Genomic DNA, 57,671 nt, shown 5'->3' with positions numbered 1-57,671 from the left:
GCAGGTTCAGGATAGCTTTGGGCAAGAGGCTCGGGAAAGGCATACTCTCACCCATGAAATCCGTAACTTACAACAACTCAATGCTCAAATGGCACGGGAAGCTCTAAATCTGACCAAGGCCCTTAAAGGGGATAATAAAACCCAGGGTAATTGGGGTGAAGTTGTTTTAGCTAAGGTGCTCGAAGCTTCAGGGTTACGTGAGGGGTATGAGTACCAAACCCAAGTTAGCGTAAAAATCGATGGTAATAGTCGTATGCAGCCGGATGTCATTGTGCGCTTACCACAGGGTAAAGATGTCGTTATCGATGCTAAAATGTCGTTAGTAGCTTATGAGCGCTATTTTAATAGTGAAGATGATATTGAGCGCGAAGCAGCATTAAATGAGCACTTATCATCATTGCGTGCCCATATCAGAATGTTGGGCCGTAAGGATTATCAGCAACTTCCTGGCTTACGTTCCCTCGACTATGTACTGATGTTTATTCCTGTTGAACCTGCATTTTTGGTCGCTATTGATCGCCAACCAGAATTGGTCAGCGAAGCATTACAGCACAATATTATGTTGGTTAGCCCAACAACACTGTTGGTGGCTTTACGAACTATTACTAACTTATGGCGCTACGAACACCAAAGCCAAAATGCACAACGTATTGCGGAGAGAGCAGCCAAACTCTATGACAAGTTACGCTTATTTGTTGATGATATGGAGTCTTTAGGGCAAAGCCTTGATAAAGCGCAATTAAGTTATCGTCAGGCAATGAACAAACTGTCGCAAGGCCGTGGTAACCTTATAGGGCAAGTTGAAAGTTTTCGTACTCTGGGGGTCGAGGTAAAACGACCTATTAGTCCAACACTAGCAGAGAAAGCTAGTATGGAAGATAAACCCGAGGGCAATTTAGCGCTATCTGATGATGCAGAGTCCAAAATGAATGATTCTGCACCGCTGAAGTATCAGGGCTAGTTGCATGTTCCCCTTCTGTATGATGTTGAGAAAACTGTGATTAAGCAGTTACCTTAATATCAAGTGAGATGGGGCTTTCATCGGAGTTCTGGTACACTTCCTCGAGAAATTGACTGAAAAGCAGGCACAGAAAATGGTAGATCAGGAGAAGGAAACCACTCATTTTGGTTTTCGCACCATAGCCAAAGAACAGAAAGAAGGCATGGTGGCAGAAGTTTTTCATTCCGTAGCTGCCAAATATGATCTGATGAATGACCTGATGTCGTTCGGCGTTCATCGTATTTGGAAGCGTTTTACCATTGATTGTAGCGGTGTTCGGCGCGGTCAACGGGTATTGGATCTAGCGGGTGGTACCGGAGATTTGACGGCTAAATTCTCTCGCCTTGTAGGTGAGCAGGGTGAAGTGGTTTTGGCCGATATTAATGAGTCAATGTTGCGTATGGGCCGTGAAAAGCTGCGTGACAAAGGTATTGTTGGTAATGTCAGCTATGTACAAGCCAATGCTGAAGCCTTGCCTTTCCCTGATAATTATTTTGATTGCATTACCATTTCATTTGGCTTGCGGAATGTAACTGAAAAAGAAAAGGCCCTGCGTTCTATGTTCCGGGTATTAAAGCCCGGAGGCCGCTTGTTGGTTCTCGAGTTTTCCAAACCACTTTTGGCACCTCTCAGCAAAGCCTATGACGCTTACTCTTTCCATATATTGCCTAAGATTGGTGAACTTGTGGCGCAGGACTCTGAAAGCTACCGTTATTTGGCGGAATCTATTCGGATGCACCCTGACCAAGAAACACTGAAAGGTATGATGATAGATGCCGGCTTTGAGAACGTAACCTATTCCAATTTAACCGGTGGTATTGTTGCGTTACATCGGGGTTTCAAGTTCTAACAGGAATATTGTTATGCCGCTAAAGTCACTGATATATAAACCTTTGTTACTGAAACCAACTTTGTTATCGCCGCTAATAACAGCCGCTATAGAAACATCACTAAATAGTGTGCTCTTTCGCGACAAAAGCCTAAAAGCTGCACGTTTACGTTTAGCGGGGAAAGTCCTGCGTATTGAGTTACGTGAAATGAGCTTCCCTCTGTTATTAGTATTTAGCGAACGGCAGGTTGATGTTTTAAGTCGATGGGATGGTGATGCGGATTGCATAGTGAAAACGGATGTTGCTGTGTTGGTGAAACTGCGTGACCGTCAGCAGCTTTCATCTTTGATGCGTAGTGGTGAGCTGATTGTCGAAGATGATATCCAGGTAGTTCAACAGCTTGTTACGTTATTAGATCTTGCCGAGTGGGAGCCAGCAGAATGGCTGGCTCCCTATATTGGTGATATAGCAGCGGAAACCATTGGGCAGGTAGTACAAAAAAGTAGCCGTTTTCTCAGTAACCAGTTGCAACAGCAGCAAAACTACTTGGCTGAAGCAATAACTGAAGAATGGAAAATGGCTCCAGCGCCGCTGGAAGTTGTGTGGTTTAACGAAGAGGTTGATGCCACCGCTCGAGCTACCGAGGCTTTGACTACCAGATTGGTAACCATGGAGACAAAACAATGACGCCAGGAGAACTTCGGCGCCTGTATCTTATCATTCGGGTTTTTTTGAGCTATGGGCTGGATGAGTTAATCCCGAATATACGTTTGACGCTACCATTGCGTATTGGCCGTCATTTATTTTTCTGGTTGCCTAATCGTCATAAAGATAAACCGCTAGGGGAGCGTTTACGTCTTGCCTTACAGGAGCTAGGACCTGTCTGGATCAAATTTGGTCAGATGATGTCTACTCGCCGCGACCTTTTCCCACCTGAAATTGCCGATCAACTTGCTTTGTTACAAGATAGAGTCGCTCCATTTGATGGTGCGCTTGCACGCAAGTATATTGAAATTGCGATGGGCGGGCCGCTAGAAACATGGTTTGATGACTTTGAGCAGGAAGCTTTAGCCTCTGCTTCCATCGCTCAGGTACATACTGCGCGTTTAAAAGAAAACGGCCAAGAAGTTGTACTCAAAGTCATTCGCCCTGATATCTTGCCGATTATCAAAGCAGATGTACGCTTAATGTATCGTCTGGCGGGTTGGGTTCCTAAGCTTTTACCTGATGGTCGTAGATTACGCCCGCGCGAAGTAGTACGTGAATACGAAAAAACACTGCTTGATGAGCTAAATTTACTGCGTGAAGCCGCCAATGCTATTCAGTTGCGCCGTAATTTTGAAGGCAGTCCAATGCTCTATATTCCCGAGGTCTATTCTGATTATTGCCGGGAAAGTGTATTGGTGATGGAGCGAATTTACGGTATTCCCGTATCTGATATTACAGCCCTTGAAGATCAAGGCACCAATATGAAGTTGTTGGCTGAGCGCGGGGTCCAAGTCTTCTTCACTCAGGTTTTCCGTGACAGTTTTTTCCATGCAGATATGCACCCGGGGAATATTTTTGTCAGTTATGAGCATCCTCACGACCCACTTTACATCGGTATTGATTGCGGTATTGTTGGCTCACTGAATAAAGCAGATAAACGCTATCTCGCTGAAAATTTCATTGCTTTCTTTAATCGGGATTATCGCCGAGTTGCAGAACTACACGTCGATTCCGGTTGGGTTCCCCGTGACACTAATGTTGAAGATTTTGAATTCGCTATCCGTACCGTCTGTGAGCCTATTTTCGAAAAACCACTGGCGGAAATATCATTCGGCCATGTGCTATTGAATCTCTTTAACACGGCACGTCGCTTTAATATGGAAGTTCAACCACAGCTGGTTTTACTACAGAAAACGTTGTTGTATGTTGAAGGCTTAGGGCGTCAACTCTACCCACAGCTTGATCTCTGGACGACGGCAAAACCTTTCCTGGAAAGCTGGTTGCGGGATCAAGTCGGGTTACCTGCTGTTATTCGTGCATTGAAAGAGAAAGCACCATTCTGGGCGGAAAAATTCCCTGAGTTACCAGAACTTGTTTATGACAGCTTGCAGCAGCATAAATTACTACAGCAAAGTGTCGATAAGCTCACAACTCAAATGCAAGGTCAGCAGCAACGTCAGGGTCAATCACGGTATTTATTCGGTGTTGGCGCTACACTATTAGTCAGTGGTACCATTTTATTCTTGGCTGATGCGGTAGAAATTTCAACTGGGTTCATTGTCGCTGGAGTATTGGCTTGGTTTATTGGTTGGCGGCGAACCAGTTAGTGACTTATTGCTAAAAGTATCGGTGGATAGGCCATTGCGCGGCTAATGAGTTATGTAAAAGTTATTCAAGAAGCCACTTATTTGTTCAAGAAGCTATGCGCTAGTTCAAAATGCGGTAAGTTAGATAGGTATTCACTAGGGCTATATGACGTATAATGCGGCCCTATGTGAAATAACCCCTGTAATATAGAGGTGAATGTAATGGGTGGTATAAGTATTTGGCAGTTATTAATTATTGCCGTGATTGTCGTTCTGTTGTTTGGTACTAACAAATTGCGGACGCTAGGGTCAGATCTGGGTGCATCTATCAAGGGTTTTAAAAAAGCGATTGGTGATGACACACAAACCCCGCCAACTGATACTGATAAAACCAGCAATGATGCTGATTTTGCAAAGACTCTTACTGAAAAACAGCAGCCAGCAGTCAAAGCTGAAGAATCTAAGAGCCACGACAAAGAGCAGGGATAAGCTGTGTTCGATATCGGGTTTAGTGAACTGTTACTGGTGCTGGTGATCGGGCTGGTCGTCCTTGGGCCAGAACGATTACCGGTTGCTGTCAGAACCGTTGCTGGTTGGATTCGGACATTGCGTTCACTTGCGGCAACAGTGCAAAACGAGTTAGCCCAAGAGCTTAAAATACAAGAGTTGCAAGACAGCCTGAAAAAAGCAGAAGAAGCTGGTTTGCAGAACTTGACACCTGAGCTGAAAGCCTCAATGGATGAACTCAAAGAGGCTGCTGAAGCACTGAAGCGTTCTTATCATTCTGACATCGGCTCGGAAGCACCACATACGATCCATAATCCGCTCGTTACTGAACCGGAAGCGATTCATGATGGTGTTACGCCTGCAGAGTCAGCAACGAAAGTTCAAGCATCACCGCAAGCTCCGAGTACTGATATTGATAAAACAGTCGTTCCGGTAGCGGTTGAAACCGCCCATGATGGCGATGATAAACCCATTGTTCAGGTTGAGGCATCTTCTGCGTCTATTTCTTCTGTAGATCGGGAGCCTGTTCCTGTTACTAATACCCGCGTAACTCAGGCACAAACTGCCGCAGTTGATACTCATAGCACAGACTCACTCAGTGCTGGTCAACCTCGAACTCACCAACCTGGCGGCGATCGGTAAACATGGCTGTTGATGATACCCAACCCCTTATTACTCATTTAATAGAACTGCGTAAGCGGCTATTGAATTGCATCATCACTATTTTAGTGGTTTTTTTCGTCTTGGTTTTCTTTGCCAATGATATCTACCACTTGGTGTCAGCTCCGTTGATCAAACAACTGCCTGCTGGTTCTAGTATGATTGCAACAGATGTCGCATCACCGTTCTTTACCCCGATTAAATTGACCATGATGGTCTCAGTATTTGTTTCAGCGCCGATGATCCTCTATCAGGTTTGGGCATTTATCGCCCCTGCGCTGTATAAACATGAGCGCCGCTTGATGATCCCACTGCTGATATCCAGCAGCTTCTTATTTTATCTGGGAATGGCATTTGCCTATTTTATTGTTTTTCCGCTAGCTTTTGGCTTTTTTGCCAAAACCGCGCCGGAAAGTGTGTTAATCGCGACGGATATCACCAAATATCTTGATTTCGTTATGGCGCTTTTTATGGCTTTTGGTATTTCTTTTGAAGTTCCGATTGCGATAATTCTTTTGTGCTGGGCGGGAGTAACAACACCTGAAGCATTGAAGAAGAAACGGCCTTATGTGTTTGTTGGTGCTTTTGTTGTGGGAATGCTCCTTACCCCACCTGATGTGCTGTCACAAACACTGTTAGCGATTCCGATGTATCTGTTATTTGAAGTGGGCGTGTTCTTTGCTCGCTTCTACACCGGCAAACAACGCCGTACCGATATTGAGGAAGAGGATGAAGAAGTCGATAACCATCCTAAAGAGTCTTAAATTTCTACTTTGATATTTTAGCCGCCTTCTGGGCGGCTTCTGTTTTGGGACACTTATGTTTGATATCGGCGTGAACTTAACCAGTTCACAATTTGCAAAAGATTGCCCTCAAGTCGTGGCCCGCGCAAAAGATGCTGGGATCTCCGGTATGCTTATTACCGGTACTGATGCAGAAGAAAGCCAGGCAGCCCTTGAGCTTGCCACAGCCTATCCGAGATATTGCTGGTCAACCGCCGGTGTTCATCCCCATCATGCGAGCAGTTGGCAAAAAGATGTGGAGCAGAAAATCCGGGGATTGGCAGCACATGCCGCAGTGGTTGCTATTGGTGAGTGTGGGTTGGATTTTAACCGCAATTTTTCTACTCCAACTGAGCAAGAGATTGCTTTTACCGCACAGCTTGCCTTAGCTGCCGAGCTTTCTTTGCCGGTATTCTTGCATTGCCGAGAGGCGCACGATCGTTTCATTGCTTTGCTTTCACCTTGGCTAGATAAAATTCCCGCAGCTGTTGTGCATTGTTTTACCGGCACTGCTGATGAATTGGATTCCTGTCTGGCATTGGGCTTATCTATCGGTATCACTGGTTGGGTTTGCGATGAACGTCGTGGTCTTGAATTGAGGGCGTTATTGCCGCGTATTCCTGTCCAGCAATTACTGCTAGAAACCGATGCCCCGTATTTATTGCCACGGGATATATATCCTAAACCGGCATCTCGTCGCAATGAACCCTGCTTTCTGCCCCATATCGTCCAGCAGGTTGCTGTCTGGCGACAAGAAGACCCTAAATGGCTAGGGCAGAAAACTGATGAAAACGCCCGCCGGATTTTCCGGTTGGTTTGAGTTAGGAGAACAATATGAGCTATGCATTCCCGGGCACCTTCCCTGGTCGCCGTATGCGCCGTGTGCGCCGTCATGATTTCAGTCGTCGACTGGTCGCTGAAAATCAGCTGACAGTCAATGACTTGATCTATCCGGTGTTTGTCATGGAAGGAACAAACCATCAACAAGCTGTTTCGTCTATGCCAGGAGTCTCGCGTATGACGATTGATTTGTTGGTGAAAGAAGCTGAAATCATTGCCAAGCTTGGCGTTCCGGTCATATCGTTATTCCCGGTTATTGAATCAGGTATGAAATCATTACATGCGGAAGAAGCTTATAACCCGGATGGACTGGTACAACGCACTATACGAGCATTAAAAGATGCGGTGCCAGAGCTCGGCATTCTTACGGATGTTGCCCTCGACCCCTACACAACCCATGGGCAAGATGGTGTGATTGACGCTGACGGTTATGTCATTAATGACATAACCAAAGAGATTTTAGTGCGCCAAGCATTGTCACATGCAGAAGCTGGTGCTGAGATTGTGGCCCCGAGCGATATGATGGATGGCCGTATTGGTGCTATTCGCGATCAGTTAGAGCTACAAGGATTGGTAAATACGCAAATTATGGCGTATTCAGCAAAATATGCCTCTTGTTACTATGGTCCATTCCGCGACGCTATTGGTTCTAGTAGCAATCTGAAAGGGGGAAATAAGAAAACCTATCAAATGGACCCGGCCAATAGTGATGAAGCTTTACAAGAGATTGCTCAAGACTTGCAGGAAGGGGCCGACATGGTGATGGTCAAGCCTGGGATGCCATATTTAGATGTGGTACGCCGGGTGAAAGACACTTTTGGAGTTCCGACCTTTGCTTATCAGGTTTCCGGTGAATATGCGATGCATATGGCAGCAATCCAAAATGGCTGGCTGCAAGAAAAACCAACCGTTATGGAGTCGCTACTGTGCTTTAAACGCGCGGGTGCGGATGGAGTATTAACTTATTTTGCCAAGCAAGTTGCCCAATGGTTGCATGACGACCATATGCAGCGTTAATAGTTTGGTAGTAATAAAAGTCGCAGGGTAGGTACTGAGATACCTACCTTGGGTTTGTTAATTAAGAGTTTTATTGCTTTTCAAACTGACGATTATCCAGACTTTGTAGCACTTGGCTATTGAGCATATTCAGCAACAACATTGAACGAGCTTCACCATCTGGCTCGGTATAAATCGCGTGTAAACCAGCAAAGATACCCTCAGTAATTGTCACGATATCGCCAGGAGTGGGTATTTCAGGATCAATTATTTTATCTGCAGTATAGGATTGCATCTCAGTAATAACGATTGCCGGGATTACTGCGGGCTGTACGCCAAATCGGACAAAGTGACTAACACCCCGGGTGGCGCTTATCGTTGTGGTATGAATCTGCTCCGGATCAAACTCCACAAACAGATAATTTGGGAATAGTGCTTCCGTCATTTCAGTTCGTTTTCCGCGCACTAACTTTTCGATAGCGACTATCGGTGTCCAGCAATTCACTTCTTGTCGCTCTAGATGCTCTTTAGCACGCAAAAGCTGACCACGTTTACAATATAACAAATGCCAGTGTTTCATAATTTCATATGCCTTTAGCTACTACCCGGCAGCATAACAAAAATGGGGATACATATACAGTAAGGAAAAAACATCATTTGATATATCTATTTGTTATTTAAGTGATTAACCATGATTTTTATCGAAAATCCTATATCTTTTTTTGTAAAAGTTAATAATAGATAGTCAATAATCATATGATATTTTTTCGAGTTAGCCTGCATTCATTTTTAACAAAAAGACAGCAACTGCTATAAAGACAGCCTATAATGGCGCATCACCTAGCCGCCGAAATGATCAGCATGAAATACCGTGACTTACGTGACTTCCTCTCGTTGCTGGAACAGAGGGGTGAACTTAAACGTATTAGCCAGCCTATTGATCCTTATCTGGAAATGACAGAAATTGCCGATCGCACTTTGCGTGCTGGTGGGCCTGCATTACTTTTTGAGAATCCGAAAGGCTACAGTATGCCCGTGCTGTGTAACCTGTTTGGCACAGCTAAACGGGTTGCTATGGGAATGGGGCAAGAAGATGTCAGTGCACTGCGCGATGTCGGCAAGCTGTTAGCTTTCCTGAAAGAGCCTGATCCGCCAAAAGGTTTTCGCGATTTATTCGATAAACTGCCGAAATTCAAGCAGGTATTGAATATGCCGACGAAATGCTTAAGCTCTGCCCCGTGCCAAGAGCAAGTATGGGAGGGGGAAGATGTCGATCTAAGCCGAATCCCTGTTATGCACTGTTGGCCTGAGGATGCAGCTCCATTAGTCTCTTGGGGCTTGACGGTTACCCGAGGGCCACATAAAGAGCGCCAGAACTTGGGTATCTATCGCCAACAAGTCCTGGGCAAAAATAAGTTAATTATGCGCTGGTTATCTCATCGTGGCGGCGCTTTGGATTATCAAGAATGGTGTGAAGCACATCCCGGTGAGCGTTTCCCAGTAGCCGTCGCGCTGGGGGCTGATCCTGCGACTATTTTGGCTGCGGTAACGCCCGTGCCAGATACACTGTCTGAATATGCTTTTGCTGGTTTATTACGCGGACATAAAACCGAGGTCGTAAAGTGTCTTTCCAACGCACTTGAAGTTCCTGCAAGTGCAGAAATTGTATTGGAAGGATATATTGAGCAGGGTGAGATGGCACCAGAAGGCCCTTATGGTGACCATACCGGCTATTACAACGAGATTGATAGCTTCCCGGTCTTTACCGTCACACATATTACCCAACGTAAAGACGCGATTTATCATTCAACTTATACTGGCCGTCCTCCGGATGAACCGGCGGTGATGGGGGTTGCGCTGAATGAAGTATTTGTTCCTATTTTGCAAAAGCAATTCCCAGAGATTGTTGATTTTTATCTACCACCCGAGGGATGTTCATACCGCTTGGCCGTGGTAACAATCAAAAAACAGTATGCTGGTCATGCTAAACGCGTGATGATGGGTGTTTGGTCGTTTTTACGCCAGTTTATGTATACAAAATTTGTTATTGTCTGTGACGATGACATTAATGCTCGTGATTGGAATGATGTTATTTGGGCGATTACGACCCGAATGGATCCTTCCCGCGATACGGTATTAATTGAAAATACGCCAATAGATTACTTGGATTTCGCCTCGCCGGTTTCCGGTTTAGGATCGAAAATGGGGCTGGATGCCACCAACAAATGGCCAGCAGAGACTCCACGTGAATGGGGGCGTCCAATTAAAATGGATGAAGAAGTCCGCGCCCGCGTTGATGCTATTTGGGACGAACTCGCCATTTTCAGTGACAAAGAGACGAAACGCTAACCGGCGTCCATTTTGTCCTTAGTTTTGCATTTGATGACCCGACAGAGGGAAGGCATGACAACTTTAAGCTGTAAAGTAACCTCCGTAGAGGCCATTACCGATACGGTGTACCGGGTGCAATTGGTGCCTGCATCTGCATTTTCTTTCCGTGCTGGGCAGTATTTGATGGTCGTCATGGACGAGCGTGATAAACGGCCATTCTCTATGGCGTCCACGCCACTGGAAACAGACTTCATCGAGCTGCATATCGGGGCTTCGGAGCTCAACCTGTATGCTATGGCGGTGATGGATAGAATTCTGAAAGAGAAAACACTGGATGTGGATATCCCGCATGGCGAGGCGTGGTTCCGCGAGGGCAGTCATCGACCATTGGTCTTGATTGCTGGTGGTACAGGTTTTTCCTATGCGCGCTCCATTTTGTTGGCGGCATTGGCTGAGCAACCTGATCGCGAAGTCTCCATCTATTGGGGAGGGCGCGAAGCTATACATTTATATGACCTCAGCGAACTGGAAGCGCTGTCGATAAAATATCCGCAGTTGAAAGTTATCCCCGTGGTTGAGCAACCGGAAGAGGGTTGGCGCGGTCGTACCGGAACGGTTCTGAGTGCGGTGCTGCAAGACTTTGGTTCTCTTGCTGAGCAGGATATTTATATCGCGGGTCGTTTTGAAATGGCGAAGATTGCACGTGAGCGTTTTTGTGCAGAACGCGGCGCGCTGGAATCCCATATTTATGGCGATGCTTTTGCTTTTATCTGAGTAAAGCGGCAGTTAAAAAGCCCGCCCCTGACAGGCGGGAAAACGGCAACTAAACTCCAGTCTAAGGGCCTGTATTCAGGCCCTTAATGTTTTTTGGTTATACGCGTTCAAAGACAGTCGCAATGCCTTGGCCTAAGCCAATGCACATGGTTGCCAGCCCGAATTGCACGTCACGACGCTCCATCAGGTTGAGCAACGTGGTGGAAATTCGTGCTCCTGAACAGCCTAATGGATGGCCGAGTGCAATGGCGCCCCCATTCAGGTTTACCTTGTCATCCATGCTTTCCAGCAGACCCAAACCTTTCAAGCAAGCCAATGACTGAGCGGCAAACGCCTCATTTAATTCAAATAAACCAATATCTTCGAGCTTAAGCCCGGCGCGCTTTAGTGCCAATTTGCTGGCGGGTACTGGGCCATAGCCCATAATTGATGGGTCGCAACCGACCACTGCCATCGAGCGAATACGGGCACGTGGCGTCAAACCCAATGATTTTGCACGAGATTCGCTCATGATTAGCATCGCGGAGGCACCATCAGAAAGTGCTGAGGATGTCCCCGCCGTCACTGTCCCATTCACTGGATCAAACGCTGGGCGTAGAGCCGCTAAACCCGCCAAATTGGTTTCAGGGCGAATAACTTCATCAAAATCAAAGCGTTTTAATATGCCATCGGCATCGTGTCCATTGGTGGCGACAATCTCTTTGGCAAAATAGCCTTCCTGTGTGGCGGCAGATGCCCGTTGATGGGAGCGGACTGCAAACTCATCTTGAGACTCGCGGCTGATATTATGAATCTTTGCCAGCATTTCGGCTGTTAGCCCCATCATTCCTGCGGCTTTAGCCACAGTGCGGCCCATGCCAGGATGGAAATCAACACCGTGATTCATGGGTACATGGCCCATATGTTCCACACCACCAATCAAACTGACTTGCGCATCACCCACCATGATAGCTCTGGCACCATCATGCAAAGCTTGCATTGATGAGCCACACAGGCGGTTTACTGTCACCGCAGGGACACTATGAGGAATTTCGGCCAGCAAAGAAGCATTGCGGGCGATATTAAAGCCCTGCTCTAGTGTTTGCTGCACACAACCCCAATAAATATCGTCGATTTCGGCGGCATTCAGCTTAGGATTGCGGCTCAGAATTGCCCGCATTAAGTGAGCAGAGAGATCTTCCGCCCGAACCTGACGGAATGCGCCGCCTTTGGAGCGGCCCATCGGTGTGCGGACGGCATCAATAATGACTACATTTTCCATGTTTTCAGACCTCATGCCGGTTGACTGGTAGAAATATCAGGCAGCGCTGTCGCTACAGGATAATAGCTTTCGTTATGTTCAGCTTTGGCCCTCAGCCCCGCCGGGACGTGATACAGCGCACCAAGATGAACATAACGCTGAGCCATTTCGACATAATTTGCACTGCCGATGGTGTCAAGGTAACGGAAAACGCCGCCGTGGAATGGCGGGAACCCAATGCCATACACCAGCGCCATGTCGCCCTCAGCCGGGCTGGCAATAATACCTTCTTCCAGACACCGCACGACTTCATTGATCATCGGGATCATGGTGCGGGCAATAATATCTTCATCACTAAATTTCTTAACTGATTGAATGACTTGTGCTAATAACACATCTACTTGTTCATCATTCTCTTTACGCGGTTTGCCTTTGGCATCTTGGGTGTAACGGTAGAAACCCTGGCCATTTTTTTGACCAAATCGTTGGTTTTCGAACATGACGTCAACCGCATCGCGATAATCTTTATTCATACGTTCAGGGAAGCCAGCAGCCATTACAGCTTGTGCATGGTGCGCGGTATCAATGCCGACCACATCTAATAGATAGGCAGGGCCCATTGGCCAGCCAAATTGTTTTTCCATCACTTTATCAATTTGGCGGAAGTCCGCTCCGTCTCTGACTAACATACCGAACCCGGCCAGATACGGGAATAAAACGCGGTTAACAAAGAAACCTGGGCAATCATTGACCACAATCGGGGTTTTACCCATTTGCGTGGCGTATGCGACAACAGCAGCGATAGTTTTATCTGAGGTTTTCGCACCTCGAATAATTTCAACCAGTGGCATGCGATGAACGGGGTTGAAGAAGTGCATGCCACAGAAGTTTTCTGGGCGTTTAAGGGATTTAGCGAGCTGATCGATCGGAATTGTAGAGGTGTTAGAGGCCAAAACAGTTTCTTCGCCGATCAATGCTTCAACTTCAGCCAGCACCGCCGCTTTCACTTTTGGATTTTCCACCACCGCTTCTACGATGACTTGGGCGCGTTCAATACCAGTGTAATCAAGTGTTGGCTGGATAGTCGCTAAGATACTCGCCATTTTCAGACCATCCACTTTGCCGCGTTCCAACTGTTTATTCAGTAACTTGGCCGCCTCATTCATCCCCAGTGTCAGGGATTTTTCATTAATGTCTTTCATAATGACTGGCACAGCTTTCAGTGCTGATTGATAGGCAATTCCACCGCCCATAATCCCCGCACCCAGTACTGCGGCCTGTTTTGGTGCACTAACACCTTTGGACAGTTTTTTAGCCTGTCCTTTAACATATTGATCATTGAGGAAAATACCGACTAATGCCCGGGCTTCATTGGATCCCGCTAAACGGACAAAACTGGTGGTTTCCAACTTCAATGCTTCGGTTCGACCAAGTTTTGCGGCGGCCTCGATGGTTTTGACTGCGGTCAGGGGAGCTGGATAGTGTTTACCTGCTACTTGCATGACCATGCCTTTAGCAATGGTAAAACACATGGCGGCTTCAGTGGGGTTGAGCTTCAGCGGCTCCAATTTCGGGAGGCGAGCGGCTTTCCAGTCAAGTTTGCCGTCAATAGCCTGTTTCAGCATGGTTAAAGCTGCATCAGCCAGTTTCTCAGGGGCGACGACAGCATCAATCAGACCAACTTTTAAAGCATCTTTAGCAATAATATCTTTGCCAGCCGCGATAATTTCCAACGCACTGTCAGCGCCTAATAACCGTGGCAAGCGAACTGAACCGCCAAAACCTGGCATGATTCCGAGCTTGGTTTCCGGTAGGCCAATACGTGCTTCTGGTGAAGCCACACGGAAATCTGTGGCCAGAATACATTCGCACCCGCCACCCAGCGCATATCCATTGATCGCAGATAGGGTCGGTACCGGTAAATCTTCCAAACGATTGAAAATGTCGTTGGCGAACACCAACCATTGATGCAACTTTTCCGGTGGGGCATTAAACAGGGATAGAAACTCTGTGATATCAGCGCCAACAATAAAGGCCGCCTTAGTAGAACTCAATAGTAACCCTTTGAGTTCGCTTTGTTTTTCCAACACAATCAAGGCCTCACCCAGATTGGCTACGGTTTTAGTATCCAGTTTATTAACTGAACCCGGTGCTTCAAACACCAACTCGGCAATGCCGTTTTCCAGCCAGTGAAGCTTTAATGTTTCGCTTTGGTAGAGCATATCTATCTCCTGAATAAGCGCATGTGATCTGGTATGACCAGATATTCAGGAAGTGTGGATATTTTGTTAATGAATTGCAAACAAGAGATTGATTTTTTGCAGTGAAGATCACAGTCAATCGGATGGCATAATTGATTTTCATCAATTTTATTCGAGGCGTATCGAGGGGCTGAAAAATGGATTTATTGCCTACTTGCGAGCGAGTTATCACGTCAGTTATTTTGGATATTGTTGTTATCACATCATGGAATGAGTGTCGGCGAAACATGGCCTCGGCGACTATGATAAGATTGAAAAATTAAGTTCTAATAGCGAAGGGTACTGTGATGGAAACGCTGGCTTCTTTATATAACGAACATTTATCCACTCTACAACAACGCACTCGTGAGGTGTTAGAGCGTCATCAGTTAGATGCTTTATTGATTCATTCCGGTGAGTTGCAACGTATTTTCCTTGATGACCGTGACTATCCTTTTAAAGTTAATGCCCAATTCAAAGCTTGGGTGCCGGTGACGCAAGTTCCAAACTGCTGGTTATGGGTTGATGGCGTTAATTCGCCGAAGTTATGGTTTTACTCCCCGGTAGATTATTGGCACTGTGTTGAGCCGTTACCAGATAGCTTCTGGACCAAGGCCATTGATATTCAACCATTGGCAAACGCTAATGATATTGCACAACTATTACCGGCACAGCGCGATCGCGTTGCATACATTGGATATGCTCAGGAACGCGCCCAGGCCTTGGGTTTCAGTGCAGAAAACATTAACCCACAGCCAGTGTTGGATTATCTGCATTTCTACCGCTCTTATAAAACAGATTATGAACTGGCTTGCATGCGTGAAGCGCAAAAGACGGCAGTTGCCGGACATCGCGCAGCTCATGAAGCATTCCAGTCAGGTATGAGTGAGTTCGATATCAATCTCGCTTATCTGATGGCTACCGGTCATCGTGATACTGATGTGCCCTATGATAATATTGTTGCGCTGAATGAACATTCGGCTGTACTCCATTACACCACGCTACAACACCAACCACCGGCAGAAATGCGTAGTTTCCTGATGGATGCGGGCGCGGAATATAATGGCTATGCTGCTGACTTGACCCGCACTTATGCCGCAGACAGTGAAAACGATTTTGCCGCATTGATCAAAGACCTTAATAATGAACAGCTTGAACTGATTAAAACCATTAAAAGTGGTGAGCGCTATACCGATTATCATGTTCAGATGCATCAGCGTATTGCCAAGTTGCTGCGTACTCATAATCTGGTTACGGGTATCAGTGAAGAGGCGATGGTCGAACAAGGTATTACCTGCCCATTCTTACCGCACGGGTTGGGTCACCCTCTAGGGTTACAAGTGCATGATACTGCTGGTTTTATGCAGGACGATAAAGGGACGCATCTCAGCGCGCCATCCAAATATCCTTACTTACGCTGCACCCGTATTCTGCAACCGCGCATGGTGTTGACCATTGAACCCGGCCTCTACTTTATTGAATCCTTACTGGCACCTTGGCGCTCCGGTGAATTCAGTCAGCATTTCAATTGGGATCTTATTGAAACACTGAAACCTTATGGTGGTATTCGTATAGAAGACAATATCGTTATTCACGATAATCGGGTTGAGAACATGACTCGTGACCTGAAGCTGGCCTGATGCAGCCTTATTTAATACCTGCAGCGCCGGTGACTATCAGCGAAGAGATTAAAAAAAGTCGATTCATCACCTTGCTGGCTCCTACCAGTGGGGTGAATGAAGCGAAAGATTTTATTCAGCAGGTAAAGCAGCAGCATCCAACTGCCCGGCATCATTGCTGGGCTTTTGTTGCCGGGGCACCTACAGATTCACAGCAATTAGGTTTTTCCGATGATGGCGAGCCTTCGGGCACGGCGGGTAAACCGATTCTTGCCCAACTGATGGGCTGTGGAATAGGTGAAATAACCGCGGTGGTTGTACGCTATTATGGTGGCATCAAGCTGGGTACTGGTGGGTTAGTCAGGGCTTATGGCAGTGGTGTTCAACAGGCGTTGAAGCAAATTGAAGTAAAATATAAAGTCCCACAGGTAGAATATACTTTGCAGTGTGACTATGCGCAGTTGTCCATAGTAGAAACATTATTACAGCAGGTTGAAGGCCAGATTTTACAGAGTGATTACGCACAGTTCGTGACACTCCATCTCTCTTTGCCAGCAACTCAAGCCAGTCAGGTCGGGGATAAATTGCGGGATCTCAGTCGTGGTACGTTGCAATTGACGCCCATTTCGCAATAATCCCCATCCAAGTGAATTGCTAAGGAACGTGCCGGAATGCATTTTCGTGCCATAACCCGTATTGTCGGCCTGTTAGTTATCTTATTCTCCGGGACAATGTTTATTCCTGGGGTAGTGGCCTTGATCTATCGTGATGGTGCCGGCCGTGCCTTCAGCGAAACCTTTTTTGTTGCCCTGGCAATAGGCCTTTTGCTATGGCTACCGAACCGAAAACAGAAGCATGAGTTGAAGCCCCGAGAGGGCTTTTTGATTGTGGTGCTGTTCTGGACAGTGCTGGGCAGTGTCGGGGCATTACCGTTTTTATTTTCTGAGCGGCCTAATCTTTCGCTGACTGATGCATTCTTTGAATCATTCTCTGGGCTGACAACCACCGGTGCCACTACGCTGGTGGGGTTGGATTCGCTGCCTAAAGCTATTTTATTCTATCGACAAATGCTGCAGTGGCTTGGTGGCATGGGGATCATCGTGCTAGCGGTGGCCATTTTGCCTATCTTGGGTGTTGGGGGGATGCAGCTCTACCGTGCAGAAATGCCCGGCCCGTTGAAAGACAATAAAATGCGTCCCCGGATTGCTGAAACTGCGAAAACACTGTGGCTTATCTATGTTTTGCTGACCATCGCCTGTGCGCTTTCTCTGTGGGCTGCAGGAATGTCGGTGTTTGATGCTATTTCTCACAGTTTCTCTACGATCGCGATAGGCGGCTTTTCTACTCATGACGCCAGTATTGGTTACTTCAACAGCCCGACGATTAACACCATTATTGCTATTTTCTTGTTGATTTCGGGGTGTAACTTTGGTCTGCACTTTGCTGTGCTCAGTGGTCGCAGTTTAAAAGTTTATTGGCGTGATCCCGAATTCCGTATGTTTATCTTTGTACAATTGACGCTGGTTATCGTTTGTACCTTAGTGCTCTGGCAACATAGCGTGTACAAGTCGGGGATGGAAACCTTAAATCAGGCCTTTTTCCAAGTGGTCTCTATGGCGACTACGGCGGGCTTCACGACAGACAGCATTTCCAAGTGGCCGTTATTCCTACCAATACTCTTATTATGCTCTGCTTTTATTGGGGGGTGTGCGGGGTCGACCGGTGGCGGTTTGAAAGTTATCCGAATCCTGTTGCTCTATCTACAAGGTTCGCGTGAGCTAAAGCGCTTGGTTCATCCAAACGCGGTTTACACCATTAAACTGGGGCGGCGAGCATTGCCGGAGCGGATACTGGAAGCAGTTTGGGGTTTCTTCTCTGCATATGCATTGGTGTTCATTATCAGCATGTTGGCTATCATCGCGACGGGTGTTGATGAGTTTTCTGCTTTTGCGGCAGTGACTGCAACATTGAACAACTTGGGGCCAGGTTTGGGCGTAGTCGCGGATAACTTCACTTCTATGAATCCGGCTGCTAAATGGATATTGGTGATAACAATGCTATTTGGCCGGTTAGAAGTTTTCACTTTGCTGGTTCTTTTCACTCCAACATTCTGGCGTGAGTAATTCTGCATAAGGAACATTGCTATGAAAGTATTGATACTTTACTCCAGCCGAGACGGCCAAACGCAAACCATCGCTTCTTATATAGCTAAGGAATTATCCCCTGGGGCAACGTGTGAAATACAGGACTTGGCCGATGTGGAGAAAATAGACCTGAGCCAGTATCAACAAGTAATGATTGGTGCCTCTGTACGTTATGGTCATTTCAGTCCGGTATTGAGTCAATTCGTCAGTAAACACGTCGAACAGCTTAATCAAATACCGAGTGCGTTCTTTGCAGTCAATCTGACCGCGCGTAAACCAGAGAAACGTTCACCACAGACTAATGCTTATGTTCGCAAGTTCTTACTTGGCACACCTTGGCAACCCACATTGTGTACAGTATTCGCTGGAGCCCTGCGTTATCCGCGCTATCGGTGGATCGACAGGGTCATGATTCAACTTATTATGCGAATGACGGGTGGAGAAACGGATACCAGTAAGGAAGTTGAGTATACCGATTGGCAACAGGTAAGCGGTTTTGCTCAGGATTTCTCAGCGCTACAGTACAAAAAGTGACGATAACGGTGGTTATCACCGCAAATTGTTGAAATAAAACACGGTTGAAAAGTTTTTTCAAATTAGGGGTTGCAGCCTGTCAGGAACTCCCTATAATGCGCCTCCACTGACCGGGAACAACGAAACATACTTCGCCGGGTCAGGAAGAGAAAAGAATCATTTTGACTTCGAAAGAAAACAAATAAATCCTTGACTCTTCAGCGGGAAAGCGTATTATCTGCCTCCCGCGTTACCGTAAGATTCGCCGAAAGGCAAACGGGTAACGAACGCTCTTTAACAATTTATCAGACAATCTGTGTGGGCACTCGCAAGACGATATCGAAGCCTGTTTCGGCAGGCAGAAGAAATATCAAAGTCTTGAAGAGTGACCAAAGCAGTACACATTTGAACTTCGGTTCGAATGCATATTTGCAGAAAGTAATCTTTGAGCATCGCTATGTTAACTCATAGCAAATCAAACAAATCTTAAATTGAAGAGTTTGATCATGGCTCAGATTGAACGCTGGCGGCAGGCCTAACACATGCAAGTCGAGCGGCAGCGGGAAGTAGTTTACTACTTTGCCGGCGAGCGGCGGACGGGTGAGTAATGTCTGGGAAACTGCCTGATGGAGGGGGATAACTACTGGAAACGGTAGCTAATACCGCATGACCTCGCAAGAGCAAAGTGGGGGACCTTCGGGCCTCACGCCATCGGATGTGCCCAGATGGGATTAGCTAGTAGGTGGGGTAATGGCTCACCTAGGCGACGATCCCTAGCTGGTCTGAGAGGATGACCAGCCACACTGGAACTGAGACACGGTCCAGACTCCTACGGGAGGCAGCAGTGGGGAATATTGCACAATGGGCGCAAGCCTGATGCAGCCATGCCGCGTGTGTGAAGAAGGCCTTCGGGTTGTAAAGCACTTTCAGCGAGGAGGAAGGCAGTCGTGTTAATAGCACGATTGATTGACGTTACTCGCAGAAGAAGCACCGGCTAACTCCGTGCCAGCAGCCGCGGTAATACGGAGGGTGCAAGCGTTAATCGGAATTACTGGGCGTAAAGCGCACGCAGGCGGTTTGTTAAGTCAGATGTGAAATCCCCGCGCTTAACGTGGGAACTGCATTTGAAACTGGCAAGCTAGAGTCTTGTAGAGGGGGGTAGAATTCCAGGTGTAGCGGTGAAATGCGTAGAGATCTGGAGGAATACCGGTGGCGAAGGCGGCCCCCTGGACAAAGACTGACGCTCAGGTGCGAAAGCGTGGGGAGCAAACAGGATTAGATACCCTGGTAGTCCACGCTGTAAACGATGTCGACTTGGAGGTTGTGCCCTTGAGGCGTGGCTTCCGGAGCTAACGCGTTAAGTCGACCGCCTGGGGAGTACGGCCGCAAGGTTAAAACTCAAATGAATTGACGGGGGCCCGCACAAGCGGTGGAGCATGTGGTTTAATTCGATGCAACGCGAAGAACCTTACCTACTCTTGACATCCACAGAACTTAGCAGAGATGCTTCGGTGCCTTCGGGAACTGTGAGACAGGTGCTGCATGGCTGTCGTCAGCTCGTGTTGTGAAATGTTGGGTTAAGTCCCGCAACGAGCGCAACCCTTATCCTTTGTTGCCAGCACGTAATGGTGGGAACTCAAGGGAGACTGCCGGTGACAAACCGGAGGAAGGTGGGGATGACGTCAAGTCATCATGGCCCTTACGAGTAGGGCTACACACGTGCTACAATGGCAGATACAAAGTGAAGCGAACTCGCGAGAGCAAGCGGACCACATAAAGTCTGTCGTAGTCCGGATTGGAGTCTGCAACTCGACTCCATGAAGTCGGAATCGCTAGTAATCGTAGATCAGAATGCTACGGTGAATACGTTCCCGGGCCTTGTACACACCGCCCGTCACACCATGGGAGTGGGTTGCAAAAGAAGTAGGTAGCTTAACCTTCGGGAGGGCGCTTACCACTTTGTGATTCATGACTGGGGTGAAGTCGTAACAAGGTAACCGTAGGGGAACCTGCGGTTGGATCACCTCCTTACCTAACGATACGCATTGCGTAGTGTCCACACAGATTGTCTGATGAATGTAAATGAGCAAGAGCACCTGTTGATGTCGTGAGTTTCGACTCATGCTGATGCGAAACGGTTAGATTTCGGTTTAATCGGAACTTCGTGTCCCCATCGTCTAGAGGCCTAGGACACTGCCCTTTCACGGCTGTAACAGGGGTTCGAATCCCCTTGGGGACGCCAATCCGATAATGTGTGAAAGACATTATCAACTGAATATCTTAAAGATGACTTTACCAAGTCGTGTTTAAGATATTGCTCTTTAACAATCTGGAACAAGCTGAAAATTGAAACAATACAGCTGAAACTTATCTCTCCGTAGATGTACTGAGATAAGGATTAACCTGTATTAGAGTCTCTCAAATAATCGCAACGCAAGTTGTCTGCAAAGACACCTTCGGGTTGTGAGGTTAAGCGACTAAGCGTACACGGTGGATGCCTAGGCAGTCAGAGGCGATGAAGGGCGTGCTAATCTGCGAAAAGCGTCGGTAAGGTGATATGAACCGTTATAACCGACGATACCCGAATGGGGAAACCCAGTGCAATTCGTTGCACTATTGCATGGTGAATACATAGCCATGCAAGGCGAACCGGGGGAACTGAAACATCTAAGTACCCCGAGGAAAAGAAATCAACCGAGATTCCCCTAGTAGCGGCGAGCGAACGGGGAGGAGCCCAGAGTCTGAATCAGTTTGTGTGTTAGTGGAAGCGTCTGGAAAGTCGCAGGGTACAGGGTGATACTCCCGTACACAAAAACACACTTGCTGTGAACTCGATGAGTAGGGCGGGACACGTGACATCCTGTCTGAATATGGGGGGACCATCCTCCAAGGCTAAATACTCCTGACTGACCGATAGTGAACCAGTACCGTGAGGGAAAGGCGAAAAGAACCCCGGCGAGGGGAGTGAAATAGAACCTGAAACCGTGTACGTACAAGCAGTGGGAGCACCTTCGTGGTGTGACTGCGTACCTTTTGTATAATGGGTCAGCGACTTATATTTTGTAGCAAGGTTAACCGAATAGGGGAGCCGTAGGGAAACCGAGTCTTAACTGGGCGTCTAGTTGCAAGGTATAGACCCGAAACCCGGTGATCTAGCCATGGGCAGGTTGAAGGTTGGGTAACACTAACTGGAGGACCGAACCGACTAATGTTGAAAAATTAGCGGATGACTTGTGGCTGGGGGTGAAAGGCCAATCAAACCGGGAGATAGCTGGTTCTCCCCGAAAGCTATTTAGGTAGCGCCTCGTGAACTCATCTTCGGGGGTAGAGCACTGTTTCGGCTAGGGGGCCATCCCGGCTTACCAAACCGATGCAAACTCCGAATACCGAAGAATGTTATCACGGGAGACACACGGCGGGTGCTAACGTCCGTCGTGAAGAGGGAAACAACCCAGACCGCCAGCTAAGGTCCCAAAGTCATGGTTAAGTGGGAAACGATGTGGGAAGGCATAGACAGCCAGGATGTTGGCTTAGAAGCAGCCATCATTTAAAGAAAGCGTAATAGCTCACTGGTCGAGTCGGCCTGCGCGGAAGATGTAACGGGGCTAAACCATGCACCGAAGCTGCGGCAGCGACACTTAGGTGTTGTTGGGTAGGGGAGCGTTCTGTAAGCCGTTGAAGGTGACCTGTGAGGGTTGCTGGAGGTATCAGAAGTGCGAATGCTGACATAAGTAACGATAATGCGGGTGAAAAACCCGCACGCCGGAAGACCAAGGGTTCCTGTCCAACGTTAATCGGGGCAGGGTGAGTCGACCCCTAAGGCGAGGCTGAAAAGCGTAGTCGATGGGAAACAGGTTAATATTCCTGTACTTGGTGTTACTGCGAAGGGGGGACGGAGAAGGCTAGGCTAGCCGGGCGACGGTTGTCCCGGTTTAAGCATGTAGGCGGAGCGACTTGGTAAATCCGGTTGCTTATCAACGCTGAGGTGTGATGACGAGTCACTACGGTGATGAAGTAGTTGATGCCAAGCTTCCAGGAAAAGCCTCTAAGCATCAGGTAACATTAAATCGTACCCCAAACCGACACAGGTGGTCAGGTAGAGAATACTCAGGCGCTTGAGAGAACTCGGGTGAAGGAACTAGGCAAAATGGTGCCGTAACTTCGGGAGAAGGCACGCTGGCATTAGGTAAAGGGACTTGCTCCCGGCGCCGAAGCCAGTCGCAGATACCAGCTGGCTGCAACTGTTTAATAAAAACACAGCACTGTGCAAACACGAAAGTGGACGTATACGGTGTGACGCCTGCCCGGTGCTGGAAGGTTAATTGATGGGGTCAGCCGCAAGGCGAAGCTCTTGATCGAAGCCCCAGTAAACGGCGGCCGTAACTATAACGGTCCTAAGGTAGCGAAATTCCTTGTCGGGTAAGTTCCGACCTGCACGAATGGCGTAATGATGGCCAGGCTGTCTCCACCCGAGACTCAGTGAAATTGAACTCGCTGTGAAGATGCAGTGTACCCGCGGCAAGACGGAAAGACCCCGTGAACCTTTACTATAGCTTGACACTGAACATTGAGCCTTGATGTGTAGGATAGGTGGGAGGCATTGAAGTGTGGACGCCAGTCTGCATGGAGCCAACCTTGAAATACCACCCTTTAATGTTTGATGTTCTAACTCGGCCCCGTAATCCGGGGTGAGGACAGTGTCTGGTGGGTAGTTTGACTGGGGCGGTCTCCTCCCAAAGAGTAACGGAGGAGCACGAAGGTTAGCTAATCACGGTCGGACATCGTGAGGTTAGTGCAAAGGCATAAGCTAGCTTGACTGCGAGAGTGACGGCTCGAGCAGGTACGAAAGTAGGTCTTAGTGATCCGGTGGTTCTGAATGGAAGGGCCATCGCTCAACGGATAAAAGGTACTCCGGGGATAACAGGCTGATACCGCCCAAGAGTTCATATCGACGGCGGTGTTTGGCACCTCGATGTCGGCTCATCACATCCTGGGGCTGAAGTAGGTCCCAAGGGTATGGCTGTTCGCCATTTAAAGTGGTACGCGAGCTGGGTTTAGAACGTCGTGAGACAGTTCGGTCCCTATCTGCCGTGGGCGTTGGAAGATTGAGAGGGGCTGCTCCTAGTACGAGAGGACCGGAGTGGACGAATCACTGGTGTTCGGGTTGTCATGCCAATGGCATTGCCCGGTAGCTAAATTCGGAAGAGATAACCGCTGAAAGCATCTAAGCGGGAAACTTGCCTCGAGATGAGTCTTCCCTGGGGCTTTAAGCCCCCTGAAGGAACGTTAAAGACTATGACGTTGATAGGCTGGGTGTGTAAGTGCAGCGATGCATTGAGCTAACCAGTACTAATGATCCGTGAGGCTTAACCTTACAACACCAAAGGTGTTTTGGTGATTTGAGAGAAATTAAGATTTTCAGCGAAGTTCCGAGATTGGATTGGCTGGCTGTGTGATATTGCATAGCGGGTTAATTGAAACAGAATTTGCCTGGCGGCCATAGCGCGGTGGACCCACCTGATCCCATGCCGAACTCAGAAGTGAAACGCCGTAGCGCCGATGGTAGTGTGGGGTCTCCCCATGCGAGAGTAGGACACTGCCAGGCATCAAATAAAGCCGAGACCCCATGCCAAAAGCGTGGGGTTTTTGCTATGTGGAAAAGAAAAAGAGAAAAGCCTTCTGCTGCGCAGAGGGCTTTTTTTATGCATCCACTTAAAACAAAATACAATATGAGTATATTGATCGGTTAGACTAGCGCCAGAGCCAGTAAGAATGAGTACTTAATGTTATGTCGAATCAATGTTCCCCGCTAAAACATCTTAATACTTTCGCGTTATCAGCCTATGCGAACAATGTCATCAGTGCCAACTCTCCTGAAGAATTGGTTGATGCATGGCGTGAGTCTGTCTCTAAGCATCGACCTGTGCTTTTGCTTGGTGAAGGTAGCAATGTACTATTTATCGAAAATTATTCAGGAACAGTGTTGCTTAATCGCATCAAGGGTATCACTTTCACCGAAGACGATATTGCCTGGCATCTTCATGTTGGAGCAGGGGAGAATTGGCATCAATTAGTCTGCTATTCGTTGCAAAACAACATGCCGGGTCTAGAAAACTTGGCTTTGATCCCAGGTTGTGTCGGCTCTGCCCCAATTCAAAATATTGGTGCATATGGTGTTGAGCTACAAAAAGTGTGTGAATACGTTGATTTGCTTGATATGGAGAAGGGCACAGTTCTGCGCCTTTCTGCGCTAGATTGTCAGTTTGGCTATCGTGATAGCATATTTAAGCATCGCTATGGCAATGGGTTCGCTATCGTCGCGGTGGGTATCAAGTTAGTGAAGTCGTGGATACCAACATTGGGTTATGGTGATTTAACTCGGATGGATCCATTGACCGTGACAGCAAAAGATATCTTCAACTCAGTCTGCGCGATGCGTAGGAGTAAACTCCCTGACCCAACAGTGACGGGCAATGCCGGCAGTTTCTTCAAGAATCCCGTTGTGGATGCAACTGTAGCTGCAGATATCGTGAAGCTCTTTCCCAATGCCCCCCATTATCCACAGCCCGATGGATCCGTAAAGCTGGCTGCGGGCTGGCTTATTGATCAATGCGCGCTTAAAGGACACCAGATTGGTGGAGCCGCGGTGCATCAGCAGCAAGCTTTGGTATTGATTAACCTCGCAGAGGCTACAGGCCAAGATGTACTCGGCCTTGCTAGCTATATTCGTCAGCAGGTCGCAAAGAAATTTGCCATCTGGCTGGAACCCGAGGTGCGCTTTATCGCTAGTGATGGTGAAGTTAATGCTGTGGAGTATTTGTCTTGAAAGATATTAAAGTCCCCTTGCGATTAATTGGCATACTGGCCGATGGTGCTTTTCACTCAGGTGAGCAATTGGGTGAAATGCTGGGTATGAGCCGCGCCGCAATTAATAAGCATATGCAAACTATCAAAGAATGGGGGCTGGATGTCTTCACCGTGCCAGGCAAAGGTTATAGTCTGCCAGCACCTATCCAATTACTTGATGAGCAGGCCATATTAAGTTATTTACCCGCCGGTCAAGTTGCGGTATTACCAGTAGTTGATTCGACGAATCAATATCTCTTAGACCGTATCACTGAACTTAAATCTGGTGATGCATGTGTTGCTGAATATCAGCAAGCAGGGCGTGGTAGACGTGGCCGCCAGTGGGTCTCTCCTTTTGGTGCTAATCTTTACTTATCAATGTATTGGCGATTGGAACAAGGCCCTGCGGCCGCAATGGGGTTAAGTTTAGTTGTAGGTATTGTCATGGCCGAGGTACTGCACAAATTGGGTGCAGGTCAAGTTCGTGTGAAGTGGCCAAATGATTTGTATTTAAATGATAAGAAGCTGGCGGGTATATTAGTAGAACTCACTGGTAAAACGGGTGATGCAGCGCAGTTAGTTATTGGGGCCGGTATCAATCTGACCATGCGTGAATCTATGACCAATGTTATTAGCCAAGATTGGATTAACTTACAGGAAACTGGGGTTATTATTGATCGTAATAAACTGACTGCTGAATTATTATCTGAATTACGGCTAGCGGTAGTTAAATTTGAAAATGAAGGTCTGTCTGCCTTTATTTCTCGCTGGCGGGAAATGGACAATTATCTTGATCGTTCTGTAAAATTGATTATTGGGAATCAAGAAATATTTGGTATTTCTCGGGGGATAGATCAACAGGGCGCATTATTATTAGAACAAAATGGTAATGTAAAACCTTATATTGGTGGCGAAATATCCCTTCGTGGAGTTTAGTCAATAAACTAAGCGGGCAGTTATTACTACCCGCTATCTACTATTTTCTTAAACGCACATTTTCAACCGCATGATTGGCACTTTTTGTCATTATCAGACTTGCTCGCTCACGGGTTGGTAATATATTCTGCTTTAAATTCAATCCATTAATCTCTTTCCATAACTGTGTTGCAATCTTGACTGCTTCGGTTTCAGGCAATTTTGCATAGTTATGGAAGTAAGAGTCAGGATTGGAAAACGCACCTTGACGAAACTTAAGGAACCGATTGATATACCAACTTTGGAGTAAATCCTCAGGCGCATCCACGTATATAGAGAAGTCTACAAAGTCAGAAACGAATACACGATGTGGATCATGAGGGTAATCCATCCCGCTTTGTAACACATTTAATCCCTCTAATATAAGAATGTCCGGCTGTTTGATGATTTTATTACCATCAGGGACAATATCGTATATTAAATGAGAATAAACGGGTGCCGTAACATAGTCAGCCCCGGATTTTACTTCAGAGACAAATTTCACCAAACTGTGCATATCATAGGATTGCGGGAATCCTTTTTTCTTCATCAGTCCGCGCTCGTTAAGCACTTTATTCGGATAAAGAAAACCATCAGTAGTAATCAGTTCTACACTGCGATGCTCTGGCCAGCGGCTCAGCAATGCTTGTAATAAGCGGGCCGTTGTACTTTTACCCACCGCAACACTGCCCGCAATACCAATAACATAGGGAATGCGTTGGCCATCAGTTCCAAGGAATTGTTCCAGAACTGCCTGGCGACGCAAATTAGAACTGATATAAAAATTAAGTAGACGTGAGAGCGGCAGATAAATCTGTGCCACTTCATCTAAGGAAAGGTCTTCGTTAATCCCTTTGAGTTTAACGATTTCTTCTTCTGTTAGCGTCAATGGTACTGAGTCGCGTAAAGCGGCCCACTGAGTACGATCGAACTGTAGATAAGGCGTCGCTAAAGATTGATCTCTTTTTATCATAAGCCAAATTCTGCCTGTTAACGCAGGTTGGGAAAGGCGCTGGACGCCAACTCCAGATAATAAACAAGCTGCATATTATAGGCAGCTTGCTTTTTGGCGTAGACATTTTTGTATTTAGTGAGTGATTTCTTTGATGTATGTTGCTATTCCACTCAATTAAAAAAGGGCATGCCAAGCTTTTGTCTTATGGTTGAAGGCATTTATCATGACTAGCTAGCTATAACAGTATGTAATTGATTTACAGAGAATAAACGTTTGAAATAAATAGCGGTTGGATGATAATAGCCATCAGGCGTACAGGCATAATCAGGAATTTCACCCATATATCTATATCCTTGTGCCCGGTAAAAAGATTCTGCAGGAGAGCCAGCTTCAGTATCCAAGTATAACAATCCGCGGCGAAGTTGAACCGCCGTATTCTCCATTTCAATAATCAATTTATGCCCAATCCCAGCACGACGACTGCGGCTGTGAACTAATAATTTTTGTACTTCGGCTCGATTTAATCCATTGGGTTTTTGGCAGAGATCTAATTGGATGGTTCCCACTATCCCCACTTCATCACGTGCTATCCACAATAATAGCGTGCCTTTCGTGATGGCTGGGCGTAGGCCATGGTAGTAGCTCTCAGCCTCTTCTTGTGAGAGGCTGCGGGTGTTATAGCCGATTGAAGCACCATGAGAGACGGCATCAATCAGTAAACTTGCCAGTTCGCTTCGGTATATAGGCAATGTTGCCGCATTAAGTAAAACTATCTTCATGATTAAGCTCCTCTTCAACAGTCGGTCTGCGGATATGATGTTTAAAATAAATAGTTATGCTTAAGCAATAAACAAGCCAAATATGTAACCTTGTGATGACGATAATTGAGCGAGTATTTCTTGGGTTTCATGCACCTTAATAGAAAGATTTCCCCATTTTGGGGCATAGAACTAAATTTATTTTTGCTGTGTGGACAATAAGATTGTTCAACAATGAGACATTGTCGGTTTTTTGGGGTGATTTTCCGCTATAGAGTTGGTTAGAATAACTAAAGTTCTGGGCGCTAATTAAGCTAACCTTGGTTAATAATACGTCTGGCTTTTGAAAAGTGGCGGTTTTATGAGCGAAAGGTCGATTTATGCGATTTTTTTGTTGCATCATAGGCCCACTCTACCTAGAATGCGCTGCACTTGATGCCGGCATAGCTCAGTTGGTAGAGCAACTGACTTGTAATCAGTAGGTCCCGAGTTCGACTCTTGGTGCCGGCACCATTCAAGTACTAAAAATTAGGTGGGGTTCCCGAGCGGCCAAAGGGAGCAGACTGTAAATCTGCCGTCATCGACTTCGAAGGTTCGAATCCTTCCCCCACCACCATATTTAACCTTGAGTCTCAGGGTGATTCAGAAGACCGAACTCCCAATCAACACTCAAGGCGAGAGCAACGCTCTCGATGAAGAGTGAAGTGGCCAAGCCCTTCCTTTCAAGTTTCTGCAGATTAAGTCAGGTAGCCGAGTTCTAAGATGCGGGCATCGTATAATGGCTATTACCTCAGCCTTCCAAGCTGATGATGTGGGTTCGATTCCCACTGCCCGCTCCAAGATGTGCTGATATGGCTCAGTTGGTAGAGCGCACCCTTGGTAAGGGTGAGGTCGGCAGTTCGAATCTGCCTATCAGCACCACTTCTCACTTTCTCGTCCCCTGATTTTCTTTCTGTGTTATGGATTCAGCAAGCATGCGCTTGGTTGATGTGGTGAAACCACCGATTCCGTGTCTTAGAGGGACAATCGATGTCTAAAGAAAAGTTTGAACGTACAAAACCGCACGTTAATGTGGGTACTATCGGCCACGTTGACCATGGTAAAACTACCCTAACTGCTGCAATCACCACCGTTCTGGCTAAAACCTACGGCGGGAGTGCTCGTGCATTCGACCAGATTGACAACGCTCCGGAAGAGAAGGCGCGTGGTATCACCATCAACACGTCTCATGTTGAATATGACACCCCGTCTCGTCACTATGCGCACGTTGACTGCCCAGGTCACGCCGACTACGTTAAAAACATGATTACCGGTGCTGCCCAGATGGACGGCGCTATTTTGGTTGTTGCTGCAACTGATGGCCCTATGCCACAGACTCGTGAGCACATCCTGTTGGGCCGTCAGGTTGGCGTCCCTTACATCATCGTATTCATGAACAAATGTGACATGGTTGATGATGAAGAACTGTTGGAATTGGTAGAGATGGAAGTGCGTGATCTTCTGTCTACTTACGATTTCCCAGGCGATGATACGCCGGTTATTCGTGGTTCAGCGCTGAAAGCATTGGAAGGCGAACCTGAGTGGGAAGCGAAAATTATCGAACTGGCTGGCTACCTGGATTCTTACATCCCTGAACCAGAGCGTGCTATTGATAAGCCATTCCTGTTACCAATCGAAGACGTATTCTCTATCTCTGGCCGCGGTACGGTTGTAACGGGGCGTGTAGAGCGCGGTATCGTTAAAGTTGGTGAAGAAGTAGAAATTGTCGGCCTGAAAGATACGGTTAAGTCTACTTGTACTGGCGTTGAAATGTTCCGCAAACTGCTGGACGAAGGCCGCGCTGGTGAGAACGTTGGCGTTCTGCTGCGTGGTATCAAACGTGAAGATATCGAACGTGGTCAAGTTCTGGCTAAACCGGGCTCTATCAAACCACACACCAAATTTGAATCAGAAGTTTATATTCTGAGCAAAGATGAAGGCGGTCGTCATACTCCGTTCTTCAAAGGTTACCGTCCTCAGTTCTACTTCCGTACAACTGACGTAACCGGTACTATTGAATTGCCAGAAGGCGTTGAGATGGTGATGCCAGGTGATAACATTCAAATGATTGTTAACCTGATTGCGCCTATCGCAATGGATGACGGTCTGCGCTTCGCGATTCGTGAAGGCGGTCGTACGGTCGGTGCTGGCGTTGTTGCGAAAGTCATTGAATAAGATTTGACGCGACATGTGATAAAAGGGCATCATTTGATGCCCTTTTTATACGTTGTCATACTAGAACCTATCTCATCAGCAGTTTTTTCATCATAATTACTGGTGAGATGGGCTCTGGAAGTACGGCGAATAGTGCTGAGTGGTGCCGATTAGAGAATTTCTAGAGCATCCTTCGGCTTGGTTTGCTTTGCGGTGCGAAGCAAAGTTGTTTGTTCTGAATCATAGTGACAGGTTGGTTTATGAGTGCGAATACCGAGGCTCCAGGGAGCGGACGCGGCCTGGAAACGGCTAAATGGCTAATCGTTGCTGTATTATTAGTTGCCGCTATTGTTGGTAATTATTATTACCGTGATTTCAGCCTGCCGCTGCGCGCGTTGGCAGTTGTAGTAATTATCGCTGTTGCCGGTGCTGTTGCGCTGATGACGGCAAAAGGTAAAGCCACTGTCGCGTTTGCTCGTGAAGCACGCACGGAAGTGCGTAAAGTGATTTGGCCTACCCGTCAGGAAACTCTGCACACAACGTTAATCGTTGCTGCGGTAACTGCTGTAATGTCACTGATTCTATGGGGGCTGGATGGTATTCTGGTCCGCCTGGTATCATTTATTACTGGCCTGAGGTTCTAAGATGTCTGAAGCACCAAAAAAGCGTTGGTACGTCGTTCAGGCGTTTTCCGGTTTTGAAGGCCGCGTAGCTCAATCGCTGCGTGAGCATATCAAGTTAAATGACATGGAAGAGCTGTTTGGCGAAGTCATGGTTCCAACGGAAGAAGTCGTCGAAATTCGTGGCGGTCAACGTCGTAAAAGTGAACGTAAATTCTTCCCAGGCTATGTACTGGTTCAGATGGTGATGGAAGATGCCAGCTGGCACTTAGTGCGTAGCGTGCCACGTGTAATGGGCTTTATCGGTGGTACATCCGATCGCCCTGCACCAATCAGTGATAAAGAAGTTGATGCGATTATGAATCGCCTTCAACAAGTGGGTGATAAACCACGTCCTAAAACACTGTTTGAACCAGGTGAACTGGTACGTGTTAGCGATGGTCCGTTCGCAGACTTTAACGGTGTCGTTGAAGAAGTGGACTATGAAAAAAGTCGCTTGAAAGTGTCTGTTTCCATCTTTGGCCGTGCAACACCGGTCGAACTGGATTTCAGCCAGGTAGAAAAAGGCTGATTCATTTTTCACCATTGGTTGAAATTTGGGTCTTGTCTTAGGCGCGAAATTACAATATAATTTCGCGCCTTTTGTTTTTAGATGTCTTGCTTTTTGTCATGCGTGGCAATTTATTTCATAGTAAATAATAGCGAGACAAAACACGGGGAGCCTCGAACGCGAGGCGATACTACCCAAATCGAGGAAATCGTAAATGGCTAAGAAAGTACAAGCCTATGTCAAGCTGCAAGTTGCAGCTGGTATGGCGAACCCAAGTCCACCAGTTGGCCCAGCATTGGGTCAGCAGGGTGTTAACATCATGGAATTCTGTAAAGCGTTCAATGCTAAGACTGAAAGCATTGAAAAAGGCCTGCCGATCCCTGTTGTTATTACTGTTTATTCTGATCGCTCTTTCACTTTCGTTACTAAAACCCCGCCAGCAGCAGTTCTGCTGAAAAAAGCGGCAGGTATTAAGTCTGGTTCCGGCAAGCCGAACAAAGACAAAGTAGGGACTGTGACCAGTGCTCAGGTCCGTGAAATCGCAGAAACCAAAGCTGCGGATATGACTGGTGCTTCAATTGACGACATGATGCGTTCAATCGAAGGTACTGCTCGTTCCATGGGCCTGGTAGTGGAGGGTTAATAAATGGCTAAGCTGACCAAGCGCATGCGCGTGATCCGTGACAAAGTTGATGTTACTAAGCAATATGATATCAACGAAGCTGTTGCCCTGCTGAAAGAGCTGGCTACTGCTAAATTCGTAGAAAGCGTGGACGTTGCCGTTAATCTCGGTATCGACGCACGTAAATCTGACCAGAACGTTCGTGGCGCAACTGTGTTGCCACATGGTACTGGCCGTTCAGTTCGTGTTGCTGTTTTCGCTCAGGGTGCAAACGCTGAAGCTGCGAAAGAAGCAGGCGCTGAATTGGTAGGTATGGAAGATCTGGCTGATCAAATCAAGAAAGGCGAAATGAACTTCGACGTTGTTATTGCTTCCCCGGATGCAATGCGCGTTGTAGGTCAATTAGGCCAAATCTTGGGCCCACGTGGCCTGATGCCAAACCCTAAAGTGGGTACTGTTACTCCTAACGTTGCTGAAGCAGTTAAGAATGCTAAAGCAGGTCAGGTTCGTTATCGCAACGACAAAAACGGTATTATCCACACCACCATTGGTAAAGTTGATTTCGACTCAGAAAAGTTGAGAGAAAACTTAGAATCTCTGGTTGTTGCGCTGAAGCGTGCTAAACCTGCTACAGCGAAAGGCGTTTATATCAAGAAAATCAGCCTGTCCACCACCATGGGCGCCGGCGTTGCTATTGATCAAAGCGGCCTGTCAGCAGTAGTGAACTAATCACTAATTGCTTTTATCGCTTTACGTGGGCGTAAGGTTTGTCTAGAATCTTACGCCCATGCTTCTGTTGATGGCTTATTTGTTAATAACAAATGTTCAATTGACAGAAAACAGAATTTTCGGTTGGAGCTTGGCCTTATCCAAGCCTCCGTCCAAGACCGCAGGTGTGTTGCGAAACACTTAATTTCCTGCGTAGACGGTGACAGAACCTGAAGAAATTTTTTCTTTCTTTATTTGTTTATAAAGAATGATAAAGAATAGTCTTTGCTGGATTCTGCTCACCGTGTTTCAACGCCCATTCACTGCATTTTGTTGTGAGTTGGGTGACGTGAGTTCCGGGGAATTAATCCCCGGTTAATCCAGGAGCAAGAACTAATGGCACTAAATCTTCAAGGCAAACAAGCGATTGTTGCTGAAGTTAAAGAAGTAGCCAAAGGTGCGCTGTCTGCGGTTGTTGCGGATTCTCGTGGCGTTACCGTTGATAAAATGACTGAACTGCGTAAAGCAGGTCGTGAAGCTGGCGTTCACATGCAAGTTGTTCGTAACACCTTGCTGCGTCGCATTGTTGAAGGCACTCCATTCGAATGCCTGAAAGACACGTTTGTTGGTCCAACCTTGATTGCATTCTCTTCAGAACACCCGGGCGCAGCTGCTCGTTTGTTCAAAGCATTTGCTAAAGATAATGCGAAATTTGAGGTTAAAGCAGCAGCCTTTGAAGGCGAGTTAATCCCTGCGGCTCAGATCGACCGCCTGGCAACTCTGCCAACCTACGAAGAAGCAATCGCACGTCTGATGGGAACCATGAAAGAAGCCGCTGCTGGCAAATTGGTTCGTACATTGGCTGCGCTGCGTGACCAGAAAGAAGCTGAAGCGGCTTAATTCGCCCTCACTTTTTCAGTCATTGCTTTTTAACGTATAAACTATTTCTGTATTTTAGGAACACTTGTTATGTCAACTATCACTAAAGACCAAATTCTTGAAGGCGTTGCAGCTCTGTCTGTAATGGAAATCGTTGAACTGATCTCTGCTATGGAAGAGAAATTCGGCGTTTCAGCTGCTGCTGTTGCTGCAGGTCCTGCTGCCTCTGCTGAAGCTGTAGAAGAACAAACTGAATTCAACGTTGTTCTGGCTTCATTCGGCGACAACAAAGTTGCAGTAATCAAAGCTGTTCGCGGCGCAACTGGCCTGGGCTTGAAAGAAGCTAAAGACCTGGTTGAATCTGCACCTGCAGTTCTGAAAGAAGGCGTGAACAAAGACGAAGCTGAAACTCTGAAAAAATCTCTGGAAGAAGCTGGTGCTTCTGTTGAGATCAAGTAAGTTAAGCTTTGAGCTTGCAGCCTAACTTATAGGCTGATGGCTGGTGACTTTTTAGTCATCAGCCTTTTTGCGCTGTAGGGCGTTAGTCGCATTTCACACTGTTTAGCGGCTAACTAACCCCTAATATTCCTTTCTATTGACGACTTAATATACTGCGTTCTCAGCTACGACCCACTCGGGTAGCTCGGTAGTCAAAGTAACGCGATGAAATGGTTTAAGAGTGATAGAAAAGAGTATTCCGAGAAGTGTTTCGACTTCTCATTCTAAATAATAGTGTTGCATGACCTGTCCTATTTTTATTAGGGCGGACAGAGTGGGTCACTGATCAGCGAGCTGAGGAACCCTATGGTTTACTCCTATACCGAGAAAAAACGTATTCGTAAGGATTTTGGTAAACGTCCACAAGTTTTGGACATACCTTATCTCCTTTCTATCCAACTTGACTCGTTCCAGAAGTTTATCGAGCAAGATCCTGAAGGACAGCACGGCCTGGAAGCAGCATTCCGTTCTGTGTTTCCAATCCAGAGCTACAGCGGCAATTCGGAGCTGCAATACGTTAGCTACCGTCTTGGTGAGCCAGTATTTGACGTTAAAGAGTGCCAGATCCGTGGTGTGACTTATTCCGCACCGCTGCGCGTTAAATTGCGCCTGGTAATCTATGAGCGCGAAGCTCCGGAAGGTACGGTTAAAGACATCAAAGAACAAGAAGTCTACATGGGTGAAATTCCACTCATGACCGAAAACGGTACCTTTGTCATTAACGGTACTGAGAGGGTTATCGTATCTCAGCTGCACCGTAGTCCTGGCGTATTCTTTGACAGCGATAAGGGTAAAACCCATTCCTCGGGTAAAGTGCTGTATAACGCACGTATCATCCCTTACCGCGGTTCATGGTTAGATTTCGAGTTTGACCCGAAAGACAACCTGTTTGTCCGTATTGACCGTCGTCGTAAGTTGCCGGCAACCATCATTCTGCGTGCATTGAGTTTCACCACAACACAGATCCTTGATCTGTTCTTTGACAAAGTGGTCTTTGAGATTCGTGACAACAAGCTGCAGATGGAATTGGTTCCAGAGCGCCTGCGCGGTGAAACGGCATCCTTTGATATTGAAGCGAATGGCAAAGTTTACGTCGAGAAAGCGCGTCGTATTACTGCACGTCATATTCGCCAGCTTGAAAAAGACGGTATTGATCGCATCGAAGTTCCGGTTGAATACATTGCCGGTAAAGTGGTCGCAAAAGACTACATTGATGAGAACACTGGTGAGCTAATCTGTGCAGCCAACATGGAGCTGTCACTGGATTTGCTGGCTAAGTTGAGCCAGTCTGGCCACAAGCAAATCGAAACATTGTTCACCAACGACCTGGATCACGGTGCTTATATCTCCGAGACCCTGCGTGTTGACCCAACCAGTGACCGTCTGAGCGCTTTGGTTGAGATCTACCGCATGATGCGTCCTGGTGAGCCACCAACACGTGAAGCAGCTGAAAATCTGTTTGAGAACCTGTTCTTCTCTGAAGACCGCTACGATTTGTCTGCGGTTGGCCGGATGAAGTTCAACCGTTCACTGCTGCGTGACGAGATCGAAGGTTCCGGTATCCTGAGCAAAGAAGACATCACAGAAGTGATGAAGAAGCTCATCGATATCCGTAACGGTAAAGGCGAAGTGGATGATATCGACCACTTAGGCAACCGTCGTATTCGTTCCGTTGGTGAAATGGCTGAAAACCAGTTCCGTGTAGGTCTGGTTCGTGTTGAGCGTGCAGTTAAAGAGCGTTTGTCTCTGGGCGACCTCGACACACTGATGCCTCAGGACATGATCAACGCTAAGCCTATTTCGGCTGCGGTGAAAGAGTTCTTTGGTTCCAGCCAGTTGTCACAATTTATGGACCAGAACAACCCGTTGTCCGAGATTACGCATAAACGCCGTATCTCTGCATTGGGCCCGGGTGGTTTGACCCGTGAACGTGCTGGCTTTGAAGTTCGAGACGTACACCCGACTCACTACGGTCGTGTATGCCCAATCGAAACGCCAGAAGGTCCAAACATCGGTCTGATCAACTCCTTGTCTGTGTACGCACAGACCAACGAGTATGGTTTCTTGGAAACACCTTATCGTCGCGTACGTGATGGTGTGGTGACCGATGAAATTAACTATTTGTCTGCTATTGAAGAAGGCAACTTCGTTATCGCTCAGGCGAACTCCAACTTGGATGATGAAGGCCGCTTCTTGGAAGACTTGGTCACTTGTCGTAGCAAAGGCGAATCTAGCCTATTTAGCCGCGATCAAGTTGACTATATGGACGTATCTACCCAGCAGATCGTATCCGTTGGTGCTTCTCTGATTCCATTCTTGGAACACGATGACGCCAACCGTGCCTTGATGGGTGCGAACATGCAACGTCAGGCGGTTCCTACTCTGCGTGCTGATAAGCCGTTGGTGGGTACTGGTATGGAACGTGCAGTAGCGGTTGACTCAGGGGTAACCTCTGTAGCCAAGCGTGGCGGTACTGTTCAGTATGTAGATGCATCTCGTATCGTGATTAAAGTTAACGAAGACGAAATGTATCCGGGCGAAGCAGGTATTGATATTTATAACCTGACCAAATACACCCGTTCTAACCAGAACACCTGTATCAATCAGATGCCGTGTGTGAATCTGGGTGAGCCAATCGAGCGCGGTGACGTGCTGGCAGATGGCCCATCAACAGACCTGGGCGAACTGGCATTGGGTCAGAACATGCGCGTAGCCTTCATGCCTTGGAACGGTTACAACTTCGAAGACTCCATCTTGGTCTCCGAGCGCGTGGTGCAAGAAGATCGCTTCACTACCATTCACATTCAAGAACTGGCATGTGTGTCTCGTGACACCAAGCTGGGGCCAGAAGAGATTACTGCCGATATCCCGAACGTGGGTGAAGCTGCACTCTCCAAACTGGATGAATCCGGTATCGTCTATATCGGTGCTGAAGTGACTGGCGGTGACATTCTGGTTGGTAAGGTAACACCTAAAGGTGAAACCCAGCTGACGCCAGAAGAGAAACTGTTACGTGCGATCTTCGGTGAGAAAGCGTCTGACGTTAAAGACTCTTCTCTGCGTGTACCAAACGGTGTTTCCGGTACGGTTATTGACGTACAAGTCTTTACTCGCGATGGCGTAGAAAAAGACAAACGTGCGTTGGAAATCGAAGAGATGCAACTGAAGCAGGCCAAGAAAGACCTGACTGAAGAGTTGCAGATCCTGGAAGCGGGCCTGTTTGCACGTATCCATGCAGTACTGGTTTCTGGTGGCATCGAAGCTGACAAGCTGAGCAAATTACCACGTGATCGCTGGCTGGAACTTGGCCTGACCGACGAAGACAAGCAAAACCAGCTGGAACAGTTGGCAGAGCAGTACGACGAAATGAAATCCGAATTCGAGAAGAAGATGGATGCCAAGCGTCGTAAAATCACCCAAGGTGATGATTTGGCACCAGGCGTGCTGAAGATCGTCAAGGTGTATCTGGCGGTTAAACGTCAGATTCAACCGGGTGACAAGATGGCCGGTCGTCACGGTAACAAAGGTGTTATCTCCAAGATTAACCCGATCGAAGATATGCCTTACGATGAAAACGGTACGCCGGTAGACATCGTTCTGAACCCGCTGGGCGTACCATCGCGTATGAACATCGGTCAGATTTTGGAAACCCACTTAGGGATGGCAGCGAAAGGCATCGGCGAGAAAATCAACGCCATGCTGAAGAAGCAGGAAGAAGTTGCCAAACTGCGTGAGTTTATCCAGAAAGCCTACGATCTGGGCGACAACGTTTGTCAGAAAGTTGATCTGAGCACCTTCACCGATGACGAAGTATTGCGTCTGGCTGAGAACCTGAAAAAAGGTATGCCAATCGCAACACCAGTGTTCGATGGTGCGACAGAGAAAGAAATCAAGGAACTGTTACAGCTGGGTGGCCTGCCAACTTCTGGTCAGATTACTCTGTTTGACGGCCGTACCGGTGAGCAGTTCGAACGCCAGGTTACTGTCGGCTACATGTATATGCTGAAACTGAACCACTTGGTTGATGACAAGATGCATGCGCGTTCTACCGGTTCTTACAGCTTGGTTACTCAGCAGCCGCTGGGTGGTAAGGCTCAGTTCGGTGGTCAGCGCTTCGGTGAGATGGAAGTGTGGGCGTTGGAAGCTTATGGCGCCGCGTACACATTGCAGGAAATGCTTACCGTCAAGTCCGACGATGTAAACGGCCGTACCAAGATGTACAAAAACATCGTGGATGGCGATCACCGTATGGAACCAGGCATGCCGGAGTCCTTCAACGTATTGTTGAAAGAAATCCGCTCGCTGGGCATCAATATCGAGCTGGAAGAAGAGTAATTCTTCTCCAGACAGCAGACTTTGACAGCCGGGAGTCTGCTGGTGGTTCGTACTGGTCACAGGGGCGCTCAAGTTTAGGTTTTTATATGCTTAAGTTTGAGCGCCTATCAGGTCTAACTCCGACAGGAGCCAATCCGTGAAAGACTTATTAAAGTTTCTGAAAGCGCAAACTAAGACCGAAGAGTTTGATGCGATCAAAATTGCTCTGGCATCGCCAGACATGATCCGTTCATGGTCGTTCGGCGAAGTTAAAAAGCCGGAAACCATTAACTACCGTACGTTCAAACCAGAACGTGACGGCCTTTTCTGTGCCCGTATCTTTGGCCCAGTAAAAGATTACGAATGCCTGTGCGGTAAGTACAAGCGTTTGAAACACCGCGGTGTTATTTGTGAGAAATGCGGCGTTGAAGTGACTCAAACCAAAGTACGCCGTGAGCGTATGGGTCACATCGAACTGGCTTCTCCAACTGCGCACATCTGGTTCCTGAAATCGTTGCCATCTCGCATCGGTTTACTGCTGGATATGCCATTACGTGACATCGAACGCGTACTGTACTTCGAATCCTATGTGGTTATTGAAGGCGGTATGACCAACTTGGAACGTCGTCAGATCCTGACTGAAGAGCAGTATCTGGACGCGTTGGAAGAGTTTGGTGATGAGTTCGACGCGAAAATGGGCGCCGAAGCTATTCAGGCCCTGTTGAAAAACATGGATCTGGAAGCTGAGTGCGAGATCCTGCGTGAAGAATTGAACGAAACAAATTCTGAAACCAAACGTAAGAAGCTGACCAAGCGTATCAAGCTGTTGGAAGCGTTCGTACAGTCTGGCAACAAGCCAGAGTGGATGATCCTGACCGTGCTGCCTGTGTTGCCGCCAGATCTGCGTCCATTGGTGCCGTTGGATGGTGGTCGTTTTGCGACTTCTGATCTGAACGATTTGTATCGTCGCGTGATCAACCGTAACAACCGTCTGAAACGCCTGCTGGACTTGGCTGCTCCTGACATCATCGTGCGCAACGAAAAGCGTATGCTGCAAGAAGCAGTAGATGCATTGCTGGATAACGGCCGTCGTGGTCGTGCGATTACCGGCTCTAACAAGCGTCCGTTGAAGTCACTGGCTGACATGATCAAAGGTAAGCAAGGTCGTTTCCGTCAGAACTTGCTGGGTAAACGTGTTGACTACTCTGGTCGTTCGGTCATCACCGTGGGTCCATACCTGCGCCTGCATCAGTGCGGTCTGCCAAAGAAAATGGCTCTTGAGCTGTTCAAGCCGTTCATCTACGGCAAGCTGGAATTGCGTGGTCTTGCTACCACCATTAAAGCTGCCAAGAAGATGGTTGAGCGTGAAGAAGCGGTTGTTTGGGATATCCTGGATGAAGTTATCCGCGAACACCCAGTGCTGCTGAACCGTGCACCAACCCTTCACCGTTTGGGTATCCAGGCGTTTGAACCGGTTCTGATCGAAGGTAAAGCAATCCAGTTGCATCCACTGGTTTGTGCGGCATATAACGCCGACTTCGATGGTGACCAAATGGCTGTTCACGTACCGCTGACACTGGAAGCTCAGTTAGAAGCGCGTGCGTTGATGATGTCTACCAACAACATCCTGTCACCAGCGAACGGCGAGCCAATCATCGTTCCTTCTCAGGACGTTGTATTGGGTCTGTATTACATGACCCGCGACTGTGTTAACGCCAAAGGCGAAGGCATGGTACTGACTGGTCCGAAAGAAGCTGAGCGTATTTATCGCGCTGGTCTGGCATCTCTGCATGCCCGCGTAAAAGTGCGTATTACTGAAGAAATTCGTAATACCGAAGGCGAAAGCATTACGCGTACTAGCATCATTGATACGACAGTAGGCCGTGCTATTTTGTGGATGATCGTTCCACAAGGTCTGCCTTACTCTATCGTGAACCAGCCGCTGGGCAAAAAAGCTATCTCCAAGATGCTAAACACGTGTTACCGCATCCTGGGCTTGAAGCCAACGGTTATCTTTGCTGACCAGATCATGTACACCGGTTTTGCTTACGCAGCACGCTCAGGCGCCTCTGTAGGTATCGATGACATGGTTATCCCAGATGCGAAAGCAGGGATCATCGAAGAAGCTGAAACTGAAGTTGCCGAGATCCAGGAGCAGTTCCAATCCGGTCTGGTAACGGCAGGCGAACGTTATAACAAAGTGATCGATATCTGGGCCGCGGCTAACGAACGTGTTGCCAAGGCGATGATGGATAACTTGTCTGTTGAAGATGTTGTCAACCGTGACGGCGTTGTCGAGCAGCAAGTATCCTTCAACAGCATCTTTATGATGGCCGACTCCGGTGCGCGTGGTTCTGCTGCACAGATTCGTCAGCTGGCAGGGATGCGTGGCCTGATGGCTAAGCCAGATGGTTCGATCATTGAAACGCCAATCACCGCGAACTTCCGTGAAGGTTTGAACGTACTTCAGTACTTCATCTCAACCCACGGTGCGCGTAAAGGTTTGGCGGATACCGCATTGAAAACTGCGAACTCCGGTTACCTGACCCGTCGTTTAGTTGACGTGGCACAGGATCTGGTCGTAACCGAAGACGATTGTGGTACCCATAACGGTATCGTGATGACCCCGGTTATCGAAGGTGGTGATGTTAAAGAACCACTGCGCGATCGCGTTCTGGGTCGTGTGACTGCAGAAGAAGTCATCAAACCGGGTACGGCTGATATTCTTGTTCCGCGTAACACCCTGCTGGACGAGAAATGGTGTGATCTGTTAGAAGAAAACTCCGTCGACAGCGTTAAAGTTCGTTCAGTAGTAAGCTGTGAAACTGACTTTGGTGTGTGTGCAAACTGCTATGGTCGCGACCTGGCACGTGGCCACATCATCAACAAAGGTGAAGCGGTTGGTGTTATTGCAGCACAGTCCATCGGTGAGCCGGGTACCCAGCTTACGATGCGTACGTTCCACATCGGTGGTGCGGCATCTCGTGCGGCAGCAGAGTCCAGCATTCAGGTTAAGAACAAAGGCAGCTTGAAACTGAGCAACGTCAAGTTCGTTACCAATGCAGCGGGCAAGCTGGTTATTACTTCTCGTAATACTGAGCTGAAGCTGATCGACGAATTCGGCCGTACTAAAGAAAGCTACAAAGTGCCTTACGGTGCGGTAATGGCTAAAGGCGATGGCGCAGAAGTCCAGGGCGGCGAAACCGTTGCTAACTGGGATCCGCACATCATGCCAGTTGTCACCGAAGTGAGCGGTTTCATCCGCTTCGCCGACATGGTTGACGGCCAGACCATTACACGCCAGACCGACGAACTGACTGGTTTGTCTTCTCTGGTAGTACTGGACAGCGCAGAGCGTACCGGTAGCGGTAAAGACCTGCGTCCGGCACTGAAAATCGTTGATGCCAAAGGCGACGACGTATTGATTCCAGGTACTGATATGCCTGCTCAATACTTCCTGCCAGGTAAAGCGATTGTTCAGTTGGAAGACGGTATTCAGATTGGTGCGGGTGATACCCTGGCGCGTATTCCTCAGGAATCAAGCGGTACCAAGGATATTACCGGTGGTCTGCCACGTGTTGCTGACTTGTTCGAAGCACGTCGTCCGAAAGAGCCTGCAATCCTGGCTGAAATCAGCGGGATTATCTCGTTCGGTAAAGAGACCAAAGGCAAGCGTCGTCTGGTGATTTCACCGTTGGATGGTAGCGATGCATACGAAGAGATGATTCCGAAATGGCGTCAGCTCAACGTGTTCGAAGGTGAAATTGTAGAACGCGGTGACGTGGTTTCCGACGGCCCAGAATCTCCACACGACATTCTGCGTCTGCGTGGCGTTCACGCGGTTACCCGTTACATCACCAACGAAGTGCAGGAAGTTTACCGTCTGCAAGGCGTTAAGATAAACGATAAACACATCGAAGTTATCGTTCGTCAGATGCTGCGTAAAGGCACCATCGTTGATGCAGGTAGCACCGACTTCTTGGAAGGCGAGCAGGCAGAAATGTCTCGCGTTAAAATCGCTAACCGTAAGCTGGCAGCTGAAGGCAAAATCGAGGCTACGTTTACACGTGACCTGCTGGGTATCACCAAGGCATCCTTGGCGACCGAGTCCTTCATCTCTGCGGCTTCGTTCCAGGAAACCACGCGCGTTCTTACTGAAGCGGCAGTTGCCGGTAAACGTGATGAACTGCGCGGCCTGAAAGAAAACGTCATCGTGGGCCGTCTGATCCCAGCCGGTACCGGTTACGCTTATCATCAGGATCGTATGCGCCGTAAAGCACAGAGTGAAGCACCAGTGGTTCCGCAAGTCAGCGCGGATGAAGCGACTGCTAACCTGGCTGAATTGCTCAACGCCGGTTTTGGTAACAACAAAGGCTAATCCCTTTGTAAGTCACCAAAGTAAAAACCGCTCCTTTCGGGGCGGTTTTTTTTTGCTAATTTTCAGGATGAAAACCCAGATGCTATTGCAGTGAACGGCCTAAATGGCTATCCCAATCTTTCCACACTGGCTGTAATCCGGCTAGCGTCAATGCTTGGGCAACTTGCTCCGGAGTGCGATTATCATGAGGAGCAAACTGCTCAAGCTCAGGGTGATTATCGGCATATCCGCCCGGTTGTGTTTTTGAACCCGCACTGACATTATTTATTGCCAGCGGAATCACGTTATCGCGGAAGAAAGGCGATTCACGGGTCGAGAGCGACAGTTCCACATCCGGGGCAAACAGACGGAAAGCACAAATCAATTGCAGCAATTGTGATTCGCTCATCAGAGAAGCGGGTTCAATTCCCCCGGCACATGGCCGTAAACGCGGGAATGAGATGGAATAGCGACTCTGCCAGTAAGTTTGTTGCAGATAAAACAGATGTTCCGCCAGCATGTAGCAGTCGGTGCGCCAACTGTTCGACAAGCCAATCAAAGCACCTAATCCGATCTTATCGATCCCCGCTCGGCCCAAACGATCAGGGGTGGCCAGCCGCCAGTGAAAATCCTGCTTATGGCCGCGCAAGTGATGGCGCTGATAAGTCGCCGGATGATAGGTTTCTTGATAAACCATCACGCCATCCAATCCCAGTGTTTTCAGCTCCACATACTCTTCTTCTGCCAATGGTTGAACTTCCATCATCAGCGAGCTGAATTGGCTGCGGATAGTCGGGAAATGACGCCGGAAATAATCCATGCCGACTTTTGCCTGGTGCTCACCAGTGACCAGTAGCAAATGTTCGAAGCCCAGCGCTTTGATGGCTTCACACTCTCGGATAATCTCTGCTTCATCCAATGTCTTGCGTTTGATGCGATTACTCATTGAAAAACCACAATAAGTACAGTCATTGGCACACAGATTAGAAAGATAGAGCGGAACATAAAAACTGACCGTATTGCCAAAGCGTTGGCGGGTCAGCTGTTGGGCTTTCTGCGCCATTGGCTCCAGATAAGCCAGTGCAGCGGGAGAAATAAGTGCCATTAAATCATCACGATTCGGTTTGACGGCATTAATCGCCCGCTCAACATCTGCGGCGGTTTTGCTGTTGATGCGCAGAGCGATATCATCCCAGTCCAATTGCTGCCAGCGCTGATTGAAGTCTTCAGACATGATTTTCTTCCTCAAGCTGGCTAAGGAAACCAGTCAGTGGGCTGGTGGCAATGGCTTGATCAAACTGTCGATTGCCCAGTCCAGCTTGACGCGCCAACTCGCCGGACTCAACTGCTAAGCGAAAAGCGTGGGCCATTTGCACCGGTGAGTGAGCAACCGCAATCGCGGTATTCACCAGAACAGCATCAGCACCGAGTTCTATGGCCTCAAGGGCATGGCTTGGTGCGCCAATTCCGGCATCGACCACCACCGGAACTTTGGCTTGCTCGATAATGATTTGCAGAAAGTCGCGGGTGCGCAATCCCAAATTGGAACCAATAGGTGCGCCCAATGGCATGACGGCCGCACAACCGACTTCTTCCAACCGTTTGCACAATACCGGGTCTGCGCCGCAGTAAGGCAAGACCACAAATCCCTCTTTCACCAGTATTTCGGCGGCTTTCAGCGTTTCGATGGGGTCGGGCAGCAAATACTTCACATCCGGGTGGATTTCCAGTTTCACCCAATGGGTGCCGAGAGCTTCACGTGCCAAACGTGCAGCAAAAACAGCTTCTTGCGCAGTTTTCGCGCCGGAGGTGTTGGGCAGTAAACGTACGCCCAATTGGCGCAAAGGGGCCAGAATAGCATCGTTACCGGCGTGTAAATCTACCCGCTTCATCGCCATGGTAATCAGTTGTGAACCGGAGGCTTGCAATGCTTCTAACATCAATTCAGCCGTGGAAAATTTGCCCGTGCCAGTAAATAAACGGGAGGTAAAAGTGGTATCGGCGATTTTCAGCATGTCAGCCCCCGGCAATCGCTTGGAATAGCAAAATATCATCACCCGCGTGTAACTGGCATTTTTCCCAGTCAGCGCGCGGGATGATGACCTGATTAATCGCCAGCGCGGTACCCGGCTGGTGGCGGTTCAGTTGTTGGAGCAGCATGGCAGCAGTTATCGCGCATTCCACTTCAAGCGGCAGATCATTGAGTACAATATTGATATGTTTACTCTTCACCGTGAGCCTCCACAGACTGGGCAATGTTTTGCCCGCGTGAGTTGCAAGGTGCTCCAGCTTTGCTGCTTACCATCAAATAGGCGCAATTTCCCACTGAGCGGAGAGGCCAGCCCAGCCAGCATTTTAATGGCCTCCAGTGCTTGCAAGGTGCCGATGACACCCACTACCGGCCCCAATATACCGGCGGTGCGGCAATTACGTTGCGGTAGCTCTTTATCTGGATAAAGACAGGTATAGCAACCTTGGGAATAGGGCGGTTCAATCACTAATAACTGCCCGCTGAAACCCACGGCGCTGCCGCTGATTAACGGTTTTTGTGCTTTAATACAGGCGGCATTGACTTGATGGCGCGTCTCCATGTTGTCACTGCAATCGAGCACTAAATTAACGCCAGCAACAGCATCAGCCAGCGCTTGGTCGGCCAGCCGTGTTTCCAACGCGATAATTTCAATCTGTGGGTTAAGATTTTGCAAATGATGCTGGGCTAACCGCGCTTTAGTTGGGTTAGTGGGCGATTTTCGGTCGAGATCCGTGGTGCGATATAATATTTGGCGCTGCAAATTGGTCAATTCTAGCGGGTCATCGTCAGCCAATAATAATGTTCCAACCCCGGCCGCTGCCAAATAGAGTGCCGCTGGGGAGCCAAGTCCCCCGAGGCCGACAATCAATACACTGGCAGTTTTCAGTTTCAATTGGCCCTCAGGGCCAATATCTTCCAGCAATAACTGGCGGCTGTAGCGCAAGAATTCACTGTCACTCAATTCATGCATGTTTATCATCAGCCAGCTCCTTGCCCTCGATCAGATGCAGTAATTGCGCGGTGGCCTGCTGCCAGTTATCGGCCTGAGTAATTGCGCTGACCACCGCCACACTGCCGACGCCAGTTGCCAATACGGCGGGGACGCGCTCAATACTGATGCCGCCGATGGCGACCGTCGGGTAATCCGGGGTGTTGTCGACCATCTGCTTAAGCACCGCCAGCCCTTGTGGGGATGATGGCATCTGCTTGGTTTGGGTCGGAAAAATATGCCCCAATGCAATGTAAGAGGGGCGGATGGCTTTGGCTATCGCCAGTTCGTGTTCATCGTGAGTGGAGACCCCGAGCCGCAATCCGGCTTGCTGAATTGCAGCCAAATCAGTGGCTTCCAGATCTTCCTGCCCCAGATGCACCCCGTAAGCGCCATGTTTAATCGCCAGCCGCCAGTAATCATTGATAAATAAGCGTGCCTGATAGCGTTTACCTAATTCAATGGCAGCAGCAATATCTTGTTCTACCTGCGCATCCTCTAAATCCTTGATTCGCAACTGGATGGTGGTTACACCTGCCGCAAGCAGGCGCTCTATCCACAGCACGGAATCGACCACCGGATACAGACCAAGGTGCTGCTTGGTCGCGGGGAAGCCTCTCTTGGCAGAAAATAAAGCATTATCAGACTGGCTCATTATTCGCCTCCGCTTGCAGACTGGCGGGGGCGTGATACAGCTCGCTACCACGGGCGCGGAACTCAGCGGACATCTGCTCCATACCGGATTGCAAAACTTCGATAGGTTGAGCCGCCGTTTCTTGCACCACCGCCAACTCTTGCCTGGCGGCTGTTTCTTGCTTAGCGGCGTAATCGCGCACTTCCTGCGAAATTTTCATCGAACAGAATTTCGGCCCACACATGGAGCAGAAATGCGCCACTTTGCCGGATTCTTGTGGCAGAGTTTCATCGTGATAAGCACGCGCGGTTTCAGGGTCGAGAGCCAAATTAAATTGATCCTCCCAACGGAATTCAAAACGCGCTTTTGACATGGCGTTATCGCGGATTTGCGCGCCGGGGTGACCTTTCGCTAAATCAGCCGCATGGGCTGCAATTTTATAAGTGATAAGCCCCTGTTTTACATCTTCTTTATTGGGTAAACCAAGGTGCTCTTTGGGGGTGACATAGCACAGCATAGCGCAGCCGAACCAACCAATCATGGCCGCGCCGATGCCGGAGGTAAAATGGTCATAACCGGGGGCAATGTCGGTGGTCAAGGGGCCTAAGGTATAAAATGGCGCTTCGTGGCAATGCTCCAGCTCTTCAGTCATATTGCGGCGAATCATCTGCATTGGCACATGCCCAGGGCCTTCAATCATCACCTGCACATCATATTCCCAGGCGATTTTGGTCAATTCGCCCAAGGTATGCAGCTCAGCGAATTGGGCTTCATCATTGGCATCCTGAATGGAACCAGGGCGCAGACCATCACCCAATGATAATGAAACATCATAAGCCGCGCAGATCTGGCAGATTTCGCGGAAATGCTGATACAGGAAATTTTCCTGATGATGGGAAAGGCACCATTTCGCCATAATCGACCCGCCACGGGAGACGATACCGGTCAGCCGTTTAGCGGTCATCGGCACATAGCGCAACAGCACACCGGCATGAATCGTAAAGTAATCAACCCCTTGCTCGGCCTGCTCTAGCAGGGTGTCGCGGAACATTTCCCAGGTTAGGTTTTCCGCCACGCCATTGACTTTTTCCAGCGCCTGATAGATAGGGACGGTGCCAATGGGGACTGGGCTATTGCGCAGTATCCATTCACGAGTTTCATGAATATAGCGGCCAGTGGATAAGTCCATCACGGTATCCGCGCCCCAGCGCGTTGACCACACCAGTTTTTCCACTTCTTCCTCAATGGAAGAGGTCACGGCAGAGTTGCCGATGTTGGCGTTCACTTTCACCAAAAAGTTGCGGCCAATAATCATCGGTTCAGATTCTGGGTGGTTAATATTCGCGGGGATGATAGCTCGACCAGCGGCCACTTCCTGTCGGACAAATTCTGCGGTGATATTCTCTGGCAGATGCGCACCAAATGCTTGCCCCGCATGCTGTTGGCGTAATACTTCACTGCGAATACGTTCACGGCCCATATTCTCCCGCAGGGCGATAAACTCCATTTCTGGGGTGATTTTACCTGCCCGGGCGTAATGCAACTGAGTGACACATTGGCCCGCAAGGGCTTTTTTGGGGCGGGGCAGATGCTCAAAACGCAAATGGTCTAAGCCCTCATCAGCCAAGCGCTGTTGGGTGAAGCCAGAACTGACCGAGGAGAGCGCGGCGGTATCCTGACGATCGGCTATCCAGCTCTCGCGCAGTTTGGGTAAACCGGCATGCACATCCAGCTTAGCGCGCGGATCACCATAAGGGCCGGAGGTGTCATACACCGGAATGGCTTCATTTTCTTCATAGTGGGGAGAGTCCTTACCGCCGCCGATCAATGTCGGGCTGAGTTGGATCTCGCGCATCGGCACTTGAATATCGGGCCGTGAGCCTTGCAGATAAATACGTTGGGAGTTAGGGAAGGTAACCCCTTGCAGGGTATCAATAAATTCTTGGGCTTGTTCACGTTGTTGTTTACGTGGAATAGACTGACGTGGGCGTGATAAATCTTTAGCAATTGTATTATTAGACATAGCAAATTCCTACCAATGGGTTTAAAGGCCAATGTGGTTAAGGGGAAAATTGCTTGTCTGGAGCTTGGCGGGAGTAACGATGTTAGCCAGTGACCGGCAGCCACCTGTCAGGTGAATTCCGGGCCTGTAGCGATAAATTACTCTTGTTCCCTTCGCGGGTATTAACCCGATCAGGTTCCGCGGATCCCGAATTAACGGTCTCAGCCTGCGTTTGTTTTCCTAAGAAAACAGGTGCTAGGCACTCCGACAAGAATCCTCAGTATATACCCTTCTTACTTGAAATTGCAGCGGTGTTAGCTACGTTCATTCACCCGAATCACTTACCTGTGTAAGCTCATCGGAATTCATTCACTTGCTGCCTACCTGCAATCTCAATTACTTTGGGTATTGAGGTTGAATGAGAACTACAAGCTCGCACAGATCTGTGGGCTATTTTACCTGCCCTGTTTGATCCACTGGCTGAGCAGCTTGCCAGGATTCAGCCGCCCACTGAATTAATTGATCTTCCAGCCGAAAACGGGCATCAAGGGTTTCGCCGATATCGGATAAAGCTTGTTGAAACTCAGTGCAGCTATCGTCATCGATCTCAATGTTTGTATAGCGATCATGGAATGCCATGATAGTTTGAGTGTTATTTTTCAAAGCAGGATAAACTTTGGTGGTCAGAGCCATTTTCGGGCTGGATGCGCCTTCCACCTGTTTGATAATTCTGTCGTAGATATTGAAATGTCCGGAGGAGAGATAATCCACCAGATTATGACAAAAGTTCTCCAGCGCTTTTTCATTAAGCGGGGTATGCTTTTCTTTTTGCGGCTTAATACCGATCACTGTGCAATACGAGACTAAAAGTTCTTTACGTGCATGAAGCCATTGATCAATTAATTCATTACTGCCGCCAACGCGTTGAGTCAGGCTTTCCAGTCGGTTGAGCATGATCGACCCCGTGAGTAAGAAAAAGTAAAAGTGGGTTACAAAAAAGTAACAAGCCGGATTCTAGATTGCCAGTGAAGTCGAGGTTGTGCAACAACGATATGGAACTACAACTTACAGGTAAAGAAAGTGGCTGGTGGATTGTCAGCCATGAAAACAAATTATGGTTACCAAACGGGGAGTTACCACAGGGTAATGCGGCCAATTGGTCATTACAGGGCGCGACCGCACGGCAGATTGGTGAATGGCAAGGGCAGGCGGTTTGGCTGATCCGCCAACAGATGTCCACCGAGATGGGGTCAGTGCGGCAATTACTGGATGTCGATCGCGGTTTGTTTCAACTGGCGGGGCGCGGCGTACAATTGGCCGAGTTTTATCGATCTCACCGCTATTGTGGCTATTGTGGGCATCAAATGCATGCCAGCCGCACCGAGTGGGCTTGCCTGTGCAATCATTGTCGTGAACGTTATTATCCACAAATCGCCCCTTGCGTGATTGTTGCCATTCGCCGTGGTGATGAAATTTTATTGGCGCAGCATGTTCGCCATCGTGGCGGTATTAACACGGTGTTGGCCGGGTTTGTCGAAGTGGGGGAGACACTGGAACAGGCGGTTTCCCGCGAAGTGCTGGAAGAAAGTAATATCCACATTAAAAACCTGCGCTATGTGACGTCACAGCCGTGGCCATTCCCGCATTCACTGATGATGGCCTTTATGGCGGAGTATGACAGCGGTGAGCTGCAACACGATCCTAAAGAGCTGCTGAATGCCGGTTGGTATCGCTATGACCAATTGCCATTACTGCCGCCACCAGGCACCGTGGCGCGCCGGCTGATTGAAGATACCGTCGTATTATGTCGCGAAGAGCAATTCGATGCGGGCGAGTAGCTAAAAAACCGCCTTTAGCCGCAACAGGAAAGTATTATCTGACATGCTACAATGCGCGCAGATAATCAAGGGAGCTTTATCATGAGTGAATTGAAAAATGATCGTTATCTGCGTGCTTTGCTACGCCAGCCGGTAGATGTGACTCCGGTGTGGATGATGCGCCAGGCAGGCCGCTATTTGCCAGAGTATAAAGCCACCCGTGCTATTGCCGGGGATTTTATGTCGCTGTGCAAAAATGCTGAGTTGGCCTGTGAAGTGACGATGCAACCCTTGCGTCGTTATCCGCTGGATGCGGCGATTTTGTTTTCAGACATTCTGACCATTCCTGATGCCATGGGGCTAGGGCTTTATTTTGAAACCGGCGAAGGCCCGCGTTTTCAATCTCCTATTACCTGCCGAGCTGATGTTGAAAAACTGCCCATTCCTGACCCTGAGCAGGAATTGGGTTACGTTATGAACGCGGTGAGAACCATTCGCCGTGAGTTGGCCGGTGCGGTGCCATTAATTGGTTTCTCCGGTAGCCCATGGACTCTGGCGACCTATATGGTCGAGGGCGGCAGCAGTAAGGCTTTCACTAAACTGAAGAAAATGATGTATGCCGAGCCGCAGACTCTGCATCTGTTGCTGGATAAACTGGCTGACAGTGTCATTTTGTATCTCAATGCTCAAATCAAAGCTGGCGCGCAATCCGTGATGATCTTTGATACCTGGGGCGGGGTGCTAACCGGGCGCGATTATGCTGAATTCTCCTTGAATTATATGCATAAAATTGTTGATGGCCTGATCCGCGAAAACGACGGACGGCGGGTTCCGGTCACTTTGTTCACCAAAGGCGGTGGGCAATGGTTAGAAGCGATGGCCGCGACCGGCTGTGATGCATTGGGGCTGGATTGGACCACAGATATCGCCGACGCGCGCCGCCGAGTGGGTGATAAAGTTGCTCTGCAAGGTAATATGGACCCTTCCGTTCTTTATGCCCCCCCGGCGCGTATTGAGGAAGAAGTCAGCACGATTCTGGCCAGTTTTGGGCAGGGTGATGGGCATGTCTTTAACCTAGGCCACGGTATCCATCAGGATGTCCCGCCAGAACATGCGGGCGCTTTTGTTGAAGCGGTGCATTCTTTATCTCGGCAATATCACCCAAAATAATCGGTTTATAGGATAAGTTGGCGGATGATAGACACCAAAGCGCTGCGGGCAGAACAGCAACAGCGGGCATCTGAAATTAGTCTTCAAGATGATATTGCTAGTGATTCCGTGCGCTTTATTGCCGGGGCAGACGTGGGTTTTGAGCAGCAAGGGGAGATAACCCGCGCTGCTATCGCGATTTTACGTTATCCCTCGTTGGAGCTGGTGGAATATCAGGTTGCCCGCGTAGCAACTTCACTGCCGTATATCCCCGGTTTACTTTCCTTTCGTGAATATCCTGCATTATTAGCTGCTTGGGAACAGTTACAGCAACGGCCTCAGTTGGTTTTTGTTGATGGGCAGGGTATCGCGCATCCCCGCCGTTTAGGGGTTGCCAGTCATTTTGGCCTGCTTGTGGATGTCCCGACCATTGGTGTTGCCAAAAGCCGCCTGTGCGGGCACTTTGAGCCATTGGGTTACGATAATGGCGCATTACAGCCATTGGTGGATGCCGATGAACAGCTTGGTTGGGTATGGCGCAGCAAAGCGCGTTGTAATCCTTTGTTTATTTCGCCCGGTCATCGGGTGAGTGTGGGCCGTGCGTTGGAATGGGTGCAACTTTGCATGGCGGGTTACCGTTTACCCGAACCGACCCGCTGGGCTGATGCTATCGCCTCAAACCGCCCGCAATTTCAACGGTGGGTGCGGAAAAATCCTGATTTGCTTGGCAAGCATAGGGATATGATTTAATTTCGGGTACACTGCCGCGCAGATAATGAATAATGAGAACTCATAATGATACGCAATCCGATTCATCTACGTCTCGAGAAGCTGGAAAGTTGGCAACACCTGACCTTCATGGCTTGTTTGTGTGAGCGGATGTATCCCAACTATCAGCAATTTTGTCTGGAAACCGAGTTTGGTGATCCGGCCGTTTATCGACGTATCCTGGATCTTATCTGGGAAACATTGGTCGTAAAAGATGCCAAGGTCAATTTTGATAGCCAGTTAGAGAAGCTGGAAGAGGCAATTCCTTCCGCTGATGACTATGCTATTTACGGCGTCTATCCGGCCATTGATGCATGTATTGCATTAAGTGAAGCTATTCACTCGCGTTTGAGTGGCGAAACACTGGAACATGCGATTGCTATCAGCGAAGCATCCATCCGCACTGTTGCGATGCTGGAAATGACGTTGGCTGGCAAAGAAATGACCGACGAAGAACTGAAAATCTTACCTGCGATTGAAGAAGAATGGGACATTCAATGGGAGATTTTCCGCCTGTTAGCTGACTGTGAAGAGCGCGACTTGGATCTGATCAAAGGGTTACGATCTGACCTACGGGAAGCGGCTGTTAGCAACATTGGCATAAATTTAACGCAATAAGGCAAGAAAACGTGATTTAACGCCTGATTTGTCACGTCTTAAGGCTTCACATCTGCCCCCTGTCTGTTCTACATTTGGGGGGCGAAAAAAAGTGGCTATCGGTGCGTGTATGCAGGAGAGTGCTATCCATCGGCATATCCGTCGCACTTGATGCTTTGCAAACGATAAACACACTGTAAGGATAACTTATGAATAAGACTCAACTGATTGACGTAATCGCGGACAAAGCGGACCTTTCTAAAGTACAAGCAAAAGCTGCTTTAGAGTCTACATTGGCTGCAATTACCGAATCTCTGAAAGAGGGTGATGCAGTACAATTGGTTGGTTTCGGTACTTTCAAAGTAAACCATCGTAATGAGCGCACTGGCCGCAACCCACAAACCGGTAAAGAAATCAAAATTGCTGCAGCTAATGTGCCAGCGTTTGTTTCTGGTAAGGCATTGAAAGACGCTGTTAAATCTTAATAGTGTGTCAGTGAAAATAATAAACAAGGGGGTGGCAAAGCCCCTTTTGTTTATGCAGCGGGTGCTGATGGCCCTCGGTTTAGCCTTTGGTCTCAGCGCCTGTAGCAGTCAATCCGGCCCTCCCCAATTCAGTGCCAGCGGTTATATCGCCGACAGCGGTGTCGTTCGCATATGGCGTCAGGATAATACGCAGCAGCAGCCACAAGTGCTGATGAGCGTCTACAGTCCCTATTCGGGGGACAATACCCGCGTGACCTTCTACGAATATCAAAATGGCCTATTACGGGAAATTCGGCGCAATGATTTGGGCCATAACCCACAAAGTGTCGAGCTACGTTTTGATGAGCAAGGGCAGGTTAGTTTTATGCAACGCCAACTGGCAGCTCGGCGTGAACAGCTCTCTGCGGATAATATTGCAGTTTATCAGTTAGAGGCTAAGCGAGTTCTGGAGCTAAGCACGGCATTGCGCGCGGGCAATGTTCGGTTAATTCAGGGGCGTTGGCAGGATGGCATCGTGACAACTTGTGCCGGGAAGACGGTACGCCCGAACCTTGATGATAATTCGCAATCATGGTTGAGCAAACGCGGCGCGAACAGTGCGGAAACTTTGGGTATCGCATGGTTGGATTCACCGGAAGGCCAGCAACTGCTGTTGGTTGCCAATCAAGATTTCTGCAGTTGGGAACCTCAACCAGGCAGTTTGTAAGAAAAGGGGCACGGCGAACAGTACCCCTTGGAAAGACTTGAAGATTTATTTACCGCCAACAATCATTTCCCACGGACTATTCTTTTTCACGGGCAATCGCCCGATAGCCAATGTCTTTACGACAGAAAGCGCCTTCCCACTGAATGTTTTCCGCTAACTTATACGCATTTTGTTGTGCTTGGGCGACGGTTGCACCGAGTGCCGTGACACAGAGTACGCGGCCACCGCTGGTCACGACGTCCTTATTGCTATTCAGTTTGGTACCGGCGTGGAACACTTTCCCCTCCGCCACTTCTTGCTGGGGTAGCCCATGAATAATATCACCTTGACGGTAATCAGCCGGGTAACCGCCTGCCGCCAAGACGACACCCAGTGACGGGCGTTCATCCCAATCAGAGGTTTTCTCATTCAATTTACCTTGCGCACCGGCTAAGCACAGCTCAACCAAATCTGAGCGCATGCGTAGCATGATGGGCTGAGTTTCTGGGTCGCCGAAGCGGCAGTTGAATTCGATAACTTTCGGTTGCCCGTCAGCTGAAATCATCAAGCCCGCATAAAGGAAGCCGGTATAAACATTACCTTCCGCCGCCATACCGCGCACGGTTGGCCAGATAACTTGATCCATTACCCGCTGATGAACTTCATCAGTAACAACGGGAGCTGGAGAATAAGCGCCCATGCCGCCGGTATTCGGGCCGGTATCACCATCACCAACGCGTTTATGGTCTTGGCTGGTGGCCATCGGTAACACGTTTTCGCCATCAACCATCACAATAAAGCTAGCTTCTTCGCCATCGAGGAACTCTTCCACCACGATGCGGTGACCGGCATCACCAAATGCATTGCCAGCCAGCATGTCATGAACGGCGGTTTCTGCCTCTTCCAACGTCATCGCAACAATCACGCCTTTACCGGCAGCCAGTCCATCAGCCTTAATCACGATTGGCGCACCAATTTTGCGAACATAGGCTAGCGCCGGTTCTACCTCGGTAAAGTTCTGGTAAAACGCCGTTGGAATATGGTGGCGGGCCAGAAAATCTTTGGTAAAAGCTTTAGAGCCTTCAAGCTGAGCGGCGGCTTGGGTTGGGCCAAAGATAGTCAGACCTGCGGCGCGGAAAGCATCAACCACACCAATCACTAATGGCGCTTCCGGGCCAACGATGGTTAGACCAATATCGTGGCTTTGAGCAAACGCCAGTAAACCGGCAACATCTGTGGCGGCGATATCGACATTTTCTAAACCTGGTTCCAGCGCAGTACCGGCATTGCCCGGCGCGACATAAATTTTGTCCGCTAAAGGTGACTGTGCGGCTTTCCAGCCTAGCGCATGCTCGCGCCCGCCATTGCCAATAATCAAAATATTCATCTGGATGACTCCGTTAAGCGGTTTAATTAATGACGGAAATGGCGCATGTCGGTAAAGATCATCGCGATATCGTGTTCATCAGCGGCGGCAATCACTTCATCGTCACGAATAGAACCGCCCGGTTGGATAACACAGGTGATTCCAACGGCTGCGGCAGCATCAATACCATCGCGGAATGGGAAGAATGCATCAGAGGCCATAGCAGAGCCAGCGACTTCCAATCCCTCATCGGCCGCTTTGATACCGGCTATTTTGGCGGAGTACACACGGCTCATCTGGCCTGCGCCTATCCCGATAGTCATATTGTCGCGCGCATAGACAATCGCATTTGATTTAACGAATTTAGCGACTTTCCAGCAGAACAGCGCATCACGCAGCTCTTGCTCGGTCGGCTGGCGTTTGGATACTACCCGCAGATCCGCCGCAGTCACCATGCCCAAATCGCGGTCTTGCACCAACAAGCCACCATTGACACGTTTGAAATCCAGACCGGCAGAACGCTCTTGCCACTGGCCACAAGTCAGAACACGGACATTCTGTTTGGCGGCTAACAGCGCCAATGCTTCAGCACTGACGGAGGGGGCGATAATCACTTCAACGAATTGACGGCTGATAATGGCGCTGGCGGTTTCGGCATCCAGCTCGCGGTTAAAGGCGATAATGCCGCCGAAAGCAGACGTCGGGTCAGTTTTATAGGCGTTGTCGTAAGCCGCTAGCAGTGAGTCGGCAATAGCCACGCCGCACGGGTTGGCGTGCTTGACGATAACACAGGCCGGTTCACTGAATTCTTTCACACACTCCAGTGCGGCATCGGTGTCGGCGATGTTGTTATAGGAGAGCGCTTTGCCTTGCAATTGCTGGGCGGTTGCCACTGATGCTTCTTTAACATCTTCTTCTATATAGAAGGCGGCTTGCTGGTGGCTGTTTTCACCGTAACGCATATCCTGTTTCTTTATATAGTTAAGATTCAGGGTGCGAGGGAAACGGCCTGATGGCTGCTCGGTATCGCCATGATAAGGTGGCACCAGCGCGCCGAAGTAATTGGCAATCATACTGTCGTAAGCGGCAGTGTGCTCAAAAGCTTTGATGGCCAGGTCGAAACGGGTTGGATAAGTCAGTGAGCCGTCATTCTCATCCAGCTCGGCAATAATCGCAGGGTAGTCGCTGCTCTTAACCACAATCGCAACATCTTTATGATTCTTGGCCGCAGAGCGCACCATGGTTGGGCCACCGATATCAATATTCTCAACCGCATCTTCCAGTGAGCAATCCGGGCGGGCAACCGTCTGAGCGAACGGATACAAGTTTACGACTACGATATCAATTGGCTGAATGTCGTGCTGAGCCATGATGCCGTCATCCTGGCCACGACGGCCTAAAATCCCGCCATGTACTTTTGGATGCAAAGTCTTAACGCGTCCGTCCATCATTTCCGGGAAACCGGTGTAGTTAGATACTTCGGTGACAGGCAAACCGGCATCAGCCAGCAGTCGGGCAGTTCCACCAGTGGAAAGTAACTCGATACCACGCTGAGAAAGTGCTTGGGCGAATTCAATGATACCGGCTTTGTCAGACACACTGAGCAGAGCACGGCGGATTGGGCGGCGTTGTTGCATGGTTTTATCCCTTGGCTTTGGAGTCGCAGTTATTCTTCACAATCATTCAATAGAGCGTTATCTGAATCCCTTCTTCTATATAGATAGCTATATATAGAAAGGAACAGATTCAGATAACGTCCCAAACAGGGGGATAAGGCTCGTCGTCGGCGACTTTCAGGGCAAGACTAGCCCTCTACAACATTAAAATACGCTTTATCACGTACCTCGTTACCCCATTTTCTAAAAAATCACCTCGTGCCATTGATATTTTGCCGACGAGGTCACTCTTTTTCGACGCGGGGAATTGTAGCGAAAACGATTGCGTGATGCTCGTCAATTTTGAGTGCAGATTCAATCTGTGGATAAGTTTGTGCACAACTGCGTATAAAGCGGGGTTTTGCTGTGGAATGCAGCAAACAGTCATTTTTATTGAAATTAGCGGTTGCGGGCAGCTGAGAACTCCCTATAATGCGCATCCATCGAGACGGCACACAACGAATCAAGT

46 protein-coding genes, 5 tRNA genes, 3 rRNA genes and 1 riboswitch (1 of these 55 cut by a window edge) are annotated in these 57,671 nt (G+C 48.5%); of the genes, 40 read left to right on the top strand and 14 right to left on the bottom strand.

The features are described from left to right. From rmuC to hemB, 9 genes are all read left to right on the top strand, one after another. Positions 1–961 carry the 3' portion of a DNA recombination protein RmuC gene (gene rmuC, locus OP863_RS18450; RefSeq protein WP_265525690.1) on the top strand. The gene continues 566 nt to the left of window position 1, outside the view, so the window shows 961 of its 1,527 coding nt (coding positions 567–1,527); its start codon lies off the left edge, out of view; it ends in the stop codon at positions 959–961. Between the two features lie 133 nt (positions 962–1,094). Next, positions 1,095–1,850 carry a bifunctional demethylmenaquinone methyltransferase/2-methoxy-6-polyprenyl-1,4-benzoquinol methylase UbiE gene (gene ubiE, locus OP863_RS18445; protein WP_050115121.1) on the top strand — a complete coding sequence of 252 codons (756 nt, stop codon included), beginning with the start codon at positions 1,095–1,097 and terminating at the stop codon, positions 1,848–1,850. 13 nt (positions 1,851–1,863) lie between these two features. After that, the gene (gene ubiJ, locus OP863_RS18440) at positions 1,864–2,517 is read left to right on the top strand and encodes a ubiquinone biosynthesis protein UbiJ (protein WP_186368230.1); all 654 of its coding nucleotides are present in this window, start codon (positions 1,864–1,866) and stop codon (positions 2,515–2,517) included. Then, positions 2,514–4,145 carry a ubiquinone biosynthesis regulatory protein kinase UbiB gene (gene ubiB / locus OP863_RS18435; protein ID WP_038638356.1) on the top strand — a complete coding sequence of 544 codons (1,632 nt, stop codon included), beginning with the start codon at positions 2,514–2,516 and terminating at the stop codon, positions 4,143–4,145. Before ubiJ ends, ubiB begins: the two co-directional genes overlap by 4 nt. A 201-nt stretch (positions 4,146–4,346) precedes the next feature. Beyond that, the gene (gene tatA, locus OP863_RS18430) at positions 4,347–4,613 is read left to right on the top strand and encodes a Sec-independent protein translocase subunit TatA (protein WP_038638359.1); all 267 of its coding nucleotides are present in this window, start codon (positions 4,347–4,349) and stop codon (positions 4,611–4,613) included. 3 nt (positions 4,614–4,616) lie between these two features. Beyond that, entirely contained in the window at positions 4,617–5,273 is a 657-nt protein-coding gene (gene tatB, locus OP863_RS18425) for a Sec-independent protein translocase protein TatB (RefSeq protein WP_265525689.1), read from the top strand. A 2-nt stretch (positions 5,274–5,275) separates the two neighbouring features. Next, positions 5,276–6,055, top strand: coding sequence for a Sec-independent protein translocase subunit TatC (gene tatC, locus OP863_RS18420; protein WP_050292278.1), 780 nt, complete (start codon positions 5,276–5,278; stop codon positions 6,053–6,055). A 55-nt stretch (positions 6,056–6,110) separates the two neighbouring features. Further along, complete coding sequence (tatD, locus tag OP863_RS18415) at positions 6,111–6,893, top strand: 3'-5' ssDNA/RNA exonuclease TatD (RefSeq protein WP_038638368.1); 783 nt, start codon at positions 6,111–6,113, stop codon at positions 6,891–6,893. Positions 6,894–6,907: 14 nt separating this feature from the next. Then, the gene (gene hemB, locus OP863_RS18410) at positions 6,908–7,930 is read left to right on the top strand and encodes a porphobilinogen synthase (RefSeq protein WP_038638371.1); all 1,023 of its coding nucleotides are present in this window, start codon (positions 6,908–6,910) and stop codon (positions 7,928–7,930) included. A gap of 70 nt (positions 7,931–8,000) precedes the next feature. Here hemB and rfaH read toward each other — a convergent pair whose 3' ends face one another. Continuing rightward, on the bottom strand, positions 8,001–8,489 hold the full coding sequence (gene rfaH, locus OP863_RS18405; protein WP_038638374.1) for a transcription/translation regulatory transformer protein RfaH: 489 nt from the start codon (positions 8,487–8,489) through the stop codon (positions 8,001–8,003). A 272-nt stretch (positions 8,490–8,761) separates the two neighbouring features. On the opposite strand from rfaH, the gene ubiD reads away from it, so the two are divergent. Both ubiD and fre read left to right on the top strand, forming a co-directional pair. Then, positions 8,762–10,258: a 4-hydroxy-3-polyprenylbenzoate decarboxylase gene (gene ubiD / locus OP863_RS18400; protein ID WP_038639995.1), complete on the top strand. Its 1,497-nt coding sequence runs from the start codon at positions 8,762–8,764 to the stop codon at positions 10,256–10,258. A gap of 54 nt (positions 10,259–10,312) precedes the next feature. Further along, positions 10,313–11,014 carry an NAD(P)H-flavin reductase gene (gene fre / locus OP863_RS18395; protein WP_038638377.1) on the top strand — a complete coding sequence of 234 codons (702 nt, stop codon included), beginning with the start codon at positions 10,313–10,315 and terminating at the stop codon, positions 11,012–11,014. A 97-nt stretch (positions 11,015–11,111) separates the two neighbouring features. Here fre and fadA read toward each other — a convergent pair whose 3' ends face one another. Together fadA and fadB are read right to left on the bottom strand one after the other, a co-directional pair. Beyond that, positions 11,112–12,275 carry an acetyl-CoA C-acyltransferase FadA gene (gene fadA / locus OP863_RS18390; RefSeq protein WP_145589533.1) on the bottom strand — a complete coding sequence of 388 codons (1,164 nt, stop codon included), beginning with the start codon at positions 12,273–12,275 and terminating at the stop codon, positions 11,112–11,114. An 11-nt stretch (positions 12,276–12,286) separates the two neighbouring features. Beyond that, a complete protein-coding gene (fadB, locus tag OP863_RS18385; protein ID WP_038638384.1) occupies positions 12,287–14,476 on the bottom strand; it encodes a fatty acid oxidation complex subunit alpha FadB in 2,190 nt (729 codons plus the stop codon). A 326-nt stretch (positions 14,477–14,802) separates the two neighbouring features. On the opposite strand from fadB, the gene pepQ reads away from it, so the two are divergent. From pepQ to birA, 10 genes are all read left to right on the top strand, one after another. Then, positions 14,803–16,134, top strand: coding sequence for a Xaa-Pro dipeptidase (gene pepQ / locus OP863_RS18380; protein ID WP_050292273.1), 1,332 nt, complete (start codon positions 14,803–14,805; stop codon positions 16,132–16,134). Next, positions 16,134–16,748 (top strand): IMPACT family protein, encoded by a 615-nt coding sequence (locus OP863_RS18375; RefSeq protein WP_038638390.1) that lies wholly within the window; start codon positions 16,134–16,136, stop codon positions 16,746–16,748. Before pepQ ends, OP863_RS18375 begins: the two co-directional genes overlap by 1 nt. Positions 16,749–16,784: 36 nt before the next feature. After that, positions 16,785–18,236, top strand: a complete 1,452-nt coding sequence (gene trkH, locus OP863_RS18370) for a Trk system potassium transporter TrkH (protein ID WP_038638393.1) — start codon at positions 16,785–16,787, stop codon at positions 18,234–18,236. A gap of 21 nt (positions 18,237–18,257) precedes the next feature. Beyond that, entirely contained in the window at positions 18,258–18,791 is a 534-nt protein-coding gene (gene hemG / locus OP863_RS18365; protein WP_038638396.1) for a menaquinone-dependent protoporphyrinogen IX dehydrogenase, read from the top strand. A 467-nt stretch (positions 18,792–19,258) separates the two neighbouring features. Continuing rightward, a 16S ribosomal RNA gene (locus OP863_RS18360) occupies positions 19,259–20,801 on the top strand. Between the two features lie 135 nt (positions 20,802–20,936). Continuing rightward, positions 20,937–21,012, top strand: a tRNA-Glu gene (locus OP863_RS18355). 225 nt (positions 21,013–21,237) lie between these two features. Continuing rightward, positions 21,238–24,144, top strand: a 23S ribosomal RNA gene (locus OP863_RS18350). Between the two features lie 115 nt (positions 24,145–24,259). Further along, a 5S ribosomal RNA gene (gene rrf, locus OP863_RS18345) occupies positions 24,260–24,375 on the top strand. Together the 16S, 23S and 5S rRNA genes with 1 tRNA gene alongside form the textbook arrangement of a ribosomal RNA operon. 183 nt (positions 24,376–24,558) lie before the next feature. Then, a complete protein-coding gene (gene murB / locus OP863_RS18340) occupies positions 24,559–25,596 on the top strand; it encodes a UDP-N-acetylmuramate dehydrogenase (protein ID WP_038638399.1) in 1,038 nt (345 codons plus the stop codon). Next, positions 25,593–26,552, top strand: coding sequence for a bifunctional biotin--[acetyl-CoA-carboxylase] ligase/biotin operon repressor BirA (birA, locus tag OP863_RS18335; RefSeq protein WP_038638401.1), 960 nt, complete (start codon positions 25,593–25,595; stop codon positions 26,550–26,552). The genes murB and birA overlap by 4 nt, the downstream gene beginning before the upstream one ends. Before the next feature lie 40 nt (positions 26,553–26,592). On the opposite strand, the gene coaA is transcribed toward birA, so the two are convergent. Continuing rightward, positions 26,593–27,543 (bottom strand): type I pantothenate kinase, encoded by a 951-nt coding sequence (gene coaA, locus OP863_RS18330; protein WP_038638404.1) that lies wholly within the window; start codon positions 27,541–27,543, stop codon positions 26,593–26,595. A gap of 209 nt (positions 27,544–27,752) precedes the next feature. Next, complete coding sequence (locus OP863_RS18325; RefSeq protein ID WP_050292129.1) at positions 27,753–28,304, bottom strand: GNAT family N-acetyltransferase; 552 nt, start codon at positions 28,302–28,304, stop codon at positions 27,753–27,755. A gap of 416 nt (positions 28,305–28,720) precedes the next feature. On the opposite strand from OP863_RS18325, the gene OP863_RS18320 reads away from it, so the two are divergent. The 13 genes from OP863_RS18320 to rpoC all read left to right on the top strand — a co-directional run bounded on the left by OP863_RS18320 (position 28,721) and on the right by rpoC (position 43,045). Beyond that, positions 28,721–28,796: transfer RNA gene (locus OP863_RS18320), tRNA-Thr, on the top strand. A gap of 18 nt (positions 28,797–28,814) precedes the next feature. After that, positions 28,815–28,899 (top strand) — tRNA-Tyr (locus tag OP863_RS18315). 148 nt (positions 28,900–29,047) lie between these two features. Further along, positions 29,048–29,122, top strand: a tRNA-Gly gene (locus tag OP863_RS18310). Between the two features lie 6 nt (positions 29,123–29,128). Then, a tRNA-Thr gene (locus OP863_RS18305) sits at positions 29,129–29,204 on the top strand. Positions 29,205–29,312: 108 nt separating this feature from the next. Beyond that, complete coding sequence (tuf, locus tag OP863_RS18300) at positions 29,313–30,497, top strand: elongation factor Tu (RefSeq protein ID WP_145588403.1); 1,185 nt, start codon at positions 29,313–29,315, stop codon at positions 30,495–30,497. Positions 30,498–30,736: 239 nt separating this feature from the next. After that, positions 30,737–31,120 carry a preprotein translocase subunit SecE gene (gene secE / locus OP863_RS18295; RefSeq protein WP_004704671.1) on the top strand — a complete coding sequence of 128 codons (384 nt, stop codon included), beginning with the start codon at positions 30,737–30,739 and terminating at the stop codon, positions 31,118–31,120. Between the two features lies 1 nt (position 31,121). Then, complete coding sequence (gene nusG, locus OP863_RS18290; protein WP_038638415.1) at positions 31,122–31,667, top strand: transcription termination/antitermination protein NusG; 546 nt, start codon at positions 31,122–31,124, stop codon at positions 31,665–31,667. Positions 31,668–31,860: 193 nt separating this feature from the next. Further along, positions 31,861–32,289, top strand: coding sequence for a 50S ribosomal protein L11 (gene rplK, locus OP863_RS18285; protein ID WP_004393384.1), 429 nt, complete (start codon positions 31,861–31,863; stop codon positions 32,287–32,289). A 3-nt stretch (positions 32,290–32,292) separates the two neighbouring features. Beyond that, positions 32,293–32,997, top strand: coding sequence for a 50S ribosomal protein L1 (gene rplA / locus OP863_RS18280; RefSeq protein WP_038638418.1), 705 nt, complete (start codon positions 32,293–32,295; stop codon positions 32,995–32,997). A gap of 375 nt (positions 32,998–33,372) precedes the next feature. Beyond that, positions 33,373–33,876, top strand: coding sequence for a 50S ribosomal protein L10 (gene rplJ / locus OP863_RS18275; RefSeq protein ID WP_004393386.1), 504 nt, complete (start codon positions 33,373–33,375; stop codon positions 33,874–33,876). A gap of 69 nt (positions 33,877–33,945) precedes the next feature. Then, the gene (gene rplL / locus OP863_RS18270) at positions 33,946–34,314 is read left to right on the top strand and encodes a 50S ribosomal protein L7/L12 (RefSeq protein ID WP_038638421.1); all 369 of its coding nucleotides are present in this window, start codon (positions 33,946–33,948) and stop codon (positions 34,312–34,314) included. Positions 34,315–34,659: 345 nt separating this feature from the next. Continuing rightward, positions 34,660–38,688 carry a DNA-directed RNA polymerase subunit beta gene (gene rpoB / locus OP863_RS18265; RefSeq protein WP_038638424.1) on the top strand — a complete coding sequence of 1,343 codons (4,029 nt, stop codon included), beginning with the start codon at positions 34,660–34,662 and terminating at the stop codon, positions 38,686–38,688. A gap of 136 nt (positions 38,689–38,824) precedes the next feature. After that, positions 38,825–43,045 (top strand): DNA-directed RNA polymerase subunit beta', encoded by a 4,221-nt coding sequence (gene rpoC / locus OP863_RS18260; RefSeq protein ID WP_038638427.1) that lies wholly within the window; start codon positions 38,825–38,827, stop codon positions 43,043–43,045. Between the two features lie 82 nt (positions 43,046–43,127). Here rpoC and thiH read toward each other — a convergent pair whose 3' ends face one another. The 7 genes from thiH to OP863_RS18225 form a co-directional block, all read right to left on the bottom strand. Further along, the gene (thiH, locus tag OP863_RS18255) at positions 43,128–44,258 is read right to left on the bottom strand and encodes a 2-iminoacetate synthase ThiH (protein ID WP_145591125.1); all 1,131 of its coding nucleotides are present in this window, start codon (positions 44,256–44,258) and stop codon (positions 43,128–43,130) included. Then, the gene (locus OP863_RS18250) at positions 44,251–45,039 is read right to left on the bottom strand and encodes a thiazole synthase (protein WP_145588407.1); all 789 of its coding nucleotides are present in this window, start codon (positions 45,037–45,039) and stop codon (positions 44,251–44,253) included. The genes thiH and OP863_RS18250 overlap by 8 nt, the downstream gene beginning before the upstream one ends. A gap of 1 nt (position 45,040) precedes the next feature. After that, the gene (gene thiS, locus OP863_RS18245) at positions 45,041–45,256 is read right to left on the bottom strand and encodes a sulfur carrier protein ThiS (RefSeq protein ID WP_145588409.1); all 216 of its coding nucleotides are present in this window, start codon (positions 45,254–45,256) and stop codon (positions 45,041–45,043) included. Continuing rightward, the gene (locus tag OP863_RS18240; protein WP_038638441.1) at positions 45,253–46,035 is read right to left on the bottom strand and encodes a HesA/MoeB/ThiF family protein; all 783 of its coding nucleotides are present in this window, start codon (positions 46,033–46,035) and stop codon (positions 45,253–45,255) included. Before OP863_RS18240 ends, thiS begins: the two co-directional genes overlap by 4 nt. Then, positions 46,019–46,699 carry a thiamine phosphate synthase gene (gene thiE, locus OP863_RS18235; RefSeq protein WP_265525688.1) on the bottom strand — a complete coding sequence of 227 codons (681 nt, stop codon included), beginning with the start codon at positions 46,697–46,699 and terminating at the stop codon, positions 46,019–46,021. The genes OP863_RS18240 and thiE overlap by 17 nt, the downstream gene beginning before the upstream one ends. Beyond that, positions 46,686–48,701, bottom strand: a complete 2,016-nt coding sequence (gene thiC / locus OP863_RS18230; protein ID WP_145591118.1) for a phosphomethylpyrimidine synthase ThiC — start codon at positions 48,699–48,701, stop codon at positions 46,686–46,688. The genes thiE and thiC overlap by 14 nt, the downstream gene beginning before the upstream one ends. Positions 48,702–48,831: 130 nt before the next feature. Then, a riboswitch (TPP riboswitch) is annotated at positions 48,832–48,957 on the bottom strand. 173 nt (positions 48,958–49,130) lie between these two features. After that, positions 49,131–49,634, bottom strand: coding sequence for an Rsd/AlgQ family anti-sigma factor (locus tag OP863_RS18225; RefSeq protein ID WP_038638450.1), 504 nt, complete (start codon positions 49,632–49,634; stop codon positions 49,131–49,133). Positions 49,635–49,732: 98 nt separating this feature from the next. On the opposite strand from OP863_RS18225, the gene nudC reads away from it, so the two are divergent. The 6 genes from nudC (at position 49,733) to OP863_RS18195 (ending at position 54,202) form a co-directional block, all read left to right on the top strand. Continuing rightward, positions 49,733–50,518 (top strand): NAD(+) diphosphatase, encoded by a 786-nt coding sequence (gene nudC, locus OP863_RS18220; protein WP_038638453.1) that lies wholly within the window; start codon positions 49,733–49,735, stop codon positions 50,516–50,518. Between the two features lie 81 nt (positions 50,519–50,599). Next, the gene (gene hemE, locus OP863_RS18215) at positions 50,600–51,667 is read left to right on the top strand and encodes a uroporphyrinogen decarboxylase (RefSeq protein WP_265525687.1); all 1,068 of its coding nucleotides are present in this window, start codon (positions 50,600–50,602) and stop codon (positions 51,665–51,667) included. Between the two features lie 24 nt (positions 51,668–51,691). Beyond that, positions 51,692–52,396 (top strand): deoxyribonuclease V, encoded by a 705-nt coding sequence (gene nfi, locus OP863_RS18210; protein WP_038638456.1) that lies wholly within the window; start codon positions 51,692–51,694, stop codon positions 52,394–52,396. Between the two features lie 45 nt (positions 52,397–52,441). Beyond that, the gene (locus tag OP863_RS18205; RefSeq protein ID WP_038638459.1) at positions 52,442–53,032 is read left to right on the top strand and encodes a YjaG family protein; all 591 of its coding nucleotides are present in this window, start codon (positions 52,442–52,444) and stop codon (positions 53,030–53,032) included. Positions 53,033–53,220: 188 nt separating this feature from the next. Beyond that, the gene (gene hupA, locus OP863_RS18200) at positions 53,221–53,496 is read left to right on the top strand and encodes a nucleoid-associated protein HU-alpha (protein ID WP_004393601.1); all 276 of its coding nucleotides are present in this window, start codon (positions 53,221–53,223) and stop codon (positions 53,494–53,496) included. A 52-nt stretch (positions 53,497–53,548) separates the two neighbouring features. After that, entirely contained in the window at positions 53,549–54,202 is a 654-nt protein-coding gene (locus tag OP863_RS18195) for a DUF1481 domain-containing protein (protein WP_038638463.1), read from the top strand. Positions 54,203–54,278: 76 nt separating this feature from the next. Here the strand turns inward: OP863_RS18195 and purD are convergent, their stop codons facing one another. Both purD and purH read right to left on the bottom strand, forming a co-directional pair. Beyond that, complete coding sequence (gene purD / locus OP863_RS18190) at positions 54,279–55,568, bottom strand: phosphoribosylamine--glycine ligase (protein ID WP_145588419.1); 1,290 nt, start codon at positions 55,566–55,568, stop codon at positions 54,279–54,281. A 26-nt stretch (positions 55,569–55,594) separates the two neighbouring features. Beyond that, on the bottom strand, positions 55,595–57,184 hold the full coding sequence (purH, locus tag OP863_RS18185; protein WP_038638470.1) for a bifunctional phosphoribosylaminoimidazolecarboxamide formyltransferase/IMP cyclohydrolase: 1,590 nt from the start codon (positions 57,182–57,184) through the stop codon (positions 55,595–55,597). Positions 57,185–57,671: the final 487 nt, after the last annotated feature.

Source organism: Yersinia sp. SCPM-O-B-9106 (C-191), from assembly GCF_026183365.1.
In the GTDB taxonomy this organism is placed as follows: Bacteria; Pseudomonadota; Gammaproteobacteria; order Enterobacterales; family Enterobacteriaceae; genus Yersinia; species Yersinia rochesterensis.
Note: the sequence above shows the minus strand (reverse complement) of the source record. Positions and strands in the feature narration are given on the sequence as shown.

Bases quoted from the DNA above. Each gene is read 5' to 3' on its own strand.
- nusG (WP_038638415.1), top strand. From the start codon at position 31,122: ATGTCTGAAGCACCAAAAAAGCGTTGGTACGTCGTTCAGGCGTTTTCC.
- ubiE (WP_050115121.1), top strand. From the start codon at position 1,095: ATGGTAGATCAGGAGAAGGAAACCACTCATTTTGGTTTTCGCACCATA.
- tatC (WP_050292278.1), top strand. From the start codon at position 5,276: ATGGCTGTTGATGATACCCAACCCCTTATTACTCATTTAATAGAACTG.
- trkH (WP_038638393.1), top strand. From the start codon at position 16,785: ATGCATTTTCGTGCCATAACCCGTATTGTCGGCCTGTTAGTTATCTTA.
- murB (WP_038638399.1), top strand. From the start codon at position 24,559: ATGTCGAATCAATGTTCCCCGCTAAAACATCTTAATACTTTCGCGTTA.
- rplA (WP_038638418.1), top strand. From the start codon at position 32,293: ATGGCTAAGCTGACCAAGCGCATGCGCGTGATCCGTGACAAAGTTGAT.
- hupA (WP_004393601.1), top strand. From the start codon at position 53,221: ATGAATAAGACTCAACTGATTGACGTAATCGCGGACAAAGCGGACCTT.
- nfi (WP_038638456.1), top strand. From the start codon at position 51,692: ATGATAGACACCAAAGCGCTGCGGGCAGAACAGCAACAGCGGGCATCT.
- OP863_RS18375 (WP_038638390.1), top strand. From the start codon at position 16,134: ATGCAGCCTTATTTAATACCTGCAGCGCCGGTGACTATCAGCGAAGAG.
- rplJ (WP_004393386.1), top strand. From the start codon at position 33,373: ATGGCACTAAATCTTCAAGGCAAACAAGCGATTGTTGCTGAAGTTAAA.
- secE (WP_004704671.1), top strand. From the start codon at position 30,737: ATGAGTGCGAATACCGAGGCTCCAGGGAGCGGACGCGGCCTGGAAACG.
- hemE (WP_265525687.1), top strand. From the start codon at position 50,600: ATGAGTGAATTGAAAAATGATCGTTATCTGCGTGCTTTGCTACGCCAG.
- thiH (WP_145591125.1), bottom strand. From the start codon at position 44,258: ATGTCTGAAGACTTCAATCAGCGCTGGCAGCAATTGGACTGGGATGAT.
- hemB (WP_038638371.1), top strand. From the start codon at position 6,908: ATGAGCTATGCATTCCCGGGCACCTTCCCTGGTCGCCGTATGCGCCGT.
- ubiJ (WP_186368230.1), top strand. From the start codon at position 1,864: ATGCCGCTAAAGTCACTGATATATAAACCTTTGTTACTGAAACCAACT.
- coaA (WP_038638404.1), bottom strand. From the start codon at position 27,543: ATGATAAAAAGAGATCAATCTTTAGCGACGCCTTATCTACAGTTCGAT.
- OP863_RS18205 (WP_038638459.1), top strand. From the start codon at position 52,442: ATGATACGCAATCCGATTCATCTACGTCTCGAGAAGCTGGAAAGTTGG.
- OP863_RS18325 (WP_050292129.1), bottom strand. From the start codon at position 28,304: ATGAAGATAGTTTTACTTAATGCGGCAACATTGCCTATATACCGAAGC.
- tatA (WP_038638359.1), top strand. From the start codon at position 4,347: ATGGGTGGTATAAGTATTTGGCAGTTATTAATTATTGCCGTGATTGTC.
- fre (WP_038638377.1), top strand. From the start codon at position 10,313: ATGACAACTTTAAGCTGTAAAGTAACCTCCGTAGAGGCCATTACCGAT.
- ubiD (WP_038639995.1), top strand. From the start codon at position 8,762: ATGATCAGCATGAAATACCGTGACTTACGTGACTTCCTCTCGTTGCTG.
- rfaH (WP_038638374.1), bottom strand. From the start codon at position 8,489: ATGAAACACTGGCATTTGTTATATTGTAAACGTGGTCAGCTTTTGCGT.
- hemG (WP_038638396.1), top strand. From the start codon at position 18,258: ATGAAAGTATTGATACTTTACTCCAGCCGAGACGGCCAAACGCAAACC.
- purH (WP_038638470.1), bottom strand. From the start codon at position 57,184: ATGCAACAACGCCGCCCAATCCGCCGTGCTCTGCTCAGTGTGTCTGAC.
- tatD (WP_038638368.1), top strand. From the start codon at position 6,111: ATGTTTGATATCGGCGTGAACTTAACCAGTTCACAATTTGCAAAAGAT.
- fadA (WP_145589533.1), bottom strand. From the start codon at position 12,275: ATGGAAAATGTAGTCATTATTGATGCCGTCCGCACACCGATGGGCCGC.
- pepQ (WP_050292273.1), top strand. From the start codon at position 14,803: ATGGAAACGCTGGCTTCTTTATATAACGAACATTTATCCACTCTACAA.
- rplL (WP_038638421.1), top strand. From the start codon at position 33,946: ATGTCAACTATCACTAAAGACCAAATTCTTGAAGGCGTTGCAGCTCTG.
- rpoB (WP_038638424.1), top strand. From the start codon at position 34,660: ATGGTTTACTCCTATACCGAGAAAAAACGTATTCGTAAGGATTTTGGT.
- OP863_RS18250 (WP_145588407.1), bottom strand. From the start codon at position 45,039: ATGCTGAAAATCGCCGATACCACTTTTACCTCCCGTTTATTTACTGGC.
- rplK (WP_004393384.1), top strand. From the start codon at position 31,861: ATGGCTAAGAAAGTACAAGCCTATGTCAAGCTGCAAGTTGCAGCTGGT.
- tuf (WP_145588403.1), top strand. From the start codon at position 29,313: ATGTCTAAAGAAAAGTTTGAACGTACAAAACCGCACGTTAATGTGGGT.
- OP863_RS18195 (WP_038638463.1), top strand. From the start codon at position 53,549: ATGCAGCGGGTGCTGATGGCCCTCGGTTTAGCCTTTGGTCTCAGCGCC.
- nudC (WP_038638453.1), top strand. From the start codon at position 49,733: ATGGAACTACAACTTACAGGTAAAGAAAGTGGCTGGTGGATTGTCAGC.
- thiE (WP_265525688.1), bottom strand. From the start codon at position 46,699: ATGAGCCAGTCTGATAATGCTTTATTTTCTGCCAAGAGAGGCTTCCCC.
- ubiB (WP_038638356.1), top strand. From the start codon at position 2,514: ATGACGCCAGGAGAACTTCGGCGCCTGTATCTTATCATTCGGGTTTTT.
- fadB (WP_038638384.1), bottom strand. From the start codon at position 14,476: ATGCTCTACCAAAGCGAAACATTAAAGCTTCACTGGCTGGAAAACGGC.
- purD (WP_145588419.1), bottom strand. From the start codon at position 55,568: ATGAATATTTTGATTATTGGCAATGGCGGGCGCGAGCATGCGCTAGGC.
- OP863_RS18240 (WP_038638441.1), bottom strand. From the start codon at position 46,035: ATGATAAACATGCATGAATTGAGTGACAGTGAATTCTTGCGCTACAGC.
- OP863_RS18225 (WP_038638450.1), bottom strand. From the start codon at position 49,634: ATGCTCAACCGACTGGAAAGCCTGACTCAACGCGTTGGCGGCAGTAAT.
- thiC (WP_145591118.1), bottom strand. From the start codon at position 48,701: ATGTCTAATAATACAATTGCTAAAGATTTATCACGCCCACGTCAGTCT.